The organism is Dankookia rubra, from assembly GCF_004355005.1.
GTDB lineage: Bacteria > Pseudomonadota > Alphaproteobacteria > Acetobacterales > Acetobacteraceae > Paracraurococcus > Paracraurococcus ruber_A.
Genome location: NZ_SMSJ01000002.1, coordinates 221,931 through 275,804, shown reverse-complemented (window position 1 = coordinate 275,804; position 53,874 = coordinate 221,931). Strand labels below are relative to the sequence as shown.

The window sequence follows — 53,874 nt, the reverse complement described above, 5'->3', positions numbered from 1 at the left end:
CTCTCCAGCACGGGATGGCCGACAAAGGTGACCGGGATGCCGGCGGCCTCGAAGAAGGGCGCCTCGAAGGGCAGCAGGGCGAGGATGCGGTCCACCCGCCGGGCGATCTTGCGGACCCGGCCAGGCCGCCAGGCCCAGACCTGCGGCGCGACGTAGTGCACCACGCGGATGCCGCGGGGCCGCAGGCGCTCGGCCAGACGCAGGGTGAAGCTCGGCGCGTCGATCGTCACCAGGACAGCGGGGCGGCGCGCCAGGATGTCGGCCTCGGCCTCGTCCAGCCGGCGGGCGAGGCGGCGCAGGTTCGGCAGCACCTCCAGCAGCCCCATCAGGGAGAGCTCGCGCATCGGGAAGAGGCTCTCGATCCCCTGTTCCGCCATGCGCTCGCCGCCGACGCCGGCGAAGTTCAGCTCCGGGGCGCGGCGCCGCAGGGCGGCGATCAGCCGGGCGCCGAGGACGTCGCCGCTGGCTTCGCCGGCGAGGAGGTAGACGAGGGTCATGCGCGGCCCGCAGGGGGCGCCGCCCCCTGCACCCCCGCCGGGGACCGGGTCGGTCCGCGGACCCCGGCCCGGGTTTCGGGGCGGCGCAGGGTCACGCGAAGACCGCCGGGCCGGGCCGCGGCAGCGGGGCGCGGGGCCAGTCGCGGTGGTTCAGCACCGCGCCGTCGCGGCGCACCGCCTCGATCCGGGCGGGGTCGAGGGTGCAGAAGGTCCAGCCCGGCGCATCCATCGCGCCGGCGGCCAGCACCCCGTCCTCGGGGAAGCCGCGGTCGACCGGGCCGAAAACCGCGGCCTGACCGCGGTTCGCGTCGAGCGCGGCCGACCAGGGCGCGGTGCCGACGGTTGGCGCCACGGCGACGAAGCACTGGTTCTCCAGCGCCCGGGCCTGGCAGGCGAAGCGCACCCGGTTGAAGCCGTGCAGCGTGTCGGTGCAGGCCGGCACGAGCACCAGCCAGGCGCCGGCCTCGACCTGGGCGCGGACATGCTTGGGGAATTCCGAATCGTAGCAGACCGAGATGCCGAGCAGCCCCCAGGGCGTGCCGAAGACCTGCGGCCCGGCGCCGGGGGAGACGCCCCAGCGCTCCGCCTCGAAGCGGGTCATCATGCCCTTGTCCTGGAAGGCCAGCCGGCCGTCGGGCGCGATCAGTGGCGCCCGGTTCACCACGGCATCGCCCTGCCGCATCGGCAGGCTGCCCGGCTGCAGCCAGAGCCCGTGCCGCCGGGCGGCCCCGCGCATGGCATCCAGCACCGCGGGCGCGGCCTCGACCATGGCGCGCAGCTCGGCCGCCTCGTCCGGGGCCGCGGCGCCCGACAATGCCGGGCCGAGTTCGACGCAGGCATATTCCGGCAGCAGGACCAGGTCGGCGTGGCCCACCGCCTCGCGGAGCCAGTGGTTGAGCTTGGCGGCGAACCCTTCGATGCCCGTGGTCGGCTCCACCGGCCAGGCCAGCGCCCCGAGGCGGAGCGGCCTCACGCCAGCGCCTTCAGCCAGAAGGCGAGCACGTGCGGCGTTTCCCGGTCGTCGCCGATCTCCCGCCAGTGGAAGACGCAGGAGATGTCGGGGCGCGGCGCATAGCCGCGGTTGCGCCAGAAGCCGTCGAGCGGCACGTGCCCCGGCGGCCGGCGCGGGTCGTTCGGGTTGCGCACCACGGCGCAGAAGGCCGCCTCGGCCAGGCCGAGGCGGCGGGCATGCGCCTCGCGCGCCGCGAAGAAGCCGACCCCGGTGCCGCGGCCGCGGTATTCCGGCAGCAGCACGCTCTCGCCGAAGTAGCAGACGCGCGCGGGGTCCAGCCCGCGCGCGCGGAAGGCGCCGGGCACCGGCCCGCCGGCGCTCTCCATCGGCTGGCAGGTGGCCATGCCGACCGGCACCTCGCCGTCGAAGGCGGCCACCACCGCGGCCCCGGGGTCCTCGGCATAGGCGGCGACGTAGCGCGCCTCGTGCGCCGCATCGCCCTGGTACAAGTAGGGCCACTCGGCGAAGACCGCGAGGCGCAGCCGCGACAGGCCGGGCAGCGCGGCGCGCAGCGCCTCGCCCGAGAGCGTCTCCAGCCGGAGGGAAGGGGGTGTCATCCCCCCGAGATAGGCGGGCGCGCCGGCCGGTGCAAAGGGCCGCTCACCCCTGGCCGGCGATCGCCGCCTGCTGCCGGGCGCTCTCGGCGAAGGCGCGCAGGCCCTTCTCGACCGTGGCGCGGTCGAGGTCGCGCAGGATGAAGACCAGCCGCGACCGCCGGTCGTCGCCCTCGGGCCAGCGCTCCAGCTTCACCGGCGGGTGGAACAGGTGCTGCACGCCGTGGATGGCGACGGGGCGGTCCTCGCCCTCGAGGTTCAGGATGCCCTTGACCCGCAGCACGCTCTCGGCGCGGGTCATGGTCAGCACCTCGAGCCAGGTGGCGAGGCCGTCCCAGGGCAGGGGGTCGTCGAAGGTCAGGCAGAAGCTGTGGATGCGGGCGTCGTGGCGGTTCGCGTCGTGGTGGTGATGGTGGTGCCCATGGTCATGCGCATGGCCCTCCGCCCAGGCCTCGGCATCCAGCCAGCGGCGGACATCGGGGTGCTTCCGCGTCGCGTCGTAGAGCCCGCAGTCGAGCAGCGCCTCCGGCTCGATGTCGCCGTGCAGCGCGTTCAGCAGCGGCGCGCCGGGATTGAGCGCGCGCAGCCGGGCCCAGAGCGCGCTGACCTGCTCCGGCGTCGCCAAGTCGGACTTGGTGAGCACCAGCCGGTCGGCGACCGCCACCTGCTTCACCGCCTCGACCTGCGCGTCGAGCGTCGCGCTGCCGGTCGCCGCATCGACCAGCGTGACGACACCGTCCAGCCGGTAGCGGTAGAGCACCAGCGGGTCGCTCATCAGCGTCTGCAGGATGGGCGCCGGGTCGGCCAGCCCCGTCGTCTCCACCACCACGCGGCGAATTGCATGCCCCTGCTCGATCCGCACCGCGAGGTCGCGCAACGCCTTCACCAGGTCGCCGCGCACGGTGCAGCACAGGCACCCCGCGTTCAGCAGCACGGTGTCGCCGTCCAGCCGCTCGACCAGCAGGTGGTCAAGGCCGATCTCGCCGAACTCGTTGATCAGCACGGCGGTATCGGCCAGCGCGGGGTGGCGCAGCAGCCGGTTCAGCAGCGTGGTCTTGCCGCTGCCGAGGAAGCCGGTGAGGACGGTGACCGGGACCGGCTCGGGGCGTGTCGCGCCGGCGGCGCTCGGGGGGGATTGGCTCATCGGCCGTAGAGCTCCTCGGGCGGGACCTCGGGGGCGGCGATCTCGGCCAGCGCGCCGTCGCGCAGCGCCAGGAAGAAGCAGCTCCGCCGTCCCGTATGGCAGGCGACGCCGGTCTGGTCGACCAGCGCCAGCAGCGTGTCGCCGTCGCAGTCCAGCCGCAGCTCGACCAGCCGCTGCTGCTGGCCGGAGGTCTCGCCCTTCCGCCACAAGCCGCCGCGGCTGCGGGAGAAGTAGCAGACCCGCCCGGTCGCCAGCGTCTCCTCGGCGGCCTCGCGGTTCATCCAGGCCATCATCAGCACCTCTCCCGTGTCGTGCTGCTGGGCGATGCAGGGCACCAGGCCGCGCGGGTCGAAGCGGATGGCGTCCAGCATCCGCGCGCGGATGGCCGGGTCGGCGATGACGGGGTTCGTGGCGATGGCGGTCATGCCGCATTATATAGGTCGATGGCCCGGATGGAGAAATGCATGCCCCTCGCCGCAGCAGGGAGAGCAGGACCGGCTTCGCCGGCGGGGGAGGCCAGCCTCGACCGCGCCGCCGCGCTGTGCGCCAGGCGCGGCGCCCAGCTCACCGCCCTGCGCCGGGAGGTGCTGCGGCTGGTGCTGGAGGCCGAGGCGCCGCTCGGCGCCTATGCGCTGCTCGACCGGCTGAAGGCCAGCCGGGCCGGGGCGGCGCCGCCCACCGTCTACCGGGCGCTGGACTTCCTGGTGGAACAGGGGCTGATCCACAAGGTGGAACGGCTGAACGCCTTCATCGGCTGCGTCGACGCGCTGGATCACCCGGACGACTGCGGCTGCGCCGAGGCGCATGACCACCCGCACCAGTTCCTGATCTGCGACCGATGCGGCGCCACGGCGGAGATCAGCGACCCGGGCGTGGCGCTGGCGCTGGCCCGGGCGGCCCGGGCGGCGGGGTTCGCGCCGCGAAAGGCGACGGTCGAGGTGGAAGGGGTCTGCGCGCGCTGCGCCGCGGCGGGATGAGGCCAGGGGGCGCTGCCCCCTGGACCCCCGCCAAAGGCCGGAAGGCCTCCGGACACCTCTGGTCGGCCGGCCGGGGCAGGGATTTTCCTTGCTGAGCGGAAAAAAGTCCTACAACCTGCTTCGTCGTTTCGTTGGTGACGGAGCTCCGCCGCATGCCCCTCCCGCCCCCGCCGCCCGGCCGCCGCTACACCCCGAAGCGCCCCTGGTCGCCGATGACCGATGCCGAATGGGCCGAGGTCCTCCCCCATCTCCGCACCGTCGTCATGGGCGAGGGCCGGCCGCTGCGCGACGCCCGCCAGCGGATCGACGGCATGTTCCAGGTCGCCGTCTCCGGCCTGCCCTGGCACAGCCTGCCCGAAGACTACGGCAAGCCCGACACGGTCAGCCGCCACTTCCGCCGCCTCGCCCATGCCGGGCTCTGGCTCCGGCTGGTCGGCGCCTGCGCCAATCCAGCGGCCCCGCCGGCGCTGCGCCGGATCGAGTACTTCATCTGCCGCGCCGCCCGGCGGGCCATGCGGATCCTCGGGATGGACGGCGCCCGGGCGGTGCAGCGGGTCGGCCTGCTCACCGCCCTGCCGGTCTGGCCGATCTACCTGCGCCGCCCCGCCGCCCTGGCCCGGGTGAACGCCATGGTCTCGGCCTGGCTGGAGCCCTTCCGCCGCCGCCCGGTCGAGGATTTCCCGGAGAAGGAGATGCGGACCTGGCTCCGCGTGATCCGCTTCTTCGAGGGCAAGCCCTGGCATCGCCGCTGGGCGCCGCCATGATCCGCCGTTACCCGGGCCAGGGCGGGCGCCGCCCCCCTGGCCTTTGTCCGAAAACCGCCGGCGCGGGTGGCTCAGAGGTGCCAGTCGCCGCTCGCCGCCACGTACATGAGCATCAACCGGCCGCCCTCGACGATTTCCTGCCGCTCGGCGCTGCCCGCCGCCGCGAAGCCGTAATGCGCCTGGGTGTCCGGCAGGAAGACCCGCTCCCCCGCGGCATGCGGCAGCAGCGCCGTCGCGTCGAGCACGCCGGAGCTTTCCTCGTCCTGGGTGAAGGGCGGCGTCGCCGGCCGGCCCGCCTCGCCGAAGCGTGCCGGGTCATGCGCCGCGAGCTCGGTCAGCCCGCCGGACTGATGGTCGTAGAACCAGACCTTCCCGGCCCGCGGGTTGTTGCCGACATCCTCCAGCAGCACCAGGTCGCCCGCGGCGGTGACGGTGATGGTGTCGAACATCGTCTGGCCCTCGGTCCCCGCCAGCAGCATGCGGCAGGTGCCGCCCCAGTCGGGGTGGGCCACGTCGTGGAAGTCGAGCGCCCAGAGCCGCGAGGGCGCGCCGATCGCGTTGGTGGTGACGAAGTAGTGGCGGTTCGCATCGAGCGTGCCCCAGGCGCCGTCCTCCGGCCGCAGCCAGCCGGTGACGCCCTGCGCCTCGCTGGCCGTCTGCAGCTCCGCCCCGGTGAGGCCGGCGACGTTGCCGAAGCCCTCCAGCGAGAAATGCCCGGCATCGGCCTGGCCGTTGCTCACCTCCTTCAGGAAGTCGGCCTTGACGCCGAACAGCTCGCCATGGGCGAGGCCCGCCTTTTCGATCTCGTTGCCGCTGGCCTGCTTGAAGCCCTGGTAGAGGTAGAGCTGCCCCGGCGTGCTGTCGTCGTCGCCGATGGCGATGGTGCGGTCGCCATTGTCGAAGGCGCCGATGCCGTCCGGCGTGCCGGCGAAGTGCCAGGCGCCGCCATCGGCGCGGGTCGCGCCCGCGACGCCGTCGCCGGCGCTGAGCAGCGAGACGAGGCGGACGCCTGCGGCGCTCGGCAGGATCTAGGGGGGGGGTGGGCGGTGGAAGGCCCGGTGGTCGTATCGGCCATGAATGGCTCCTGCCCAGGGTGGCGCCGGACCGGCTTGGGCGGACCATTGCAGCCGGTGGCGGCGGCATCCCGCAGGGCCATGCGGTGCGAACCGTGAAGAAACCCACCCGCAATCTTGCCGCCATGGCAACGGGCACCAGGGGCTGGGCATCCCCGTTTCCAGGTGGCGGCAGAGGTCCGCGTCATCGGCGTCGTTGCGGCCCGGGCGGCTTCCGGTGTCTCATGCCGCCGTGGCGCCGAGCGGCGCCGAGGGAGGACACGGCATGAGATCTCGCAGGCTCCTTGCCCTGGCGTTGGGCGCCGGGCTGCTGGCCGCGCCGGCCATGGCGGAGGTGACGGAGCAGGATTTCCGCGGCGGCCGCACCGGCGACCTGGCCGCGCTCTGCAGCGCCGGGACGCACGACCGGATGCATACCGCGGCGCTGAACTGGTGCCACGGCTTCATCGTCGGCGCCGGGCAGTACCACCGCTCCGTCACCGATGCCGGCACCGGGCCGGGATCGCTGTTCTGCCTGCCGACGCCGGAGCCGACGCTGGAGCAGGCCCGCATCGCCTTCGTCGCCTGGGCCCGCGCGCATCCGCAGCACGCATCGGAGCGCGCGGTGGACGGGCTGTCGCGCTTCGCGGCGGATACCTGGCCCTGCCCGGCGGCGAAGCCGGCCGGCCGGCCGGCGAAGCGTTGATCGGGGAGACGACGAGCATGCGCAAGACCATTCTCCTCCCCGCCGTCCTGGCGCTCGGCCTGGTCGGCTGCGCCGACATGAACTCCACCCAGCAGCGGACGCTGACCGGCGGCGCGGCGGGTGCCGCGGGCGGCGCGATCATCGGCGCGATCGCCGGCAATGCCGGGCTCGGCGCCTTGATCGGCGGCGCCGCGGGCGCGGGCGGCGGCTACCTCTTCGACCAGAGCAAGCAGTCGCAGCAGCGCGCCTACGAGCAGGGCTACCAGCAGGGGCGCTACTCCCGGCGATGAGCGGCTGGCGCCTGGCCTCGGGATGGGTGCCGGGCGCCATCGGCGACATCGCCGCGCTGCACGCGCGGCACTATGCCGCCAGCCACGGCTTCGGCGCGGTCTTCGAGGCCAAGGTAGCGCGCGAGCTCGGCGAGTTCCTCGGCCGCCTCGACCCGGCACGGGACCTGTTCCGCGCGGTGGTGGCGGTGGACGGCGCGGTGCGCGGCTCGATCGCGCTGGATGGCGGGGAGCCGGGGCTGCCCGCCGGCACCGCGCATCTCCGCTGGTTCATCCTTGATGCCGGACTGCGCGGCGGCGGACTCGGCCGGCGGCTGCTGGCCGAAGCGCTGGACCATGCCCGCGCCGCGGGGTGCGGCCGGGTCTTCCTCTGGACGCTCGCCGGGCTGCCGGCGGCCGAACGCCTCTATGCCGAGGCCGGCTTCGCGCTGGCGGAGGAGGTCACCGGCCGGCAATGGGGCCGGCCGGTGACGGAGCGGCGGCTGGAGCTCAGCCTGTGAGCCGGGCAAGGCCCTGCTCGAGGTCGGCGATCAGGTCGGCCGGATCCTCGAGCCCGATATGGATGCGCGCCATCGGCCCGCCGAAATCGCCTGACCCGGCGGTGCGGGTGATGTTGCCGGTGGTGGCGATTGCCAGGCTCTCGAAGCCGCCCCAGCTGGCGCCGATGCCGAAGAGCGCCAGCGCGTCGATGAAGCGGTATACGTCCTCGATCGCGTATCGCGGCTGGAAGACCACGCCGAACAGGCTGCAGGACCCGGTGAAGTCGCGCTTCCAGAGGTCGTGCTGCGGATGCTCCGGCAGCGCCGGGTGCATCACCCGCAGCACCTCGGGCCGCGCGCTCAGCCAGCGCGCCACCTCGATCCCGCTGGCCTCCTGGCGCTTCAGGCGGACATTCATGGTCCGCACCCCGCGCAGCGCCAGCCAGCAATCGTCGGGCGAGGCATATTGGCCGAGCTGCGAGCCGGCGCCGCGCAGGACCTTCCAGTCCTCCTCGGAGTTCACCGTCGCGCTGCCGAGCAGCACGTCGGAATGCCCGCCGACATACTTGGTCAGCGCCTGGATCGAGACGTCGACGCCGTGCGTGAAGGGCATGAAGTGATGGATGCCCCAGGTATTGTCCATCATGACCTTGCAGCCACGGGCATGCGCGGCGCGGGCAATGGCGGGGATGTCCTGCACCTCGAAGGTGTGGCTGCCGGGACTTTCGGTGTAGACGACGCGGGTGTTCGGGCGGATCAGCGCCGCCATCCCGGCCTCGTCCACCGTCGGGTCGTAGTAGGTGGTCTCGACGCCCCAACCCTTCAGCAGCCCCTCGCAGAGGTTGCGCGCCGGGCCATAGGCGCTGTCCGGCATCAGGCAATGGTCGCCCGCCTTCAACCAAGCCATCAGCGGCACCGCGACGGCGGCGAGGCCGGTGCCGAGGATCATGGCGCGGGTGCCGCCCTCGATCTCGGCGATCACATCCTCCAGCGCGTAGTGGGTCGGGCCGCCCTGCGTGCCATAGGTCATGAACTGCTCGAACCGGTGCTTGGCGCCGTCGCGCCGCGCCGCCGAGTTCGGGAAGAGCACGGTCGAGCCGCGGTGCACGCCGGGATTGACGAAGCCATGCACATGCGTGCCGGCCCGGCCGGCATGGCTCATCCGGGTGGAGAAGCCGTAGGTCCTGGTCTTCGAGGCATGATCGTCCGGCATCAGCTGTGCACCTTCGGTGTCTCGGGTCGGGAGGCCCATTCGGTCCAGGACCCATCATACACGGCCGGCTCCGGGAAGCCTGCCTGCAGCAGGCCGAGCGCCAGGATGCAGGCGGTGACGCCGGTGCCGCAGGAGGTGACGACGGGGCGTTCGGCGGTGACGCCCGCCTCGGCGAAGATCGCGTGCAGCGCCGCCCTGTCCTTCATGGTCTGGTCGGCGTTGAGCAGCAGGTTGAACGGCACGCTGGCCGCGCCCGGCATGTGGCCGGAGGGCAGGCCGGGCCGGGGCTCCGGCGCGGTGCCGTCGAAGCGGCCCTTGGCACGCGCGTCGAGGATCAGCGCGCCGCCGCCCCCTTGCCGCACGATCCGCTTCACGTCGCCGATCCCGCGGACCAGCTCGGCCTCGAAATCGGCGACGAAGCGGGCGGGCGCCGGGGCGGCAGGCGGGCCGGCTTCCGTCGCGCGGCCCTCCTTCAGCCATTTCGGGAAGCCGCCGTCGAGAACCGCGGCATGGTGATGCCCGAACAGCCGCATCAGCCACCAGCCGCGCGCCGCGGAGGCCAGGCCCTTCTGGTCGTAGAAGATTACGCGCGTCGTGTTGGACACGCCGAGCGCGCCGAGCAGCGTCTCGAACCGCGCCGCGGTCGGGATCATGTGCGGCAGGCTGCTGTCGGGGTCGGCGACCACGTCGATGTCGAAGTAGCCGGCGCCGGGGATATGCGCGGCGGCGAAATTCGCCTTCCCGTCCTGGTTCTCGTTGGGAAGGAATTTCGTCGCGTCGAAGACCATGAGGTCGGGCTTGCCGAGCTCAGCCGCGAGCCATTCCGTGCTGACCAGGTTCTGCATGCCGATCACTCCCCACTCAGCACGAGATACACGCGCCGGTTCTGCTTGCCCTTGTTCTCGAGCTTCGTCACCTCGACCCGGCCGATCTCCGCGGTGCTGCACACATGCGTGCCGCCGCAGGGCTGCAGGTCCACCGGCGCGTCCTCGGTGCCGATCCGCACCAGGCGGATCCGCCCGGCGCCGCGCGGCGGCTGGACCGAGAGGGTGCGGACCAGGGACGGGTTCTCGTCCAGCTCCGCCTCGCTGATCCAGCGCTCGCCCACCGCATGGTCCCCGGCGACCAGGGCGTTCAGCCGCTCGGTCAGCCATTCCTTGGTCGGTGGCGCGGCGAGGTCGAAGTCGAGCCGCGAGCGCTCGGCGCCGATCTGCCCGCCGGTCACCCCGGCCCCGGGGATCAGGCTGCAGAGCAGGTGCAGCGCGGTGTGCATCCGCATGTGCCGGTGGCGCGGCGTCCAGTCGAGCGCCGCGGTGACCGTCGCGCCGGCGGGAGGAAGCGCGGCGCCCTCGGCCGGCAGGTGCAGCACGGTATCGGCCTCGCCCTTCACCGCCTTGGTGATGGCGGCTTCGCCACCATCCCAGCGTAGCCAGCCGGCATCGCCCGGCTGGCCGCCGGCCTGGGCATAGAAGGGTGTCCGGTCCAGCAGCACGCCCTCGGGGCCGGCAGCCAGCACGGTCGCGCTCGCCTCGCGCGCATAGGCATCGTCACGGTAGAGAAGTTCAGTCGGCATCACGCCCATTCCTGTCGCAGCCGCGCCCGGTGATGCCGCAGCCACCAGAGGCAGACCATCGCCGTCGCATTCATGATCCGATTGGCATCGAGCATGGCGAAGGCCTGCTCCGCCGGCAGCACCAGCACCCGGGTATTCTCGTGCTCGTCGAGCAGCCCGTATTCGCCGGCCTCGCCCGGCGCCGGCAGGCGGACCCGGGCGGCGTAGTAGTGCATCGTCTCGTCGCAGCCGCCCTGCATCAGCATGGTGCGGCAGATCAGCTCGAAGCGGTCGGGGCGGAGGCCGGTCTCCTCCAGCGTCTCGCGCCGCGCCACCTGCTCCGGCGCCTCGCCGATCTCCTGCAGGCCGGCCGGGCATTCGACCATGATGGGGTCGAGCCCTGCGGCCAGCGCCGGCAGGCGGAACTGCTCGATCAGCGCCACGGAATCGGCGATGGGGTCGTAGGGCAGCACGGCGACTCCGGCATGGCGGCGCCAGAGCTCCCAGACCAGCTCGCCGGACTGGCTGCCGTCGAAGCGGGCATAGGTGAAGCGGACGCGCTGCAGCGGGAAGCGGCCGTCCCAGACGACCTCGTCCTCCAGCACCGTCACGCCGGGATGCGCCGGAATGGGCGGCGCCTTCGCTGGTCTGGCTTTCATGCGGCGGCGACCCTACCCTTGAGGGCATACGCCGTCCATGGACCGAGAATGCCAGAAGCACCCGCCGCCACCCTCGCCGGGGCGGTGACCGCCGCCGCGTCCCGTCGCCGGGCGGTGCTGATGATCCTCGGCGCGGCCTGCCTGTTCTCGCTCGCCGGGGCATGCGTCAAGGCGCTGGGCGGGCAGGTGCCGTTGGCCCAGGTGGTGCTTTGCCGCAACCTCTTCGCCGTGCTGGTCCTGCTGCCGCTGCTCTGGCGGGCCGGCGGCTTGGCGGCGCTGCGGACCCGCCACCCCGGGCTGCACGCGATGCGTCTGGTGGCCGGGCTCGGCGGGATGGTTGCCAGCTTCTACGGGCTGACCGTGCTGCCGCTGGCCACCGTGACCGCGCTCGGGTTCACCATGCCGCTGTTCCTGACGCTGCTATCGATCCCGCTGCTGGGCGAGCGGGTCGGACCGCGGCGCGGCGCGGCGGTGCTGGCCGGCTTCGGCGGCGTGCTGCTGATGACCCTGCCGGGCGGCGCGGCCGGCGCGCATGCCGGCGGGTTGCTGGCGGTGCTGGCCGGGGCCCTCGCCTGGGCGCTGGCGATGATCACCATCCGTCGCATGGGCGATGCGGGGGAGGGGAATGTCGCCATCGTGGTCTGGTTCGCGCTCGGCGCCGCGGCGCTGTCCGGCCTTGCCAGCCTGCCCGGCTGGGCTTGGCCGAGCGCTGGGCAATGGGCCTTCCTGGTGGCGATCGGGGTGATCTCGGCCGCCGCCCAGGTGATGATGACCGAGGGCTACCGGCGCGGCGAGGCGACGCTGCTCGCACCCTTCGAGTACTCCGCCATCCTCTGGACCACCACGCTCGGCGCCGTGGTCTGGGCTGAACTGCCGGATCGCTGGGATGTCGCCGGCATCGCCGTGCTGGTCGCCAGCGGGCTTTATATCTGGCGGCGCGAGGTCGCCTTGGGCCTTCGCCGGTGACGTGGCGGCTCCGCCGCGTGGCCCGCTGGAGGGACGGCGACGTCTGTCGAGCCCCGCCACTGTGGCTGTCCTGCCTCGCCCGACCAGAGGCATGCCGATAGGCGAGCCTCAGAAACCGTGGGTAATATTGTAACGAAAAAGTGGCTCTGGTCAGGTCATTACTTAATATTTTGTAAAGTAAGGCCTCTTCCTTCCTCCACCGATACCGATCAGGCTGAACGTAATCGAAAGGTTGCCCCACCGGGAGGGGAATATCTGAGGAGGTTTTTTGTCTTGAGCATCCTGGATGCCGTCATCGCGCGTTTAATTGCCGCGGGTCCTCTACTCATCTTGTTCACCTGAGCGATGACTTTAGTTGGAAGCTTCATTGCTTTCTGGGTTCAAGTCTCTGCAGGCCAGCGAAGCCTGCGCGGGTATCTTCGCTTCAGCTTTCCGCCCGAAATCCTCCGCCATCGGTCCTCCCGCCTGGACCTGTTCTACATGCTCAGCCTCAAGCTGATCCATCCGTTCGCGATATTGCCCTTCGTTGTCGGCAATATCGCCCTGGCCATTGCGGTGCATGCGGGCCTGACGCAACTCCTCGGGGAGAGGCCGGCCGGTGAGATGAGCGGACTCGCCTGGGCGACCATGCTGCTGCTGCTGATCATCGTCGAAGATTTCATGACATTCTTCGGCCACTACCTCCTGCACGCCTATGCTTCGTTGTGGGAGCTGCACAAGACCCACCACTCGGCCGAGTTCCTGGTGCCCCTCACCAACCGCCGCCTGCACCCGCTGCAGACGATCTTCGAGCAGGTCTGCACAGCGACGGCTGTCGGCGTGGCGGCCGGTGTCCTGGCCTATGCCTTCGCGTTGCCGCTGGCCGAATTCTTCGTTGCCAAGGTGGATGCCTACTACATCGTCAACGCGCTCAGTTTCCATCACTTGCGCCATTCGCATGTGCGGCTGTCCTATGGCTGGCTGGAGCGCTATCTGCTCAGCCCCGCGCAGCATCAACTGCACCACAGCTGCCTGCGTGAACATTGGGACAAGAACTTCGGATTGCTGTTCTCGTGTTGGGACCGCCTGTTCGGCACGATAGCCTATTCGCGGCCGGGGGATGTCTACCAGCCGGGCCTGCCGCCGGGCAGCGGCGAGTTCTCAACCGTCGCGCAACTCTACCTGACGCCGCTCCAGCGGATCGCGCAGTCGGCGGTGCACCGTCTGGGCCGACGCCAAGCCAGCGGTGGAGGGACGGGCAGTGAGTTGGCGCCTGCCGCCGCACCGCCTCCGCCCCACGCGGCGCCCTGAGCACTGCGACCTGGACCCCCGCCGCGCCGAACTGGCGCCGAGGATGACGCCGGCGCGGTCGCTGCCCGCGGTCTTCGCGTGGCCTGCACCGGCGCGGTGGAACACCCCGTGCCTGCGCATGCATGCGACGGCGCCGTCGATGGGCGCTCCCAGCGCAGAGTTACGCGGGCGGGCGCTCCATCCCCCGGCGATCAGCCCTGCACCGTCTCCCGCCAGCCGAGCAGCGCCGCCACCTGGTCGACCAGCAGCGCTCCCGTCACCGGCTTGCGCAGCAGGGTGAAGGTGCCGTCCACCCGCTGGCCGACCGCGAGAGCCGCCGCGTCGCCGGCGTAGCCGGTGACCAGGATGGCCGGCAAGCCGGGCCGGGCGCGCCGCACCTCGCGGATCAGGGTGACACCGTCGATCCCCTCCATCGCCAGATCGGAGACGAGGACGTCGCAGGCCATGCCTCCGGCGAGCAGGGCGAGGGCGGCGGCGCCATCCTCGGCCTCGGTCACCGCGTAGCCGGCATCGGCCAGCTGGGTCGCCAGCACCTCCCGCACCACCGGCTCGTCATCCACCAGCAGAACCCGGGCGCGGCAGGACATCGCCATGGCGGGGCGCGCCTGACGGGGCGGGGCGGCCACCAGGGCTTCCGCCGCCGCGGCCATCGCCGGCAGCCAGAGCGCGATGTGGGTGCCGCAGCCGGGCTTGCTCTCGATCGTCATCCGTCCGCCCGAGCCCTCGGCGAAGCTGCGCGCCATGGCGAGGCCGAGGCCGGTGCCGCGGCCGACCGGTTTGGTGGTGAAGAAGGGCTCGCCAGCCCGGGCCAGGGTCTCGACGCTCATCCCCGCGCCGGTATCGGCCACCGTCACGCGGATAAAGTCGCCGGCGGCGAGGCCGCCCGGATCCTCCGGCGCCACCGTCAAGGGCTCGGCCATCAGGGTCAGCCGGCCGCCCTTTTCCATGGCGTCACGTGCATTGGTCGCCAGGTTGACCAGCACCGTCTCAAGCTGGCCCCGATCGGCGAAGACCGCGGGCAGCGCCGGCGGCGCCTCCACTTCCACCCGGATCCCGGCGCCGAGCGTCGCCGCCAGCACCTCGCGCAGCCCGACCAGCAGGGCGCCGACATCCAGCCGGTCGGCCCGCAGCTCCTCCCGCCGCGAGAAGGCGAGCAGCCGGCGGGTGATGGACTGGCCGCGTTGCGCCGCTTCCTCGACCATCCCGGTCAGCCGCGCCACCGCGGCGGGGTCGCCGGCCCGCTTGGCGATCAGCGCGACGCCGCCGAGCACCGCCTGAAGGACGTTGTTGAAGTCGTGCGCGATGCCGCCGGCGAGCTGGCCGACCGCCTGCAGCTTCTGCGCCTGGAGCAGCGCGGCTTCGGTATTGCGGCGTTCCTGCACCTCGGCCTCCAGCCGGGCGTTCGCCTGGCGCAGCGCCTGGGTGCGGTCGGCGACGCGGTCCTCCAGCAACTGGGCGTGGTGCCGCAGCTCCTCCTCCCGCTGCTGCAGCGCCACGGCCATGCGGTTGAAGGCGCCGGCGAGCTGGCCGAATTCGGAATGCCGGCCGGCCCCAGGCGCGCGTGCCGCCAGGTCGCCGGCGCGCCAGCGGCGGGCGGCCTGCAGCAGCGCATCGGTCGGCGCGGCGATGAAGCGGCGGGCGACCAGCAAGGTCATGCCGAGCGCCAGCAGGCTGCCGCCGCCGACGATCAGCACACCCCGCAGCAGCGCCTGCTTGATGTCGCGCAGCAGCTCCTGCTCGTCGAAGCCGATCACCGCGGCGACGCCGTAATTCTCCCGCGTCGGCGGCGAATAGCCGATCAGCCGCTCGGTCCCGTCGATGCTGCGGAGCCGCAGGTTGCCCGGGGTGGGACTTTGCAGCAGCGACATGGCAGCGGGTGGGAAGGACTGCCCGACGAAGTCAGCATGCCGCTGGTCGCGGGCGAGGATCACGCCATCCGCATCGGCCAGGGTCAGCACGGAGGAGGCGATGAAGGGCGAGCCGTCCCGCTTCATCCGCTGCAGCGCCTGTTCCAGCCAGCCAAGCTCGAGCGCCGCGACAAGCGTGCCGCCACCGGCCGCCGTATCGGTGGCGATGGGCAGGTAGAAGGGCAGCACCCCGTCCGGGTTGCCGCTCGTCTTCGTGTAGCGGCCGGCACCGAATTCGGTGACGACGCGGGCGGCGGCGATCCAGCCGGCGTCCGCATCCCGCACCGCGAGGCTGGGGTCGGAGGCGCAGGCGACATGCCCGGCGGGATCGACCAGGGCGATGAAGGCATAGCCCGGCGCATGCCGCCGCAGCCGGGCGAGCTGCCGGTCGCAGCCCGGCTCAAGCTGCCGCACCTCCAGGCTCTCGGTCGCCGCACCCAGAAGGATGCGGGCGCCCTGGGCGATGCCGTCGAGGTTGCCGGCGAGGAGCTGGGCCTGCTGGATCGTCAGGTCGGCCAGCTGCGCCTTGCGCTCGGACCACTGGCTCCAGGCGATGGCGACCTGCATGGCCAGGATCGGCAGCAGGGAGGTGGCGATGATGAGGATGAGCCGGGTCGAGAGCCGCATGCCGCCCGGGCGCAGCCGCCAGCCGCCATCCGTAGCCGGGGCTGGCGGGACGACAGCCTGATCATGGGCGGGGGAGGCCTGATGCATCGCGGGACATTAAGTCCTGGTTGATGGAATAGGACACCGTAACGTGGAATGGGCGCTTATCGGCTCACGGCGCCGCGAGACAGGGCTAGCGGAACCGGCGAGAACTGTCACCCCGCACTCAAGCGCTGTGACCTTGGCAGCATATCACATGCCGCGGGGTACCGCGTCGTCGGGAAGGGGTGTTGCAGGGGAGGACTGGATGTTATGTAATAACATCATGCATTCCGTTTCCCGCTGGTCCATTCCCGATCCGCTCGCCCTGTCCTCCGGTGCCGGCGCCCGCCTGGCGCTGGCCGGCGGCGTCGCGGCGGTGCTGTGGGCCGCGGTTGCCTGGGCCCTGGCGGCATGAGGCCGGCCGAGATCCGGCTGACCGACGTCACCGTCTCCCATGCCCGGCGGCCGGCGGTGCACCATGTCTCCGGCCGTTTCGCGCCGGGCAGCCTGACCGCGGTGGTCGGGCCGAACGGCGCCGGCAAGTCCACCCTGCTGCGTGCGCTGGCCGGGCTGCACCGGCCTGATGCCGGCCGGATCGAAGGGGCGGCCGGCCAGGTCGCGCTGCTGCCGCAGGCGGCGGCGCTCGATCGGGGCTTCCCGGTGTCCTGCCTCGACGCCGTGTTGTTCGGATTGTGGCGCGAGGCCGGGGCTTTCCGCGCCATCGGAGCCGCCGGACGCGGGCGGGCGCTCGCGGCGCTGGCCGCGGTCGGGCTCGACGGCTTCGCCGGGCGCCCGGTCGGCAGCCTCTCGGCCGGGCAATTCCAGCGGGTGCTGTTTGCCAGGCTGCTGCTACAGGATGCGCCGGTGATCCTGCTGGACGAACCCTTCAACGCGCTCGACGCGCGGACCGCCGCCGACCTTTTGGCCATGGTGCATCGCTGGCACGGCGAAGGGCGGACCGTGGTCGCGGTGCTGCACGACCTCGACCTGGTCCGGCGGGAGTTCCCCGACACCCTGCTGCTGGCGCGGGACTGCCTCGGCTGGGGCGCGACCGGGGAGGTGCTGACCGCGGCCAACCGGCTGCGCGCGCGGATGATGGCCGAGGCCTGGTCGGCCGAACCCGAGGCCTGCGAGCGGCGGGACGCGGCCTGATCCTCGACCTCCTCGTCACGCCGTTCCTGGATTACGGCTTCCTGCGCCGCGCGCTGGTCGGCTGCCTCGCCTTGTCCGTCGCGGCGCCGGTGCTCGGCCTGTTCCTGATGCTGCGGCGGATGAGCCTGACCGCCGACGTGCTGGGCCACGGCATCCTGCCGGGCGTGGCGGCGGGCTTCCTGCTGGCCGGATTGTCGCTGCCGGCGATGGCGGCGGGCGGGCTGGTCGCCGGGCTCGCGGTCGCGGTCGGGGCCGGGGCGCTGTCGCGGGCGACCGGGGGGCGGGAGGATGCCTCGCTCGCCGCGCTCTACCTCGTCGCGCTGGCGGCGGGCGTGGCGATGGTCTCCTGGCGCGGCGGGGCGGTTGAGCTGACCTCGCTGCTTTTCGGCAGCGTGCTCGGCGTCGACGACGCGGCGTTACTGCTGATGGCGGGAAGTGCCAGCGTCACGCTGGGCGTCATGGCCCTGGCTTGGCGGCCGCTGGTGCTGGAATGCTTCGACCCCGGCTTCGCCCAGGCGGTCGGCGCGCGCGGCGCCTGGTGGCACATGGGCTTCCTGGCGCTGGTGGTGCTGAACCTGATCGCCGCCTTCCAGGCGCTCGGGACGCTGATGGCGGTCGGGCTGATGATGCTGCCGGCGATCGCGGCACGGCACTGGGCGCGCGGCGTCGGCGGGATGGCCTACGCCGCCGTCGGCATCGCCGCGGCCAGCGCCTATGCCGGGCTGCTGCTGTCCTTCCACGCCGATGTCCCGAGCGGGCCGGCGGTGGTGCTGGCGGCGGGGCTGTGCTGGCTGGTCTCGACCCTTTGCGGGCCGGTGGACGGGCTGCTCGGCCGGCTGGTCCGCCGGCCGCATCTGGCGGGGTAGCCGGTCACGGGCCGGCCGGCAGGCGTTCCAGCGTGACCCGCGCGCTGCCGGCGTTGTTGCCGTAGAAGGCGCCGACCCCCGCGCCGAAGGGCAGCGCGTCGTTGACGTAGAGGAAAAGCTCGCCGTCGCGCGGTGCGACGAATTCCGTGACAAGGCCTTGGGCTCCGGGGTCCGCCGGCGCGACGGGGCCGGGCAGCGCCCATTCCGTGCCGGCGCTCGGGCCGATGCGGGCGATCGGCTGGAACCAGGCCGCGCCCCAGCTCCAGCGGCGGAACGGGGCGGCAAGCCGGTGGCGCCAGCCGGCCGGGCGGAAGCCACCGATGCCGGACGGCCGGTTCTGGTCGCGGAAGGCCTCGGTCATCTCCAGGCGGAGCCGGTAGCGCTCGCCCCGCACGACGCGGCGGCCGCTGGCCCAGCAGGGATCGCTCGTGGGGAACTCCGCCGGCTCCGCCGTCCCCGGCGCAGTCGGGACACAGAGGCCGAACGCCTCCACGCGCCAAGCCAGGCCGATGCGGTGGGCCGCCAGCAGCACGCCCGCCAGCAGCGCCAGCAGGAGCACGACGGGCAGCACGGCGCGGCTGAGGAACCGGCTTGCGACGCCGAGGCCCCCGGCGTTGCGGAGCCGGCGCGCCAGGCGCAGGGCGAGGCCGCGCGGCCTCGCCCCGGGCCGGTTCCGGACGGTCTGCCGGACCGCCGGCAGCCAGGCGCTGCGCGCCTGCTCGGCGATGGTGTCGCGCAGGCGGCCGCCCAGCGCATCCAGCCCGAAGGCCAGCAGCACGAGCCCGCCCGCGATCAGCGGGGCCTCCAGGAAGGGGTCGAGCCAGCGCCCCGACCAGGTCGGCAGCACCGCGCGCAGCGCCTCGACCACGGGCGCGAAGACGAGCGCGGCGAGGCCGCCGATGCGCGTGAGCCAGCCGGCGTCGGGGGCGGGATGGCCGAGCAGGAAGGGCAGGGCCACCAGGCCGGCGGTGGCTAGGAACAGCAGGACATAGGCGAGCTTGCGCCACCAGATCAGGTCGCCCATCGTCCCGGTGATCGCCCGGTCGGGCCGGTTCAGCATCGCGGCCGCGGTCAGCGTGGTGGCGCGGCCCTGCGCCTGGTCCTTGGCCAGCGCCTTCCGCTGGTCCGGCGGCAGATGCGTCCCGAAATCCTCGAGCGGCACCAGCTGTCCGTCCGGCAGCCGCACCGCCGCGCTGGCCGGCAGCGCGACCGGGGCATAGGCGTCGGTGCCGTAGGCGATCTTCTCCACGACCGAGTGGTGCACCAGCGGTGCCGTCGCCTGCCGCGGACCGTCGCTGCGGACCTGGCGGGGGCCGTAGCGGTAGAACACGCCGAGCCCGGTGCGCGAATCATGGCAGGCGGCGAAGGGCGAGGCGGCCGCCTGGACGGCATCGAGCGCACCGATGCGCAGCCGCAGCCCGGCCTGCCGGGCTTCCATCGCCATCCAGGCCAGCGGCACGCCGGCCAGCGCATCGTCCGGGTAGCCGCCGCCGACGTCGGAATGCACCCCGGCGAACCAGAGTTCCCGGATCCGGTCGGGGTCGCCCTCGGCTTGCCGGTCGAAGAGCAGCGGGTGGAAGGTGACGCGCTCCTCGTCGAGCGCGAGGGCGTGCCGGGCCTGCCGCACCTCCGCCCAAAGCTGGCGGTTGCGGAAGGTCATCGGCCAGACCACCCGGTCGATGGCCGAGCGCAGCGCCTCGATCGGCACGCCATAGGCCTCGACCGTGTCGAACAGGCCGAGAAAGCGGACCGTCGGCGTGGTGCGGCGCTGGTCCAGCGTCGCCTGCCGCACGCCGGCATAGGCCCGGTGCCGGAGCAGCCCGTGCCAAGCCGCGAGCAGGCGGTCGCGGACCCAGCGCGTGGCGGTGATGGTGAACCAGCGCCGCCGCCAGGAGGGGCTGTTCGAGCGGTAGGCGCGCCAGGCCGCCATGGCGTTGCGCCGCATCTCCGCCCGGGTCACCGCGGCGCCGCCGATGGTTGCCGGGACCAGGCCTTCGCTCTTGATCAGGCCGATCAGGCTGCGGACGGTGAAGGCGCCGCGGCTGAAGCCGAAGGCCCAGATCTCGTCGCCCTCCTGCCAGTTCCAGCAGAGGAAGCGGTAGAGCTCGCGGATGTTGGAGGGAACGCCGAACCCGGTCGCGCCGTCGAGCAGCGCCAGCGGACGCAGGCTGCTGGTGCCGACGCCCTTGACGTAGCGGGCGATCTGGTCCGGCTGCGACCGGTCGAGCGCCTGGTAGAGCCGCCACACGTTGGATTCCCGGACGCCGTAGGCGTTGCCGGTCCCGTCGGCGAAGACGATGAGCTTGCGTCCCATCCTGCCCCCTGCAGCCCGATGCGGCCCCTCGGCGCGACCGCCCCAGACATCAGCCCCGCGGCCGCGGCGCAGGGCGCGCCAAGACTACTTCGCGCGTTCGATGTTCCACAGCACGGGGAAGCCGAAGTCGATCACCCCCTTCAGTTCGGAGCGCCAGACGGCGGGGCTGCGGAACTGGCCGTCCATCGAGAAGGTGACGTTCTCGATCGCAAGCTTCTGCAGCTCGGCCGCCAGCGCCTTCCGCTTCGCCGGGTCGCTCTCGGCGACATAGGCGTCGAGCACCGGCTTCATCGCCTCGACGCAATAGCCCCAGGGCTGGTTGTTGGTGCAGTTGTAGCCGATGCCGACATTGGACAACGGGTCTGCCAGGTCGAAGCCGGTATAGATCACCGGCACCAGGTTCCAGCCGCCCTTGTCGATCGGCTCCCGCGTCACCCAGCGGCCGGCGATGGACGACCAGTCGCCGGCCTGGACGTCGAGGTTGAAGCCGGCGCGCTTGAGGCGATCGATCACCACCATGGCCATCGGGTTGATCAGCGCGCTGTCGGCGGGCTGCAGGATGGCGATGCGCTCGTTGGCGTAGCCCGCCTCCTTCAGCAGCGCGCGGGCACGGTCGAGGCTCGGGTTGCGGATGAGGTCGCCGCTGGCGTCGTTGGTGTAGGTCGTGCCGCACATGTAGACCGAGACGCAGTCGGGCGAGGTCATGTCGGCCGGCAACCCGTGCGCCGCGACGATCTCGCCGCGGTCGAGCGCCGCCTGCAGCGCGCGCCGCATGGTCAGGTTGTTGAAGGGCGGGAGGTAGTGGTTGATCGAGACGCCGCCCATGATCTGGCTGATGCCGCCGGCCTGCGAGATCACCAGGTTTCGGTCCCGCCGGAAGCGCGGCAGGTAATCGAAGGGCGCATATTCCAGGTAGTCCACCTCGCCCTGGGTCAAGGCCGCGGCGCGCAGCGAGACATCGGTCATGGTGACGAACTCGACCCGCTCGGCCAGGGGGCGCTTGCCGCCGGCGAGGCCGTCGGCGGCTTCCTCGCGCGGGCGATAGGCCGGGTTGCGGCGAAAGCTGGTCTTCTCGCCCGGGACCCATTCGTCCTTGATGAAGAGGAACGGCCCGCTGCCGACCACCTCCTTCACCGAACTGGTCGGCGGCGTCGCGTTGGCGATGCGGGCGGGCATGACGAAGGGGACGTGGACGCTCGGCTTGCCCAGTGCCTCTATCACGTGGCCGAAGGGCTGGGCGAGGTCGATGACGAAGGTCGAGGCATCGAGGATGCGGATCTCCCTCGTCGCCGCTATCAGCCGGCGGCCGATGGAATCGCGCTGGCCCCAGCGCTTGATGGAGGCGACGGCATCCTCGGCGGTGACCGGCGTGCCGTCATGGAATTCGAGGCCGGTGCGCAGCCTGAAGCTCCAGCTCATCCGGTCCGCGCTGGGCGTCCAGGACTCCAGCATCTGCGGCCGGTACTCGCCCTTGCCGTCCATGGCAACGAGGGTGTCGTAGACCATGTAGGCGAAGTTGCGCGTCACGAAGCTCGGGCCGGCGATCGGGTCGAGGTTCTGCAGCCCGACATTCACGACGAGGCGCAGCGGCTTCTCGCGCGGCTGGGCCGCAGCGGCGCCGGCGAGCAGCGTGAGGGCGGTGGCCGCGAGCAGGCCGCGCCAAGCGGGGAGGGTCATCACCGGCATCCTCTCAGCGGCCCTCATGGTGCGTGGCCCAGGCCTCGGCGACCTGCGAGCAATTCGCGAACCAGACGCCGGGGAATTCCCGCATCCAGGCGATCATCTCGCGCAGCAGCGCGATGCGGCTCGGCCTTCCGCTGACCTGCGGGTGCATGACCAGGTTGTAGGTGCCGCCCCAGCGATGGATCTCCTGGAACTCGGCCTGGAAGATCTCCTTCAGGTGGCTGTTCGGGAAGATCGGCCGCGGACCCTTGATGGAGAACAGCGCATAGGGTGCGTCGTCGAGGCTCCAATGCCAAGGCAGCTCGATCGGGCCGGGGCGTCCGTCCGGCATGGCGTGGCGATAGGGGTTGATGTCGTCGAGCAGCGAGGAGTTGTAGGTGAAGCCGTGCTTGTCGAGCAGGCGGATCAGGTTCTCGCTGGTCTCGCCGGCCGGGGAGCGGTAGCCCTTCGGCACCACGCCGAGCCGCGACTTCAGCGCGTGCAGGCCGCGCTCCATTTCCTCGACCTCCTTCGCGGTGTCGTCGAGCGCGATCCATTCATGGCTGTAGCTGTGGTGGCCGATCTCGTGCCCTGCCTTGAGGATCATCTCGCAGCGGCCGGTGTGGTTCTCGACCGTCCAGCCCGGGATGAAGAAGGTGGCGGGGACGCCCGCATCCTCCAGCGTCTCGAGGATCTTCGGCACGCCGACCTTGGCGCCGTATTTTCCCTGGCTGAGGATGCCGGGGCGGCGGGCATTCTCAGGGTCGCGCGCCATCCAGAGCGTCTCGGCATCGAAGTCGAAGGTCAGCATCACGGCGACCCGGGCGCCGTTCGGCCAGTTCACGCGCATGTCGAAGGCAGGCATCGCTTGCTCCCTTGGTGTCCGGCGGCAGGCGCCGCCTATTCGTCATCCGGCGGGACATGCCGCCCGGCCAGCCAGCCGCCATCCACCGCAATCACCTGGCCGGTGACGTATGAGGCATCCGCCGAGGCGAGGAAGGCGATCACCGCCGCCACCTCCTCGGGCCGGGCGGCGCGCCGCAGCGGCGTCGGCGCCAGCACCGCGCGGCGGTAGTAGTCGCGCGCCAGGTGCCCCTCGGTCATCGCCGTCTCGATCACCCCGGGTGCGACGGCATTCACCAGGATGCCGGCCGGGCCGAACTCGGCCGCGAGCTGGCGCGTCATCTGCGCGACTCCGGCCTTGGCGACGGCATAGGCGGTGGTGCCGGGGACGCCGGCGATGCCAAAGGTTGAGGAAACCGAGACGACCCTGCCGCCCGGCCGCGGCAGGTGCGGCAGCATGGCGCGCGTTACGCGCAGCACCGCCTTCAGGTTGATGTCGATGAAGCGGTCGATCAGGTCGTCGTCCGATTGGGCGAGCGGCTTCGAGCCGCCGATGCCGGCATTGTTCACCAGGATGTCGATCCGGCCGAAGGCATCGAGCGCGGCATGGGCGAGGCGTTCCCCGGCACCGCGTTCCCCCAGGTCGAGCGCGAGGGCCTGGCCGCCGATCGCCGCGGCGGTCTCCGCGACCTCCGCCAGCCGGTCCGCCAGCAGCACGCGGGCGCCGTCCTGCGCCAGCCGCGCCGCGGTCGCGGCGCCGATGCCGCGCGCCGCGCCGGTGACGACGGCGACGCGGCCGGTGAAGCGGGTCGGGATCGGCGGGGCCGGCCGATGCGCCGCGGCGGCGCCGAGGCTGTCGCCCGCCGCGCTCGGCCGATCGGCCGCCTCAGGCAAGCCGGCCTCCATCAACCGGAATGGCGGTGCCGGTGATGAAGCCGGCGCCGTCGGAAAGCAGGAAGAGCACCGTCTCCGCCACCTCCTCCGCCCGGCCGAAGCGGCCCATCGGGTGGCGGGCGCGGAAGGCGGCCTCGCGTGCGGCACGGGCGACGGCATCGCCGGCGGAGGCGAAGGTTGCCTCCAGCATCGGCGTCTCGATCGAGCCGGGGCAGACGCAGTTGACCCGGATGCCCTCGGCCGCATGGGTCAGCGCCAGGCTCTTGGTCAGCATCACCACCGCGCCCTTGCTTGCGGAATAGGCGGGCAGGGTGGCCGAGCCGGCGATCCCGGCAGTCGAGGCGAACAGCACCATCGCCCCGCCGCCCGCCGCGCGCATCGCCGGCAGCAGCGCCCGCACCGTCAGCCAGGATCCCTTGACGTTGACGGCAAACAGCCGGTCCCACTCCGCTTCCGTCACCGTCTCGGCGGGCCTGGCGGGGCCGAGCATGCCGGCCGCGGCGACCAGCAGCGTGACCGGGCCGAGCTCCGCCGCGGCGCGCGCCGCGACGTCGAGATCGGCGGCCGAGGTGACGTCGCCCGTGACGCAGGCGGCGCCCGGGCAGAGCGCGGCGGTCGCCTCAAGGCCGTCGGCGTCGCGGTCGAAGAGCAGCAGCCTCGCGCCGTCCCGCGCCAGCCCCGCGGCGGTGGCGCGGCCGAGGCCGGAGGCGGCGCCGGTGACGAAGGCGACGCGCCCTCCGAAGCGTCCGGCCGATCCGCCCTGCGCCATCGCCAGCCTCCCGCGCTGTACCGCCGCGATGGTGCGGCGATCCGGCGCGACCGGCAAGCCTCAGGCGCGCGCGGCCGCCCGCTCCCGCGCCCGCACGCGCTCGCGGTGCACGGTGTAGAGCCCGCTGCCGATGATCACCGCGGCGCCCAGCAGCGTCCCGCCATCCGGCACGGACGAGAAGATCAGCCATCCCAGCGACGTCGAGAACAGCAGCTGCACATAGGAGAAGGGTGCCAGCGCCGAGGCCGCGGCCTGCCGGTAGGCCAGGATGACGATGTACTGCCCGAGCGAGGAGCAGATGCCATGCGCGAGACCTAGGCCGAGCTGCGGCAGGTTCGGCACCACGAATCCGAAGGGCACCAGCGCCGAGAGGATGACAAGGCCGGTGCCGGCCGACCCCAGCACCGTCGTCTCGGTCCGGTCGCCCGCGCCCATGCGGCGGGTGATAACGATGGTTGCGGCCCAGCAAAGCGCCGATGCCAGCGGAAACAGCGCCGCCGACTGGATCGCCCCGCTGCCTGGGCGGATCACGATCAGCACGCCGAGGAACCCGGCCGCGACCGCCGCCCAGCGCCTTACGCCGACCTTCTCGCCGAGGAAGATGATCGACAGCGCGGTGACGAAGCCGGGCGAGATGTAGCTGATGGCGGTCGCCTCGGCGATCTGCAGGTGGCCCAGCCCGGCAACGAAGAGCACTGCGGAGCCGACCAGCGTGACTCCGCGCAGCAGTTGCAGCCGCAGCCGTTTCGGCCGCTGCCGCAGCACCCGGCCATGCGCCGCCAGCCCGAAGGCCAGCACGACGAAGACGATGTAGCGCAGCCACGCGATCTCCACCGCCGGCAGGCCCTGCAGCCGCAGCAGCTTCGCCATGGCGTCGGAGACGGAGAAAAGCACCACGGAGGCGAGGATGAGGAGGATGCCGCGCAGCACCCGCTCGGGCGCCGCGTCGGTGGTGGTCGCGCTCAATGCGAAGTCCTTGCCGGCCGCTTCCAGCATAGGGCGCGGGCCGGTCGAAGTCCCGCATGCGGCACTTCACGATTTTCCCGTGCTAGCCTTGCGGGCAGGGCCGGGGAGGGCGCCAGGTGACCAGCATATTGCAGATATCGGACACGCATCTTTCGCCGCGGACGATGCTGTTCCGGCAGAACCTGGCGCTGCTCGGCGACTGGGCGGCGGCGGCGCGGCCGGACCTGATCGTGGTGACCGGGGACCTCTCGCTCGACGGCGCCGACCGCGATGCGGACCTCGACTTCGCCGCCGGGCTGCTGCGTGCGCTGCCGGCGCCGCTGCTGGTCCTGCCGGGCAACCACGATGTCGGCAGCGACCCGCGCACCATGCCGGCCCAGCCGGTCGATGCGGCGCGGCTGGCGCGCTTCCGTAGCCTGGCCGGGGAGGACATGTGGCGGCGCGACCTGCCGGGCTGGCGCCTCGTCGGGCTGAACACCGAGATCATAGGCACCGGCTTGGCCGAGGAGGCGGCGCAGGCCGGCTTCGTCGCCGAGGCCGCCGCCGGCATCGGCGACCGGCGCCTCGCCGTATTCCTGCACACCCCGGCCTTCACCACCGCGCCGGAGGACCCGGCCTTCGACTACTGGTCGGTGGCGCCCGAGGCGCGCGCCGCGCTGCGCCCCCTGCTCGAGCATCCCGGGCTGCGCCTGGTCGCCTCCGGCCACCTCCACCTGCACCATCGTTTTGCCCGCGGCGCGGTCTGCTATGCCTGGGCTCCGCCGGTTTCCTTCCTCTGTGAGCCGGAGATGCAGCCGGGTCTGCCGGGGGACCGGCTGCCGGGCGCGCTGCTGCACCGGTTGGGCGAGGATGCCGCGGAGACCGCCCTGGTCGCGCCGGCGGGGCTGGCGCATCACTGGCTGGAAGACGTCCGGCCCGAAACCTATCCACGCTGAGCCCAGGAGGCTGCCGCATGACCACCCCACCCATCCGGGTCCTTTCCACGCTCGGCGTGCTCGGCGTGGTGCGCGACCTGCTGCCGGCGGCGGAGGCGGCGGGCTTCCGCCCGGAGATCCGCTTCGACCCGACGGCACGCCTGGTCGCGGCGATCGAGGCGGGGGAGCGGGCCGACATCGCCATCCTGACCGCCGAGGGCATCGCGGCGCAGGCGGCGGCAGGCGTGCTGGACGGCGCGGGCCGGGTCGATCTCTGCCGCTCCTCGGTCGGCGTCGCGGTGCGGGCGGGCGCGCCGCATCCCGACATTGCGACGCCCGAGGCATTCCGCGCCGCGCTGCTGGCGGCGCCGAGCCTGGCCTATTCCCGCGCCGGGGCCAGCGGCATCTTCTTCGCCGGGCTGATCGAGCGGCTGGGCATCGCCGCCGAGGTCAATGCCAAGGCGACCGTGATCCCGCAGGGCTTCACCGCCGAGCTCGCGGCGCGCGGCGAGGTGGCGCTGGCGATCCAGCAGGTGAGCGAGCTGATGGCGATCCCGGGCGTCGAGATCGTCGGCCCGGTGCCGGAGGCGATCAATACCCGCGCGGTCTTCACCGCGGCACTGTTCGCGGGCGCCGATGCGCGCGCGGCGGCCCTGTTGCGCTGGCTGGCCGCGGCGCTGACGGCCGACCTGCTGCGCGCCGGCGGGCTGGAGCCGGCCTGAAACGGAAAAGGCCCCGCCGTCGCCGGCGGGGCCCTCCTGCGTCGCCGAAGCCGGTCCGGTCAGACGGAGTAGTACATCTCGAACTCGACGGGGTGCGGGGTGTGCTCGAAGCGGTAGACCTCCGACCACTTCAGCTCGATGTAGCTCTGGATCTGGTCGAGGCTGAAGACGCCGCCTTCCAGCAGGAAGTCGTGGTCGGCCTCGAGCGCGCCCAGCGCCTCGCGCAGCGAACCGCAGACCGTCGGGATGCCCTTCAGCTCCTCCGGCGGCAGGTCATAGAGATCCTTGTCCATCGGGTCGCCTGGATGGATGCGGTTCTTGATGCCGTCCATCGCCGCCATGGTCAGCGCGGCATAGGCCAGGTACGGGTTGGCCGAGGCATCCGGGAACCGCACCTCGACGCGCTTCGCCTTCGGGCTCGTCGTATAGGGGATGCGGCAGGAGGCCGAGCGGTTGCGGGCCGAATAGGCCAGCAGCACCGGCGCCTCGAAGCCCGGGATCAGCCGCTTGTAGCTGTTGGTCGAGGGGTTGGTGAAGGCGTTCACCGCCTTGGCGTGCTTGATGATGCCGCCGATGGCGTAGAGGCAGAGCTCCGACAGGTCGGCATAGCCGTTGCCGGCGAACAGCGGCTTGCCTTCCTTCCAGATGGACAGATGAGTGTGCATGCCCGAGCCGTTGTCGCCGTAGATCGGCTTCGGCATGAAGGTCGCGGTCTTGCCGTAGCTGTGGGCGACGTTGTGAACGCAGTACTTGTAGATTTGCATCTGGTCGGCCATCGTCGTCAGCGTGCCGAACTTGGTGCCCAGCTCGTGCTGCGACTGCGCCACCTCGTGGTGGTGCTTCTCGATCGGCAGGCCCATCTCGCCCATGGTCGAGAGCATCTCGGCGCGCAGGTCGACGTCGCCGTCGACCGGCGCCACCGGGAAGTAGCCGCCCTTCACGCCGGGGCGGTGGCCCATATTGCCTTCCGGGTATTCCTTCATCGACGACCCCGGGCCCTCGACGCTCTCCAGGAAATGGCTGGCGAAGTTGCCGCCGGTGCCGAAGCGGACGCTGTCGAAGACGAAGAACTCGGCCTCGGCGCCGACCAGGACGCTGTCGCCGACGCCGGAGGAGGCGACATAGGCCTCGGCCAGCTTGGCGGTGGCGCGCGGGTCGCGGGCGTAGAACTGGCCGGTCGAGGGCTCGATGATGTCGCAGAACAGGATCAGCTGCGGCTTGGCGCTGAACGGGTCCATGCAGGCGTTCACCGGGTCCGGCATCAGGATCATGTCGGACTCGTTGATCGCCTTCCAGCCGGCGATCGAGGACCCGTCGAACATGATGCCGTCGACGAAGGTATCCTCATCGACCGTCGAGATGTGCTGGGCGGTGTGCTGCCACTTGCCGCGCGGGTCGGTGAAGCGGAAGTCGACGTATTCGACGCTGTGCTCCTTGATCATTTCCATGACCTTGGAGATGGCGGCTGCCTTGTCTGCCATGTAACCTGTACCCCTGACTGGTCCCGGAACCCTTACGGGATTCCCTTTCGCCCCCTCGGCGCGGCGCACGCCGCGACCCGTGCCCCAGGCTCGCGCGCGGCGGCCTGTTGCCCGGGTAATCCGCCGCGAACCGTGGGCTCGTCCCGGTCGCGGCGTGTTCCCGGTGCCCTGGTCCCGGCCATCGCCGCCTGGGCGATGGCCGGGGTATCCAGCGCACCCGTCGTGCAGGCGGCCCGCCCCCGGCCGGCCGCTTGCGGTTCAGACCGCGTCCTCGCCCCGTTCGCCGGTGCGGATGCGGATGACTTCCTGGATCTCCGAGATGAAGATCTTGCCGTCGCCGATGCGGCCGGTCCGCGCGGCCTGCTGGATCGCTTCCACCGCACGGTCCACGAGGTCGTCGGTGCAGATGACCTCGATCTTCACCTTCGGCAGGAAATCGACGACGTATTCGGCCCCACGGTAGAGTTCCGTATGGCCTTTCTGGCGCCCGAAGCCCTTGGCCTCGACGACGGTGAGGCCCTGCAGGCCTATCTCGTGCAGGGCGTCCTTCACCTCGTCGAGCTTGAAGGGCTTTATGATGGCCTCGATCTTCTTCATCGGCTCCGCTTTGCGTTCCGGGTATGGCCTTCGTTCCGAAGCAGTCCCGGCATGACGCTTCCTCCTGACCTCTCCGCCCGTTCCGGCGGTGCCGGCCCAAGGTGTTTTGCACGCCCCGTGCCAAGGGTTCAATCGGCCGCCGGGCCGTAATCCACCGGTTTCTGCCCGAAATGCGCCTGCGGCGGCAGCAATCTGCCTAACCCGGCGGCAAATGCCGTTCCGCCCGCGACTTGCGGCAGGGGAGGCGGGTCCGCATTATGCCGACCGACCCCGGGCCAGGTTCCACGGCCGCCAAAATGCGTCTAGGCAGCGCCCGGATCCATCGAATCCTCCGATCCATCGAGAAAAGGGCAAGGGCGGAATGCAGCCGCAGAACAGCCTGCTGTCGGCCACCGGCACCACCATCTTCACCGTCATGAGCGCGCTGGCGCTGGAGCATGGCGCGATCAACCTCGGCCAGGGCTTCCCCGACTACGACGGGCCCGAGGACGTGATCGAGGCCGCGGCCGCGGCGCTGAAGGACGGCCGCAACCAGTACCCGCCGCTGACCGGGGTGCCGGAGCTGCGCCAGGCCGTCGCCGCCCACAACCGCCGCTTCTACGGGATCGAGGCCGACCCGAATGCCGAGGTCGTCGTCACCTCGGGCGCCACGGAAGCGATCACCGCCTGTCTCATGGCGGTGCTGAACCCGGGCGACGAATGCGTGCTGATCGAGCCGCTCTACGACACCTACCTGCCCGTGGTGAAGCTGCTCGGCGCCATCCCGAAGCTGGTCCGGCTGAACCCGCCGGACTGGGCGCTGCCGCGCGCCGAACTCGCCGCCGCCTTCGGGCCGAAGACCAAGGCGATCCTGTTCAACACCCCGATGAATCCGACCGGCAAGGTCTTCACCGCCGCCGAGCTGGCCTTCATCGCCGAGCTGGTGCAGCGGCACGATTGCTACGCCATCTGCGACGAGGTCTACGAGCACCTGACCTTCGACGGCTGGAAGCACATCCCGCTGATGACCCTGCCGGGGATGCGCGAGCGCTGCATGCGGATCGGTAGCGCGGGGAAGACCTTCAGCCTGACCGGCTGGAAGGTGGGCTACATCACCTGCGACCGCAGCCTCGCGCCCAACGTGGCCAAGGCGCACCAGAACCTGACCTTCACCACGCCGCCCAACCTGCAGCGCGGCGTGGCAGTCGGGCTGCTGAAGGACGACGGCTACTTTGCCGGACTGTCCGCCCACCTGCAGGCCAAGCGCGACCGGCTGGCGAAGGGCCTGGCCGAGCTCGGCTTCGGCGTGCTGCCGACCCAGGGGTCCTACTTCATCACCACCGACTTCCGCCCGCTCGGCTTCAACGGCGACGACGTGGCCTTCTGCCGGGCGCTGACCGAGGAGGCCAAGGTCACCGCCATCCCGGTCACCGCCTTCTATGCCTCGGCCGGAGCTCCCAGCCACTACGCCCGCTTTGCCTTCTGCAAGGGGGAGGCGGTGATCGACGCGGCGCTCGCCCGGTTGCGGCCTTGGGTGGAATCGCGCGGCCGGCAGTTGACGGCGGCGGCCGGCTAGCCTTATTCCCAGCCCCGTCGCGGCGCCAACCGCGGCGGGTCTGTGTGGCGGCCTTAGCTCAGCTGGCAGAGCGTCGGCTTGTGGTGCCGAATGTCACGGGTTCGAGCCCCGTAGGTCGCCCCATCCCCCTCCTTCCCGATCCCGGCCGCTGGCGGCAGGATGACGGGCACCCAAGGGGGGAACCACATCCATGCAGCTTTCACTGAACGGCCGCGCCGCGCTGATCACCGGCGGCTCCAAGGGCCTCGGCCTCGCCATCGCCAAGGCCTTCGCCGGCGCCGGTGGCAAGGTCGCCATCGTCGCCCGCAACGCCGAGCAGCTCGCCACGGCCGAAGCCGAGATCAAGGTCGCGGCGCCGGGCGCCGAGGTTCTTGCCGTCGCGGCCGACATCAGCACCGCCGCCGGCTGCGAGGCAGCCTTCGCCAAGGCCGAACAGGCCTTCGGCCAGGTCGACATCCTGATCAACAACGCCGGCACCAGCCAGCGCGGGCCCTTCCTCGAGGTCTCGGACGCGCTCTGGCAGAACGACCTCGACCTGAAGCTCTTTGCCGCGATCCGGCTGGGGCGGCTGGTCTGGCCGGGGATGCAGGCGCGGCGATGGGGCCGGATCATCAACGTGCTGAACACCGGTGCCAAGGCGCCGCCGGCCGAGGGCGCGCCGACCGCGGTGACGCGCGCCGCCGGCATGGCGCTGACCAAGGTGCAGGCGAACGAGGGCGCCAAGCACAACATCCTGGTGAACGCCATGCTGGTCGGGCTGATCGACAGCGACCAGCACCGCCGCCGCCACGCCGCCAGCAAGACCAACGAGAGCTACGAGGCATGGCTGGGCAAGCTCGGCCAGGCGCTGCCGATGGGGCGCTACGGCCGGCCGGAGGAATTCGCGGCGACCGCGCTGTTCCTCTGCTCGGAGGGCGGCGGCTACATCGCGGGCGTGGCGCTCAACGTCGATGGCGGGCGCAGCCCGGTCGTCTGAGACGAAAAAGGCCGGGGAGAAGGCATTCTCCCCGGACCGCTCATGCATTTCTGTCGGCTGACGCATGGAAAGCGAAGGGTGCTCGGGGGAAGTGCCTCCCCCCGGCCTTCCTTGCTTAGCGGTTGCGCGGATAGGCGCCCGACGTGTTCGAACCGGTCGTCCGATCATAGGCCCGTTCCGCCGCCGTGCCCGGCGGATTCGCCCGCGTACCGTCCCGCTGGGCCGGATAGGCGCCCGAAGTATCGGTGCCCGCGGCGCGGTCGAGCGCCCGCTCCGCCGCCGTGCCGGACGGGTTGTTGCCGGTGCCGTCGGCGCTGGTCTTCGGCGCATCGGTGGCACGGTCATAGGCGCGCTGCAGCGCGGTGCTCGGCGGGTTGCCGCGCGTTCCGTCGCGGGTGCTGTCACAGGCGGCGAGCGTGGTCAGCACCGCGGCGGCGGCCAGGCCGCGCAGCAGGGGGGTGGCGTGCATGAAAGGCGTGCTCCTCGGTATGTTTCGGACCCGCGTCAGGGCTGGTCGTTCCGCATAGCGCGCCGAGGCGCCCATGGTTCCGCCCATGGTTGTGCCAGGCGGCCATCCGGGGGCCTCGTCCCGGCCCCGTGCTTCTGCTAACCGCGACGCCGGCAAGGATTGATGAGGGGCGTCCGATGGCAGGCGAGTTGACGGTGGCGATCGGCGGGCTCGGCGCGATCGGAGCGCATCTGGCGCGGGCGCTGGATGCGGGGGTCGAGGGGCTGCGGCTGGTCGCGGTCGCGGCGCGCGACCAGGACAAGGCGCGGCGTACCGTCGCCGGCTTCCGCTCGGCGCCGAAGCTGGTCGGCCTGGCCGGGCTGGCCGAGCAGGCCGACATCGTCGTGGAGGCGGCGCCGGCCGCGGTCTTCGAGCAGATCGCCGAGGCCGCGATTGCCCGCGGCCGGATCTTCGTGCCGAGTAGCGTCGGCGCGTTGCTGCCGCGGATGCACTTGGTTGCACGGGCGCGGGAAACCGGCGCGCGCATCGTCGTCCCGACCGGCGCGCTGCTCGGGCTGGACGCGGTGCGCGCCGCGGCCGAGGGCAAGGTGGACAGCGTGACCATCGAGACCCGCAAGCCGCCGCGCGGCCTCGAGGGCGCCCCCTACCTGTCCGAGAACAAGATCGACGTCTTCGCCATCACCACGCCGACGGTTGTCTTCAAGGGCAATGCCTTCGACGCGGCCAAGGGCTTTCCCGCCAACGTCAACGTCGCCGCCGCCCTGGCCCTGGCCGGAATCGGGCCGGAGCGCACGATGGTGGAGATCTGGGGCGACCCGACGGTCACGCGCAATACCCACACCATCCGGCTGGAGGCGGAGACGGTGCGGCTGACCATGACGATCGAGAACGTGCCGTCCGAGGAAAATCCGCGCACCGGCAAGATCACCCCGCTCTCGATTCTCGCCTGCCTGCGCGGCCTGACCAGCACGCTGAAGGTCGGGTCCTAGGCGCGGACGCGGGGGGGCGGCCGGGTGCCGCTGCTCGCCTTCGCCTATGTCGCCTTCATCGGACTCGGGCTGCCCGACCCGCTGCCAGGAACCCTCTGGCCGGTGCTCCGGCTCGACTACGGGCAACCGGTGGCGGCGCTGGGGGCGCTTCTGCTGGCGGTCTCGGCTGGGACCATGGTCGCCAGCATCCTCTCCGGCCGCGCCATCGCCGCCTTCGGCACCGGTGGGGTGCTGGCGGCCAGCGTCGGGCTGACCGCCCTGGCGGCGCTCGGCGCGGCCCTGGCGCCGCCCTGGTGGGCGTTGGTGGCGCTGGCGCTGCTCTCGGGCCTCGGCGCCGGGGCGGTGGATGCGGCGATGAACGTCTTCGCCGCGGCCCGCTTCCAGCCGCGCCACCTGAACTGGATGCATGCCTGCTGGGGGATCGGCGCCACGCTGAGCCCGGCCGTCGCCACCGGACTGCTGGCGGCCGGGACGTCCTGGCGGGCGGTTTACCTGACCATCGGGGCGATGCTGGCGGCGCTGTCCCTCGCTTTCGTCCTGAGCCGCGCCCGCTGGGGTGGGCCGGAGCCCGCGGCGGGGCCACGCCTGCCGGCGCTGGCGGTGCTGCGCGACCCGATGGCGCGGCGGCAGATCGCCGCCTTCTTCGTCTATTGCGGCGTCGAGGCCGGCACCGGGCAATGGCTGGCCACCATCCTGGTCGATGCCCGCGGCGCCGGGCCGGCCGCCGCCGGGGCGGCAACGGCGCTGTTCTGGGCGGCGCTGGCTTTGGGCCGCATCGGGCTCGGCTTCGTGGTCGATCGGATGGGGCCGGACCGCATGCTGCGCTGGGCTGTCCTGGTGGCGGCACTGGCCTCGGCCGGCTTCGCCTTCGCGCCGGCGGGGCTGGACCTGGTCGCCGTCGGCCTGCTGGCGGTGGCCTTGGCGCCGCTCTACCCGACGCTGATGGCGCGCACGCCGGCCCGGCTGGGCGCCGCTGCGGCGACTCATGCCGTGGGGTTCCAGGTGGCGGCGGCGACGCTCGGCGCCGGGCTGCTGCCGGCGCTGCTGGGCCTGGCGCCGATCGCCTGGGTGCCGGTGCTGCTGGCGGGGCTGGCGCTGGCGCTGGCGTGGCTTGTCCGGCGGATCGCGGATTAAGGGCAGATCGCCACCGGGCGTGACGGCCCGGCCGCGCGCTTGCGAACCAGGGCCAGGGCGCAAGGGCGGATCGGCGCGCGGATGCTTGAACCCGTGCCGGGCGAGGCGACCCGCCGGGCGCGTCAGCCGGGCGGGGATGCCGCCGCGCCGAGTTGCAGGCCGGCCCTCACCACAGATCGGCCGTCGCCACGTGCCGCCGCAGCCTCCCACGGGCTCGGGCCGCTGCTGCGGATGCGGGCCAGCTGCTGCAGCGCGTTGAACCAGAGCGGCACGCCGAACAGGGTCGAGCAGGCGGTGGTCCGCAAGCCGGCAAGCCACAGCGCGATCGTCCTCACCCAGTCCCATGCGTCGTGCGGCATGGTGACGTTGCTCCGGTCGAACGGCAGGCTCCGGGACCAGAGCTCATACAGCCTCGCGTCATTCTGCTGCTGCGGATCGGCCGGCGGCTGTCCGGTAACGGCAGGAGATGCCGGGGCAGGGGCCCTGGTCGGGCCAGGGGTGCCGGCGCTGACCGCGTCCGCCAGGGACGCCGACAGCCCCGGTTGCACCCAGAGCTGCTGGCCACCGCCGGCGCATTCACGTTCCTGCCGGCCGCGAGCAGCGGCGCGGCCGGGCACTTCCAGAACTGGACACGCCGCTTGTAGCCGCCGCCCACGCGATCCAGAGCGCTGTCGAACCAAGCGGCGGTGCCGGAGCGGAACCGCGCCACGTCGCCTATCGCGCGGGCCAGCGGGCCGGTCAGGAACCGCTCGACCTTGGGGTCCTCAACATGCGCCAGCGCTGCCTCGCGCTGCTCGGGTGTCCCCAGGACATCGACCAGCGCCGCGGCAAGTTGCGCGGGCTCGACACAGGCGGGCCGATTCGCGTTCAGCTGGCCGTTTGGCGCCACGGTTTGCAGGGGGGGGGCCACCGCCGGATGCCGCAGCACCTTCGCGGCGACGCCGTGCAGCTGCATGTCGTCCAGCATGTGGCCGGTGCCTGCGACCAGGGTCTCCGACCGCCAGCCCCGGGGCCGGGGCCAGGGCTTCGACGATCACCCCCGCCAGCAGGCTGAAACTTCCCAAGGTGAGGGCGGGGTCGATGAACAGTGTGGGGATCGGATCGAGCGACCGCATGGACGGACCATCCAGAGCGGTTGCGCGCCAGGATCCTGGTCCAGCACCGCCCGGCGGGCCCGTGCGGCTTGCTGGGCAGCCCGGCCGAGCGATGCGCCGGGACACAGTCCCGGCGCGGCCGCGCGGCGGGCGGGGACGGTGCCCGGCCGCCCGCACCCCTATGCGCGCGGCAGCAACTGCTCGGCCAGGGTCGCCCAATAGCTGGCGCCGACTGGCAGCACCGCGTCGTTGAAGTCATAGCGCGGGTGGTGCACCTGGGGGTCGGCCGGTCCGCGCCCGGCGCCGAGCATGATGTAGTTGCCGTCCTTGGCGTTCAGCATGAAGGAGAAATCTTCGCCGCCCATGGTCGGCCGCGGCATCTCCTGAACCTGCACGTCGCCGGCCACCGCCTGCGCCGCCCTGACCGCCAGCCGCGTGCTCTCGACCTCGTTCACCGTCGCCGGGTAGCCGCGGTCGAAGACCGCCTCGGCGGTCGCGCCGAAGGCCGCGGCGATGCCGGTGACGAGCGAGGTGAACTTCGCCTCCAGCAGGTCGCCGACCTCCGGCTTGAACCAGCGGGCGGTGCCGCGCAGCGTCACCTCCTGCGGGATGACGTTCCAGGTATCGCCGCCCTGGATATGGCCGATGGTGACGACGCCGGATTCGACCGGGTCGACGTTGCGCGCGACGATGCTCTGCAGCGCGGTGACGATCTGGGAGGCGATGACGATCGGGTCGTTGCCCTGGTTCGGCATGGCGCCGTGCGCACCCTTGCCGGTAATGGTGGCGCGGAGATTGGCGGTCGCCGCCATGACCGGGCCGTTCCGCCAAAGGAAGACGCCTTCCGGCGCGCCGGGCCAGTTGTGCATCCCGAAGACCCGCTCCATTGGGAAGCGGTCGAACAGGCCCTCCTGCACCATGACGTTGCCGCCGCCGCCGGCCTCCTCGGCTGGCTGGAAGATGACATAGACGGTGCCGGAGAAGTTGCGGGTCTCCGCCAGGTAGCGCGCCGCGCCGAGCAGCATGGTGGTGTGGCCGTCATGGCCGCAGGCATGCATCTTCCCCGGCACGGTCGAGGCATGCGGCAGCCCCGTGGCCTCGAGGATGGGCAGCGCGTCCATGTCGGCGCGGAGGCCGATGGCACGGGTGCTGCTCCCCTGGCCGCGGATGACGCCGACGACGCCGGTCTTGGCGATGCCGGTGATCACCTCGTCGCAGCCGAACTCGCGCAGCTTCGCGGCGACGATGCCGGCGGTGCGGACCTCCTCGAAGGCGGTTTCGGGATGGGCATGGAAGTCCCGCCGCCAGGCGGTGAGCTCGGGGTGGAATTCGGCGATACGGTTGAGAACGGGCATGGTTGCCTTCCCGGCAGATTGGCAGACCCTATTGGGCGCGGAGACGCCGGTTGCAAGGGGCGGGCTCGCCCGACCCCAACCAGATCAGCCGTGCCTCGGGCCGGCGACCCGACCCGGGTGCCGCTTTTGCCGGCGGCCCGGCTCAGGCGCCTTCCGGCCGCAGGAAAGCCAAGTCCGCGCCCTCCGGCGCCTGCAGCACTTGGTCGTGCACCAGTTGGTCCCAGCCGCGCCGCGGCCGGGCCGGCGGCGTCCAGGCAGCGCGGCGGCGGGCGAGCTCGGCCTCCTCGACCAGCAGGTCGAGCCGCCGCTCCTTGACCGAAAGCCGCACCCGGTCGCCGGTCTCGACCAGCCCGAGCGGCCCGCCGGCGGCGGCCTCGGGCGAGATGTGCAGCACGATGGTGCCGAAGGCGGTGCCCGACATCCGGCAGTCGCTCATCCGCACCATGTCCTTGACGCCCTGCCGCGCCAGCTTCTTCGGGATCGGCAGGTAGCCGGCTTCCGGCATGCCGGCCGGGGTGAGGGGGCCGACATTCTTCAGCACCAGGATGTCGCTGGCGGTGACGTCGAGCGCGTCGCTGTCGATCCGCGCGGCGAGGTCGGCAAGGCCGTCGAAGACCACGCAGCGCGCCTCGGACTCGAACAGCGCCGGGGTCGCCGCGCTGCGCTTCAGGATGGCGCCGTCCGGCGCCAGGCTACCGAAGAGCGAGACCAGGCCGCCGACCGGCGAGACCGGGGCGCTGCGGCCGCGGATGATCGCGCGGTCCACCCAAGGCGTGCCCGCATCGATCTGCTCGGCCAGCGTCCGGCCGTAGAGGTCGATGGTGTCGAGGTGCAGCAGGTCGCGTAGCTCCCGCAGCAGCGCCACCATGCCGCCGGCGGCGTGAAAATCCTCCATGTAGCCCTCGCCGGTCGGCTTCAGGTCGACCAGGACAGGGGTTTCCTCGCTGAGGGCATCGAGCCGCCTGAGGTCGATTTTCACCCCCACCCGGCCGGCGATGGCGGTCAGGTGGATCAGCGCATTGGTCGAGCCGCCGAGGGCGAGCAGCACGCGGAGTGCATTCTCGACCGATTTTGCGGTGATGAGCTGGGAGGGGCGGACGGGGTGGGTGATCAGCCGCACCGCCAGCTCCCCGGCCTCCTCGGCCATCCGCAGCCGGTCGGAATGCACCGCCGGCGCGCTGGCCGCCATCAGCGGCATGAAGCCGAGCGCGGCGGCAAGGCAGGCCATGGTGGAGGCGGTGCCCATGACGCCGCAGGTGCCGGAGGTCGTCGCCAGCTTGCCCTCGATCTGGCCGATCCGCTCGGCCGAGACAGTGCCGGCGCGGTACTGCGCCCAGTAGCGGCGGCAATCGGTGCAGGCGGCCAGCCGCTCGCCCTCGAAGCGCTGCGCCAGCATCGGGCCGGTGACCAGCATGACGCTCGGCACGTCGGCGCTGGCGGCCGCCATGAGCTGGGCCGGCACGGTCTTGTCACAGCCGCCGATCAGCACCGCGGCGTCCATCGGCTGGGCCGTGAGCATCGCCTCGGTGTCGAGCGCCATGAGGTTGCGGTAGTGCATGGAGGTCGGCGTCAGCGAGGGCTCGCAAAGGCTGACGGTGGGGAAGCCGAGCGGCAGGGCACCGGCCCCGAGCACGCCGCGCTTCACCGCCTCGACCAGCTCGGGCACGCTGCGGTGGCAGTTGTTGTAGTCCGAGGCGGTGTCGGCGATGCCGACCACCGGCTTTTCCAGCGCCTTCCGCGAGTAGCCCATGGACGCCGCGAAGGTGCGCCGGAGATAGAGCGAGAACTCGCGGTCGCCGTAATTGGCGACGTTGCGGGCCAAACCTTTCGAATCGTCGGTCACTCGCTTCCTCCCTCGGCGCCGCTCGGCACGCGTCGCCGCCATGATACTGCGGGCACGGCGGGCGGCCAGCCTCCGCGGGCGTGGGGCTGCCGGGGCGGCCGCGCGTGGTTTGTGGTATCATGATACCGTTGCGACGAAAGCCGCCTTTTCCCTTGACCTACGCGCGGTCGGGGGCCATAAGCCGCGCCTCTTCCCCCATCCGGACCGATCGAGACGATGTCGCTGCTAGAGACGCAGACCCGCTCGCTGAAGCCGGCGGAGGTGCAGAAGGGGTGGTATGTGGTGGATGCGGAGGGCCTCGTGCTCGGCCGCCTCGCCACGGTCATCGCCATGCGTCTCCGCGGCAAGCACAAGCCCCAGTTCACCCCGCATGTCGACTGCGGCGACCACGTGATCGTGGTCAATGCGCAGAAGGTCAAGGTGACCGGCCAGAAGGCGGAACAGTCCGTCTTCTACTGGCACACCGGCTATGCCGGCGGCATCAAGGAGCGCACCGTGCGCGAGCGGCTCGAGGGCAAGCACCCCGAGCGCGTCGTCGAGAAGGCGGTCGAGCGGATGATCACCCGCGGTCCGCTGGGCCGCGCCCAGATGAAGAACCTGCACGTTTATGCCGGGCCCGAGCACCCGCATGCCGGGCAGCAGCCGGTCGCGCTCGACGTCGCCGGCATGAACCGCAAGAACAAGGTGGCCTGAGCATGAGCGAGCAGATCACCGGCACGCTCGCCGATCTGAAGACGCTGGTGCAGGGCACCCCTGCCGCCGGCGAGAACTCCATGGTTCCGCGCACCCCGAAGCGCGACCAGTGGGGCCGCGCCTATGCCACCGGCCGCCGCAAGAACGCCGTGGCCCGCGTCTGGGTGAAGCCCGGCAAGGGCAACATGGAGATCAACGGCAAGCCGGTCCTGACCTACTTCGCCCGGCCGGTGCTGCGGATGCTTCTCTCCCAGCCCTTCCTGGTGGCGGACCGCTACGAGCAGTTCGACGTCATCGCCACGGTGACCGGCGGCGGGCTGTCCGGCCAGGCCGGCGCGGTGCGCCACGGCATCAGCCGCGCGTTGACCAACTACGAGCCGGATCTGCGGCCGATCCTGAAGAAGGCCGGCTTCCTGACCCGCGACCCGCGCGTGGTCGAGCGCAAGAAGTACGGCAAGGCGAAGGCCCGCCGGTCCTTCCAGTTCAGCAAGCGCTGAGCCTGCACCCCGAGAAGGGTCCCGGCAGCGATGCCGGGGCCTTTTTCAATTCTCCCAGTCAAACGGCAAATTCGACCAGCCGCGTGGCGCCATCGATCTCGTGCAGCTGGCCCGGCGGAGCGGCCGCGGCGCGGCGATACTCGATTCGGCAGCTGCCACGGCCGTAATCCGCTTGGTATTCGATGGTGGTGCCCGGGCGCGGCTCGATGAAGCCGGTGTTGCAGCCGCGCGCCGGACCGTGCCAGCCGCCGAGCTGCCGGGCGATGCCCTCCATCTCCGCCTGCCAGGCGGCCAGCCGGTTGCCGGCTTCGGGGTAGCGGCCGGCATGGTTGCAGGACCCGTAGAGCGCCAGGATCGGCCCGGCCCCGTGCCGCGCCATCAGGTCACGCAGCGCCGCGACGGCACCGTCTCGAGCCGCCGGGACCGCGGATTCGAGATGGACGCCGAACAGCGCCCCCGCGGTCATCGCCACCACGCCGAGGCCCTGCGGCTGATGCGGGAAGCCGAGCGACGCAGGGTCGGTCCCGGCCTCGAACGCGTTGAGATAGACGGGCATCCCTGGCCTCTCCCCCTTCTTGGTTCAGGCATTCAGCGCAAGAAGCCAAGGGCAATTCAAGGATGGCGTCGCGGCGGATCGTTGCGGAGCGATGGCCGCGGTGCATGGCAGGGCTGCGGCCGGCCGGCCCGGCGGGTCTTGCATCGCCCGGCGCTTTTGCGCCCTATGCGAGTGCGTGAGGAGTGCGCGACATGGCCAAGGGCAGCATCCCGACGGTGTTCATCGATGGCGAGGCCGGGACCACCGGCCTGCAGATCCGCGAGCGGCTGGAGCTGCTGCCGCATGTCGCCGTCCGATCCATCGCCCCCGAGCGCCGCAAGGATCCTGGGGCGCGGCGCGAGATGATGGCCTCGGTCGACCTGGTTGTCCTCTGCCTGCCGGACGAGGCGGCAAAGGAGAGCGCGGCGCTGGCCGCCTCGCTCGGCGCCGAGGCGCCCAAGGTGCTGGATGCCAGCACCGCCTTCCGGGTGAATCCCGACTGGGCCTATGGCCTGCCGGAGCTGTCGCCGGAGCAGCCGGCGAAGATCGCGGCGTCCATGCGCGTCTCCAATCCCGGCTGCTACCCGACCGGGGCGATCCTGCTGCTGCGCCCGCTGATCCAGGCGGGGCTGCTGCCGGCCGACTACCCGGTCACGGTGAATGCCGTCTCCGGCTATTCCGGCGGCGGCAATGCGATGATTGCGGCCTATGAATCCCGCACCGCGCCGGAATTCGAGCTCTACGGGCTCGGTCTCGAGCACAAGCACGTCGCCGAGATGCATTACTACACCGGCCTGACGCGCCGGCCGATCTTCGTGCCCAGCGTCGGCGACTTCCGCCAGGGCATGATCGACAGCATTCCGCTGCACCTCGACCTGCTGACCGGCGGCCCGGCGCCGGCGGATCTCGAGTCGGTGCTGACCGCGCGCTATGCCGGCAGCGCCTATGTCCGCGTGGTGAAGGCCGAGGCCAAGCTGGAGCCGGAGGCCATGAACAACACCAACCAGCTGGAACTCCGGGTGCACGGGAATGCCGCGCGCGGCCAAGCAGTGCTGACGGCGCGCTACGACAACCTGGGCAAGGGCGCCTCGGGCGCGGCGGTGCAGAACCTTGGCCTGATGCTCGGCATCGCCGTCGAAACCCGACTGCCGGCCGCGGCCGAATGACCGACGTCTCGCCGCCCTTCTATCCCTTTGAGGGCAAGGCCCCGGCGGTGCACGACACCGCCTGGGTCGCGCCGACGGCGGCCGTCATCGGCGACGTCACCATCGGGGCCGGCAGCAATGTCTGGTATCACTGCGTGCTGCGCGGCGACACCAACTTCATCCGCATCGGCGCCGGCACGAACATCCAGGATGGCACCATCATCCACGTGAACCGGGCCGCCGAGGCCACCATCATCGGTGACCATGTCACGGTCGGTCATGCCGCCATCATCCATGCTTGCACGCTAGAGGATTTCGCCTTCGTCGGCATGGGCGCCACAGTGCTGGACGGCGCGGTGATGGAAGAAGGGGCGCTGCTGGCGGCCGGCAGCGTGCTGCCGCCGCGCAAGCGAATGGGAAAGTACGAGTTCTGGGTTGGCAACCCGGCGAAGTTCGTGAGGGTGCTGGGCGAAGAGGAGCGCGCGCGCTTCGGCAAGACGGCGCCGCACTACGTGGAACTCGCCGGCCGGCATAGGGCGACGCTGGCCGGATGAAGGAAGATCGGGGGAGAAGATATTCTTCCCCGAACCCCTCATCTATTCGTCTGGGTCGGCTGCTGTCGCGCGTCGAGTGCCAGACTCACGGAAAGGAAAAGTGGGGCTTGGGGAGGGAATACCCTTCCCTCCCCGATTTTCTCAGGCGGCACGCGCGCGCCCCATGCCCGAGGCGATGACGCCGCGCAGCCAGCCCAGCAGCGGCCAGGCCAGCAACGCGATGCCGGCAGCCATGATCCCGCCGCTCAGCCAGTTGTGGAAGAAGATGCCCATGCTGCCCTCGCTCACCAGCAGCGACTGGCGGAAGGCCTCCTCCGTCCGGTCGCCGAGGACCAGCGCCAGCACCAGCGGCGCAAGCGGGTAATCCAGCTTCTTCATGACATAGCCGACCACGCCGAAGATCAGCATCAGCACGATGTCGAACTCGGCATTGCTGACCGTGTAGGCGCCGATGGCGCAGACCGTGAGGATCAGCGCGGCGATGATCGGGAAGGGCACCCGAAGGATGGCGGCGAACCAGGGCACCGCCACCAGCACCACCAGCAGCCCGGCGATGTTGCCGAGATACATGCTGGCGATCAGCCCCCAGACGAACTCCTTCTGCTCGACGAAGAGCATCGGGCCCGGCTGCAGGCCCCACATGATCAGCCCGCCGAGCAGCACCGCCGCGGTCGGCGAGCCTGGCACGCCTAGGGTCAGCATCGGCAGCAGCGCCGAGGTCCCTGCGGCATGCGCCGCGGTCTCGGGCGCGATCACGCCCTCGATCTTGCCATGGCCGAAGCCGGCTGGATCCTTCGACATCTTGCGGGCGACGCCATAGGACATGAATGAGGCCGGGGTCGCGCCGGCCGGGGTGATGCCCATCCAGACGCCGATGATCGCCGAGCGCGCCGCCAGCAGCGCATGCTTCGGCATTTCCTTCCAGGTGCGCAGCACGACCTTGAGGTCGATCTTCGCCTTCTGCCCCTTGAAGCTCAGCCCGTCCTCGATCGAGCAGAGGATCTCGCTGATGCCGAAGAGGCCGATGACCGCAACCAGGAAGTCGAAGCCGCGGATCATCTCGCTCGACCCGAAGGTCATGCGAAGCTGGCCGGTCACGGTATCCATGCCGACGGCCGCCAGCAGGAAGCCGAGCATCATCGCCGCCAGCGACTTGAGCGGCGAGCCCTTGGCCATGCCGACGAAACTGGCGAAGGAGAGGAACATCACAGCGAAGAATTCGGGCGGCCCGAAGCGCAGCGCGAAACCGGCGATCACCGGCGCGACGAAGGTGATCATGACGACAGCGACAAAGGCACCGACGAAGGAGGAGGTGAAGGCCGCCGTCAGCGCCTCGCCCGCGCGGCCCTGCTGGGCCATCGGGTAGCCGTCGAAGGTGGTGGCGACCGACCAGGGCTCGCCAGGGATGTTGAACAGGATGGAGGTGATAGCGCCGCCGAACAATGCGCCCCAGTAGATGCAGGACAGCATGATCACCGCCGAGACCGGCGGCATGGCGAAGGTGAGGGGCAGCAGGATGGCGATGCCGTTGGCACCGCCGAGACCCGGCAGCACGCCGATCAGCACGCCGAGCACGACACCGATCAGCATCAGCAGCATGTTGTCGGGCTGCAGGGCCACCGCGAAGCCCTGCATCAGCAGGCCGATTTCTTCCATGGGAGGCTAGTTCCGTCAGGACCGCGGTCGGCGAGGCCAACTGGCCTCACCGTGCGGAATGGGCGCGATGTTGGGGAAGGGGTGCGGCGGCTCAGAAGCCGAGCATGTCCTCGAGAGGACCCTTGGGCAGGCCGACCAGGAACCAGATCTCGAAGGTGGCGAAGGCGACCACCGCCGTGGCGAGCCCGGCCGGCACGGCGCTGCGCCAAGTGAAGTCGCCGAGCTTCATCATGAAATAGGCAACCAGCACGGCGGAGGCGACATAGAGGCCGGTGATCGGAATGGCCGCGACATAGAAGACGGTCGGGATCAGCACCGACAGCACCAGCCGCAGCTGCGGCCAGGTCACGAACATCTTGCCGGCGTGCTCGCCCCGGCCGCGCAGGATCGGCAGCAGGTTGGCGAAGCTGGTTCCGGCCAGGATGATGCCCAGCCAGAACGGGAAATAGCCGGATTGCGGGCCATCCGCGCCCCAGCCGGCACCGATCCGGGCGCTGTCCCAGATCGCCGCCGCGCCGACCAGCGCGAGGGTGACGGAGGTGGCGACTTCCATGGCGTTGCGGGTGATGCCCTGCGCGGTGCTGCGGACGACCGGGGCCATCTCGAGGGTCGTGGTGCTCATCTGCGGTATTCCCCTTGATCGTCGACTACGAAGGCTGGGCCAGGAAGCCGGCTTCCTGCATCAGCGTCTTGTGGCGCTCGTCTTCCTTGGTCAGCCAGGCACGGAAGGCATCGCCCGTCAGGGTCGTGGTGTTGAAGGCGCCCTGCTGGATCAGCTCCTTCCACTCCGGCGTCTCGCGCACCTTGGCCATGAGCCCTTCGTAGAAGGCGACCTGCTCAGGCTTCACGCCGGCCGGCATGAAGATCCCGCGCAGCATCAAGTAGTCGACATCAAGGCCCTGCTCCTTGCAGGTCGGGATGTCGGACCAGGACTGGGTGTCCGTCATCTTCTCGGTGCCGGCCAGGCGCTTGTCGTCGAAGACGCAGAGCGGCCGCAGCGCGCCGGAGCGCCAATGCGTCACCGCCTCGATCGGGTTGTTGACGGTGGCGTCGATATGCCCGCCGACCAGCTGTACCGCGACCTCCCCGCCGCCGCGGAACGGGACATAGGTGAAGGGCGCCCCGCTGGACTTGGTGATGGCGGCGGCGATGATCTGGTCTTCCTGCTTCGAGCCGGTGCCGCCAAGCTTGAGCCGTTGGTCCTTCGCCGCGGCGATCACGTCCGCGACCGTCTTCCAGGGCGAGTCCGCCTTCACCCAGAGCACGAACTCATCGAGCGCCATCATGGTGACGGGGGTGAGGTCCTTCCAGTTGAACGGCACGCCGGTCGCCAGCGGCGTCGCGAAGAGGTTGGACAAGGTGATCACCAGCATATGCGGGTTGCCGCGGGCACCCTTGGCCTCGAGGAAGCCCTCGGCACCGGCGCCGCCGGCCTTGTTCACCACCACCATCGGCTGCTTCATCAGGCCGTGCTTGGAGACGATGCCCTGGATGACGCGTGCCATCTGGTCGGCGCCACCGCCGGTGCCGGCGGGGATGATGAACTGAACCGGTCGCATCGGCTCCCAGCCCCGCTGCGCCCGGGCGCCTGGAGCCAGGATGGCGGGGGCCATGGCTGCCCCCAGAAGCACCGAACGACGGCTCGTACCCAACTTCATTCCACTTTTTCCCGGCAGGTCTTGAGGCGCAGAACTATGTCGCCGAACACGCGCTGCGCCGCGGCGTTGCCCCGGACTCGGACCGAAAGTCAGGTAAAGCAACGAAAAGCGTGTAAAACGTGCCGAAAATTTCGTGTTTGGTCGCGCGACGTCCGGGCGCTGCGCTCTTGCCGTCGCCGGGCGGCTGATGCACAGGAGCGCCGCCGAGGCCCGCCGAGGGGAAAGATTGCCATGACCGCCAGCACCATCGCCGCCCTGCTCGCCGCCGGCGCAGCCGACCGCCCCGCCATCCGCGCGCCGGAGCGCCCCTCGCTCAGCTATGCTGGGTTGCGCGCCTTGGCGGAGCGAACGGTGGCCGGGCTGAACGGGATCGGCATCGGCCGCGGCGACCGGGTGGCGATCGTGCTGCCGAACGGGCCGGAAATGGCGGCTGCCTTCGTCGCCATCGCCTGCGGCGCCACCACCGCCCCGCTGAACCCCGCCTATAAGGACGAGGAGTTCGAGTTCTACCTGACCGACCTGAAGGCCAAGGCCCTGATCGCGCTGCAGGGCTGGGAGACGCCCGCCCGCGCGGTGGCGCAGCGGCTCGGCGTGCCGGTGGTCGAGCTGGTACCGGGCGAGACGGCGGGCGACTTCAGCCTGTCGGGCGGCAGCAAGGGCAGCACGGCGCAGCCGGGCCAGGCCGGGCCGGACGACGTGGCGCTGGTGCTGCACACCTCCGGCACCACGGCGCGGCCGAAGATCGTGCCGCTGACCCATACCAACGTCACGGCCTCGGCCGGCAACATCGCCCGGACGCTCCGGCTGGGCCAGGACGATGCCTGCCTCAACGTCATGCCGTTGTTCCATATCCACGGGCTGATGGCGGCGACGCTCGCCTCGCTGGCCGGCGGCGGCGCGGTGATCTGCACGCCGGGCTTCAACGCACTGCGCTTCTTCGCGCTGCTCGATGCCGAGCGTCCCAGCTGGTACACGGCGGTGCCGACGATGCACCAGACCATCCTGGCGCGGGCCGAGCGCAATGCCGAGATCATCGCCCGCGCGCCGCTGCGCTTCATCCGGTCCTCCTCGGCCTCGCTGCCGGCGCAGGCAATGAAGGACCTGTCGACGGTCTTCTCCGCCCCGGTGATCGAGAGCTACGGCATGACCGAGGCCAGCCACCAGATGTGCAGCAACCCGCTGCCGCCCGGCGCGCAGAAGCCCGGCATCGTCGGCCTGCCGGCGGGGCCCGAGGTCGCCATCATGGACGACGACGGCGACCTCCTGCCGCAGGGCTCGATCGGCGAGGTCGTCATCCGCGGCCCGAACGTCACCAAGGGCTACGAGGCCAATCCGGAGGCGAATGCCAAGGCCTTCACCAAGGGCTGGTTCCGCACTGGCGACCAGGGCATGTTCGACCGCGACGGCTACCTGATGCTGACGGGGCGTCTCAAGGAGCTGATCAAGCGCGGCGGCGAGCAGGTGTCCCCGCTGGAAGTGGACGGCGTGCTGTCCGAGCATCCTGCGGTCGCGCAGGCGCTCACCTTCGGCATCCCGCACCCAATGCTGGGCGAGGAGGTCGGCGCCGCGGTGGTACTGCGAGAGGGCATGACGGTCACCGACCGCGAACTGCGCGACTTCGCGGCGAAGCACCTGGCCGACTTCAAGGTGCCGCGAAAGGTCATCTTCCTCGACGAGATCCCGAAGGGCGCGACCGGCAAGCTGATGCGGATCGGCCTGGCTGAGAAGCTCGGCATCACGGCCTGAGGGTGCGGCGCTCCGATCGCGGGGCACCGCAGTGAAGCGAGGAGCGTAGCGTGAATCGGAAAGCCCAGTCATGAAGATCTGCGTCTTCGGTGCCGGTGCGATCGGCGGGCTCATGGCAGCCAGGCTTGCAGCCAAGGGAGAGACCGAGGTCACCGTCATTGCCCGCGGCCCGCACCTCGCGGCGATGCAGGCCAATGGCCTGAAGCTGATCTCGGACGGTCAGGAAACGGTGGTGCGTCCTCGCTGTGTGGCGTCTGCCGCCGAGGCCGGCCGCCAGGATTATGTCGTCATCACCCTGAAAGCCCCTGCGCTGGCCGGAGCGGCGGCGCAGATGCAGCCGCTGATCGGGGAGGGGACGACGATCGTCTCGGCGGTCAACGGCGTGCCGTGGTGGTATTTCTATAAGCTCGCCGGCCCGTATGAGGGCCGCCGCGTCGAGAGCGTCGACCCGACCGGCGAGGTCGGCCGGCTGCTGCCGCCGGAGAAGGTGCTCGGCTGCATCATCTACCCCGCCGCCGAGGTGTCCGAACCCGGCGTCATCGAGCACACCTACGGCGACCGTTTCACGTTGGGCGAGCCGGACGGCAGCCGCTCGGATCGCGCCATGGCGTTGTCGGCGGCGCTGTCCGCGGCCGGCTTCAAGGCGCCGGTGCGGCCGAAGATCCGCGACGAGATCTGGGTCAAGCTCTGGGGCAACCTGGCCTTCAACCCGCTGAGCGCACTGACCACCGCGACGCTCGACGTCATCACCGGCGATGCCGAGCTGCGCGCGGTCTGCCGGCAGATGATGCTGGAAGCGCAGGCCGTGGCCGAGTCGCTCGGCGTCCGCTTCGCCATCGATGTCGACAAGCGGATCGCCGGCGCCGCCGAGGTAGGCGCGCACAAGACCTCCATGTTGCAGGACCTTGAGCGCGGCCGGCCGATGGAGGTCGATGCGCTGCTCGGCAGCGTCGTCGAGCTGGCCGGGATCACCGAGGTGCCGGCACCGACCTGCCGCACCGTGCTGGCGCTGCTGCGAACCCGCGCGCGGCTGGCGGGCTGCTATTGACCGCATCAATTGCGCGGTGACACGTTAAAGCGTCGGCAAATATGTCGGGTTCCAGAAGGTCGCATGATGCGATCGGGTGTCAGTGCGTTTCGACTAGCGGTTGTGTCAACCGGGAGAGCCATTGCTCGCCGCCACGAACCATGGAGACTTCGCGCATGAGCAAGGCTTTCCTGCCGCTGGCCCTTCTTCTGGCCGTGGCGGCCTGTGGGCCGCAGCCGCCGCAGGTCACTGCCAGCCTGCCGGCCGATGCGATCCTCGGCGCGGGAGACCCGCTGCGGAGTGCCGCGGCCAATACCTCGGTCGTTTTCGGCGCGCCGCAGCAACTCGCCGGCCGTCCCGCGGAGGCGGCGCGCGCGGTGGCACAGATGGAATACCTGGCGGTTCAGATCCCGGACAACCCCCGCTTCCCCGGCATCTCGCCCACCGCCGGCAGCCAGTTCGCCGCGGCGCGGCGCGAATGGCGTGGCGCGCTCGGCATCCCGGCGGAGCAGCCGCCCCAGGCGGTGATCGAATCGCTCTACGCCGCCTCCCGGGCGCTGCAGGCGGGGCAGCGGGACGCCGCAGCAGCGGCGTTGCCGGCGAATGTCTTCCCGCAGGGCGGGCAGACCACGCTGCTCCGCCTCGCCTCGCTGCCCCGCCTGCCATTGACCAACGACGCGGCAGTGACTGCCTCGCAGACGCTGCAGCGCAGCGAAGCCAACCGTGGGCGATTCTGATGCGGCGCGGCGCCCTGTTCCTCCTCGTGCTAGCTGCCGGCTGCGCCGAGATGAAGCAGGCGCCGCCTGCCCTCCCCACCGCGGCGCTTGCGCCCGGCAGCGCCGATGGCGTGCGCGGATCGATCGAAGCGATGGCGCCTGCCTTCGCTGACCGTGCACGCGGCCTGGCGGGCCGCCCGGCCGCGGCGGCGCAGGCCGCGGCGCAGCTCGAATTCATCACGGCCGCCATCCCGCGCGACCCGCGTTACGCGCCGATCCCCGAAGGCGTGCGGCGGGAGCTGCTGCTGGCCCGGCAGGAGCTGCGCGATGCGCTCGGCACCGACGAGGACGCGACGCCCGAGGTGGTGGTGCCGGCGCTGCTGGCGGCGGCCGCCGCCCTGCGGGCGGGCGACCAGGCGCGGGCCGCGCGCGCCCTGCCGGCGCCGACCTTCCGTCCCGGGGGGGCGCGCAGCGTCGCCCGGCTCGGCGAGCTCGGCCCCCTGCCGCAGGCGGACAACGCGAGCGCCATGGTGCAGCGGGAGGTGGCGCGGCTGGATGCCGAGGGGCGCTGGCTCGGTGTTCGGCCGGTGGATGCCAGTGGCAACCTCATCACCACCTTCGGCCTCGGCGGCAATACCGGCGTCGGCTACTGACACCGGCTGGGCGCGGGCCGGGCGAGTCGCTGCAGACCTCGACGCCCTGCGACGCCGCAATCATGGGCGCGCGTCAGTCGGTCGCCATCACCTTCACGTAGCTGCCTGGCGCATCCTCGATCGCCGGCAGCTTGCCGGTGCCCGGCACCCGGGCCGGAATCTGGTCCTTGTTCAGCGCGGTGACCCAGCGGTGCCAGTCCGGCCACCAGGAGCCGGCCAATTCGGTGGCCCCCTTGAACCAGTCCTCCGGATCGGGCGGCAGGGACTCGTTCACCCAGTGGCTGTACTTGCCGCTGTCGGGCGGGTTCACCACGCCGGCGATGTGGCCGCTGGCGGCAAGGACGAAGCGCACCGGCCCGGCATAGATCTGCGTCGCGCGGTAGGTGCTCTTCCAGGGCGCGATATGATCCTCCCGCGTCGAGATCAGGTAGCTCGGCACCTTGATCCTGCGCAGGTCGACCGCCTCGCCGAGCAGCTCCAGTGCCCCCGGCTTCACCAGGTCGTTCTGCTGGTACATGTGGCGCAGGTAGTAGCTGTGCATCCGGGCCGGCATGCGCGTGCTGTCGTCGTTCCAGTACAGCAGGTCGAAGGGGAAGGGCTCCTGTCCCAACAGGTAGTTGTTCACCACGAAGGACCAGATCAGGTCGTTGGCGCGGAGCATGTTGAAGGTCGTCGCCATCTCGCGGCCTTCGAGGTAGCCGTGCTTCTGCATCCGCTCCTCGAGGCAGTGCAGCTGCTCCTCGTCGATGAAGACGCCGAGCTCCCCGGCCTCCGCGAAATCGGTCATGGTGACGAAGTAGGTGGCCGACGTGATGCGGGTGTCGCCCTTCGCCGCCATGTGCGCCAGCGTCGTCGCGAGCAGCGTGCCGCCCAGGCAATAGCCGATGGCGTTCACCTGGTTCTCGCCGGTTGCCTGCTCGATCGCCGTGAGGGCGTCGTAGATGCCCTCCTGCATGTAGTCCTCGAAACCCTTCTCGGCGAGCGTCGCATCGGGGTTGACCCATGAGGTGACGAAGACCGTGTGCCCCTGGTCCACCGCCCAGCGGATGAAGGAATTCCGCGGCCTGAGGTCGAGGATGTAGAATTTGTTGATCCAGGGCGGCAGGATCAGCAGCGGCCGCTTCAGCACCGTGGGCGTGGTCGGCGCATACTGGATCAGCTGCATCAGGTCGTTCTGGTAGACGACCTTGCCAGGCGTCACCGCGATGTTCTCGCCGACCCGGAATTTGCTGTCGTCCGACATGCGGATGCGCAGCCTGCCCTTGCCGCGCTCGAGGTCGGCCAGCAGGTGCGACAGGCCCTTCAGCAGGTTCTCGCCGCCGGTCTCGGCGGTGCGGCGCAGCACCTCCGGGTTGGTCAGCAGGAAGTTGGACGGGCTCATCGCATCGACGAACTGCCGCGTGTAGAAATCGACCTTCTGCGCCGATTTGGGGTCGAGGCCCTCGACCCCCCCGACCACGGTCTGGAAATAGCGCGCGCTCAGCAGGTAGGACTGCTTGATGAAGTCGAAGACCTCGTTCTCCCGCCAGGCCTCGTCCTTGAAGCGGCGGTCGCGCGGGTCCTCGGCGATCACCGGAGGGGTCTCGGCGCCCATCATCCGCCGCGCGGTGTTCTGCCAGAGCGTCAGGTAGTCCTGCCAGAAGCCCAGCTGCGCCTGCATCAGCCGGGCCGGGTTGGCCATCAGCCGGGCGGTCATGTCGAGAAAGGCGCCGCCGATGTTCAGCGGGTCGGGGGTGGAATCGGACTCGGCTTGGCGCTTCAGGAAGTCGGTGACGATCCGCTGCCCGCGCTCCGCCACCTCCGACATGGTGCGAGTCACCAGCGCCGGGTCGGGCAGCCGGAACTGCGGGTGGTCGGGCGTCTTTTCCTGATCCATGACCTATCCTACCGCGTCGGCGCGCGATCGCTCCAGCCTGGCACCCTTTATGGTCCTGTGACGAATCGCAATAAGTCGCGCCGGAGGGTTTCGACCGTCCATTGCCCCGTGTCCGGGTTTTGTCCATGCCCGCTGCGCGGCCGGAAAGTGGGTCGGCTCCGCCACGCATTCCCGCCACGACGGTTTTGCCCTAACCTGCTGCGCGGGTTGCGAGGCGCGGGCAAGATGCGGGACGGGCGGCGCGGGTTCCAGGCGGGGCGTTCGGCGGCGGGTCTGCTGGTCGGCCTGCTCGCTGCGGGCTGCTCGGTGCCTGACGAGGTGAACCCCGTCGTCATCTACGACCGGATCTCTGGCAAGGCCGATGCCAACCGCCCGGTGCCACCCGGCATGGACCACCCTTTCCCGAGCCTGGCCAGCATTCCGCCGCGGCCGGAACGGCCCTCCCCGGAGTTCCGCCAAGCGGTGACCGAGGGCCTGGCCCAGGACCGCGCCCGATCGCGCGACCCGCTGGTCCTGCGCAGCGTGACGGTGCCAGGCGCGCCGGGCGGGGCCAACGCCGGGAACCCGACCATGCCCGCCGCGCCGCCGGGCCGTGCCGCCCTGGCCGCGGCGCCGACGATTCCCTGGACCGAGGCGCCGCCGCGCCCGCGCGTCCTGCAGGAGGGGACCGCCGTCCCCGCCGCGCCGTCGCCCGCCCTGCCGGAGATGCCGGCCGAGGCGCCCGCGGCGCCGCCGCCGGACCTGCTCGGCCCGCCGCCGCTGCCTCGCTAGCGCGGTTTTTCGCGGCAAGGGCAGCGGGGCGCTGACTTTGCCGGGCGATCGGCTCTATACCGGCGGGCCGCGCCGCAAGACGGCGTGGGCCCACCGCACGGACCCAAGTCGATGACCGAGGAATTCCACCGCATCCGCCGCCTGCCGCCCTACGTGTTCGCCGAGGTGAACGCGGCCAAGGCAAAGGCACGGGCAGCGGCAGAGGACATCGTCGACCTGGGCATGGGCAACCCGGACAGCCCGACGCCTCCGCACATCGTCGCCAAGCTGATCGAGGCGGTGCAGGACCCGCGCACCCACCGCTATTCCATGAGCAAGGGCATCCCCGGCCTGCGGAAGGCGCTGGCCGGCTACTACGACCGCCGCTTCGGGGTAAAATTGAATGCGGAAACCGAGGTCGTGGCGACGCTGGGCTCGAAGGAGGGGCTGGCCAACCTGGCCCAGGCCATCTCCTCCCCCGGCGATACCATCCTGGTACCCAACCCGTCCTACCCGATCCACCAGTTCGGCTTCATCATCGCCGGCGCCACCGCGCGCAGCCTGCCCTGCACGCCGGATGACGAGATGCTGCAGGCGATCGACCGGGCGGTGCGGCATTCGGTGCCGAAGCCGACCGCGGTGATCGTCAACTTCCCCTCGAACCCGACCGCGCATCTGGCATCGATCGAGTTCTACCGGGAACTGGTCGCGCTCTGCCGCCGGCACGAGCTCTTCATTTTGTCGGACCTCGCCTATGCCGAGCTTTATTTCGGCGCCACGCCGCCGCCCTCCGTCCTGCAGGTCGAGGGTGCCCGGGACGTGACGGTCGAGTTTACCTCGCTCTCCAAGACCTACAACATGCCGGGCTGGCGCATGGGCTTCGCCGCCGGCAATGAACGCCTGATCGGCGCTCTGACCCGGGTGAAGTCCTATCTCGACTACGGCGCCTTCGCGCCGATTCAGATCGCCGCCGCCGCGGCGCTGAACGGGCCGCAGGATTCGGTCGCCGAGATGCGGGTGCTCTACAAGGAACGCCGCGACCTGCTGGTGAAGGGGCTGCATGCCGCCGGCTGGAACGTGCCCTCGCCGGAGGGCTCGATGTTCATCTGGGCGCCGGTGCCGGAGAAGTTCCGCCATCTCGGCAGCGTCGAGTTCAGCAAGCTGCTGCTGGCTCGGGCCAAGGTGGCGGTCGCCCCGGGCCTCGGCTTCGGTGAGCATGGCGACGGCCATGTCCGGATCGCGCTGGTCGAGAACAACCACCGCATCCGTCAGGCGCTGCGCGGAATCCGCGGCTTCCTCGCCGGCGACAACCTCGGCCCGGCCGAGCCGGAGAAGGAGGTCGTCTCCGCATGAGCAAGCCACTCTCGATCGCGGTTGCCGGCCTCGGCACCGTCGGTGGCGGCCTGCTGAAGCTGCTGTCGGACAATGCGGAGGTCGTCGCCGCCCGGGCTGGACGTCCGATCACGGTGGGCGCCGTCTCCGCCCGCGACCGCAACCGTGACCGCGGCCTGCCGCTCTCCAGCCTGCGCTGGTACGACGACCCGGTGGCACTCGCCGCCGATCCCGGCACAGACGTGGTGGTCGAGGCGATCGGCGGCAGCGAGGGCCCGGCCCGTGCCCTGGTCGAGGCCGCGCTCCGCGCCGGCAAGCCCGTCGTCACCGCCAACAAGGCGCTGCTCGCGGTGCATGGTGCGCAGATCGCCGAGCTGGCCGAGGCGCGCGGCGTGCCGCTGGCCTTCGAAGCGGCAGTCGCCGGCGGTATCCCGGCGATCAAGGCGCTGCGCGAGGGCTTGGCGGCCAACCGCATCTCCCGCGTTGCCGGCATCCTGAACGGGACCTGCAACTACATCCTGACCGTGATGCGGGAGGAGAAGCGGGAATTCGCCGAGGTGCTCGCTGCCGCCCAGGCGCTCGGCTATGCCGAGGCCGATCCGGCCTTCGACATCGACGGCGTGGATGCGGCGCACAAGCTGGCGATCCTGGCGGCGCTTGCCTTCGGCCGGCCGGTGGATTTCTCGGCCGTGCATGTCGAAGGCATCCGCGAGGTCAGCGCGCTCGACATCGCC

General features: G+C 71.2%; 56 protein-coding genes and 1 tRNA gene (2 of these 57 running past the window's edge). 29 read left to right on the top strand and 28 right to left on the bottom strand.

The genetic code is table 11. The annotated features are described in order from the left end of the window. From lpxB to hisI, 5 genes are all read right to left on the bottom strand, one after another. On the bottom strand, positions 1 to 497 hold the 5' end (the start) of the coding sequence (gene lpxB / locus E2C06_RS03050; protein ID WP_133287093.1) for a lipid-A-disaccharide synthase. 688 nt of this gene lie to the left of the window's left edge; the window shows 497 of its 1,185 coding nt (coding positions 1-497); it begins with the start codon at positions 495 to 497; its stop codon lies off the left edge, out of view. 91 nt (positions 498 to 588) lie between these two features. Beyond that, on the bottom strand, positions 589 to 1,470 hold the full coding sequence (locus E2C06_RS03045) for a carbon-nitrogen hydrolase family protein (protein ID WP_133287092.1): 882 nt from the start codon (positions 1,468 to 1,470) through the stop codon (positions 589 to 591). Continuing rightward, entirely contained in the window at positions 1,467 to 2,066 is a 600-nt protein-coding gene (locus E2C06_RS03040) for a GNAT family N-acetyltransferase (protein ID WP_133287091.1), read from the bottom strand. Before E2C06_RS03040 ends, E2C06_RS03045 begins: the two co-directional genes overlap by 4 nt. Before the next feature lie 43 nt (positions 2,067 to 2,109). Continuing rightward, positions 2,110 to 3,207 (bottom strand): CobW family GTP-binding protein, encoded by a 1,098-nt coding sequence (locus E2C06_RS03035; protein ID WP_133287090.1) that lies wholly within the window; start codon positions 3,205 to 3,207, stop codon positions 2,110 to 2,112. Beyond that, the gene (gene hisI / locus E2C06_RS03030) at positions 3,204 to 3,632 is read right to left on the bottom strand and encodes a phosphoribosyl-AMP cyclohydrolase (protein WP_165982179.1); all 429 of its coding nucleotides are present in this window, start codon (positions 3,630 to 3,632) and stop codon (positions 3,204 to 3,206) included. Before hisI ends, E2C06_RS03035 begins: the two co-directional genes overlap by 4 nt. 39 nt (positions 3,633 to 3,671) lie before the next feature. Here hisI and E2C06_RS03025 point away from each other — a divergent pair, with 39 nt between their 5' ends. Together E2C06_RS03025 and E2C06_RS03020 are read left to right on the top strand one after the other, a co-directional pair. Further along, positions 3,672 to 4,184, top strand: coding sequence for a Fur family transcriptional regulator (locus E2C06_RS03025; RefSeq protein ID WP_133287089.1), 513 nt, complete (start codon positions 3,672 to 3,674; stop codon positions 4,182 to 4,184). Positions 4,185 to 4,336: 152 nt separating this feature from the next. Next, positions 4,337 to 4,948, top strand: coding sequence for a transposase (locus tag E2C06_RS03020; RefSeq protein ID WP_133287088.1), 612 nt, complete (start codon positions 4,337 to 4,339; stop codon positions 4,946 to 4,948). Positions 4,949 to 5,019: 71 nt separating this feature from the next. On the opposite strand, the gene E2C06_RS03015 is transcribed toward E2C06_RS03020, so the two are convergent. Continuing rightward, entirely contained in the window at positions 5,020 to 5,688 is a 669-nt protein-coding gene (locus tag E2C06_RS03015) for a hypothetical protein (RefSeq protein ID WP_133287087.1), read from the bottom strand. On the opposite strand from E2C06_RS03015, the gene E2C06_RS37335 reads away from it, so the two are divergent. The 4 genes from E2C06_RS37335 (at position 5,659) to E2C06_RS02995 (ending at position 7,493) form a co-directional block, all read left to right on the top strand. Continuing rightward, positions 5,659 to 6,120, top strand: a complete 462-nt coding sequence (locus E2C06_RS37335) for a hypothetical protein (protein ID WP_165982178.1) — start codon at positions 5,659 to 5,661, stop codon at positions 6,118 to 6,120. The genes E2C06_RS03015 and E2C06_RS37335 overlap by 30 nt on opposite strands. Positions 6,121 to 6,286: 166 nt before the next feature. Then, positions 6,287 to 6,706, top strand: a complete 420-nt coding sequence (locus tag E2C06_RS03005; protein ID WP_133287086.1) for a Rap1a/Tai family immunity protein — start codon at positions 6,287 to 6,289, stop codon at positions 6,704 to 6,706. Positions 6,707 to 6,723: 17 nt separating this feature from the next. Further along, positions 6,724 to 6,996 carry a YMGG-like glycine zipper-containing protein gene (locus tag E2C06_RS03000; RefSeq protein WP_133287085.1) on the top strand — a complete coding sequence of 91 codons (273 nt, stop codon included), beginning with the start codon at positions 6,724 to 6,726 and terminating at the stop codon, positions 6,994 to 6,996. Continuing rightward, positions 6,993 to 7,493, top strand: a complete 501-nt coding sequence (locus E2C06_RS02995; protein ID WP_133287084.1) for a GNAT family N-acetyltransferase — start codon at positions 6,993 to 6,995, stop codon at positions 7,491 to 7,493. Before E2C06_RS03000 ends, E2C06_RS02995 begins: the two co-directional genes overlap by 4 nt. On the opposite strand, the gene metC is transcribed toward E2C06_RS02995, so the two are convergent. From metC to E2C06_RS02975, 4 genes are read right to left on the bottom strand one after another with little or no spacing between them, the layout of a single operon-like run. Beyond that, positions 7,483 to 8,685: a cystathionine beta-lyase gene (gene metC, locus E2C06_RS02990; RefSeq protein ID WP_133287083.1), complete on the bottom strand. Its 1,203-nt coding sequence runs from the start codon at positions 8,683 to 8,685 to the stop codon at positions 7,483 to 7,485. The two genes, E2C06_RS02995 and metC, sit on opposite strands and share 11 nt — an antisense overlap. Next, complete coding sequence (locus E2C06_RS02985; RefSeq protein ID WP_133287082.1) at positions 8,685 to 9,530, bottom strand: sulfurtransferase; 846 nt, start codon at positions 9,528 to 9,530, stop codon at positions 8,685 to 8,687. Before E2C06_RS02985 ends, metC begins: the two co-directional genes overlap by 1 nt. A 5-nt stretch (positions 9,531 to 9,535) precedes the next feature. After that, complete coding sequence (locus tag E2C06_RS02980; RefSeq protein ID WP_165982177.1) at positions 9,536 to 10,258, bottom strand: alanyl-tRNA editing protein; 723 nt, start codon at positions 10,256 to 10,258, stop codon at positions 9,536 to 9,538. Then, positions 10,258 to 10,896 (bottom strand): NUDIX domain-containing protein, encoded by a 639-nt coding sequence (locus E2C06_RS02975; protein ID WP_133287080.1) that lies wholly within the window; start codon positions 10,894 to 10,896, stop codon positions 10,258 to 10,260. The genes E2C06_RS02980 and E2C06_RS02975 overlap by 1 nt, the downstream gene beginning before the upstream one ends. A gap of 48 nt (positions 10,897 to 10,944) precedes the next feature. Between E2C06_RS02975 and E2C06_RS02970 the strand changes: the two genes are divergently transcribed. Both E2C06_RS02970 and E2C06_RS02965 read left to right on the top strand, forming a co-directional pair. Next, the gene (locus E2C06_RS02970) at positions 10,945 to 11,862 is read left to right on the top strand and encodes a DMT family transporter (protein WP_133287079.1); all 918 of its coding nucleotides are present in this window, start codon (positions 10,945 to 10,947) and stop codon (positions 11,860 to 11,862) included. Positions 11,863 to 12,342: 480 nt separating this feature from the next. Continuing rightward, positions 12,343 to 13,152 carry a sterol desaturase family protein gene (locus E2C06_RS02965; RefSeq protein WP_165982176.1) on the top strand — a complete coding sequence of 270 codons (810 nt, stop codon included), beginning with the start codon at positions 12,343 to 12,345 and terminating at the stop codon, positions 13,150 to 13,152. 191 nt (positions 13,153 to 13,343) lie between these two features. On the opposite strand, the gene E2C06_RS02960 is transcribed toward E2C06_RS02965, so the two are convergent. Further along, positions 13,344 to 15,773, bottom strand: a complete 2,430-nt coding sequence (locus E2C06_RS02960; protein WP_133287077.1) for a response regulator — start codon at positions 15,771 to 15,773, stop codon at positions 13,344 to 13,346. Positions 15,774 to 15,990: 217 nt separating this feature from the next. On the opposite strand from E2C06_RS02960, the gene E2C06_RS40195 reads away from it, so the two are divergent. From E2C06_RS40195 to E2C06_RS02950, 3 genes are read left to right on the top strand one after another with little or no spacing between them, the layout of a single operon-like run. Next, positions 15,991 to 16,122 carry a hypothetical protein gene (locus tag E2C06_RS40195; RefSeq protein ID WP_277751781.1) on the top strand — a complete coding sequence of 44 codons (132 nt, stop codon included), beginning with the start codon at positions 15,991 to 15,993 and terminating at the stop codon, positions 16,120 to 16,122. Beyond that, positions 16,119 to 16,859: a metal ABC transporter ATP-binding protein gene (locus tag E2C06_RS02955; RefSeq protein ID WP_133287076.1), complete on the top strand. Its 741-nt coding sequence runs from the start codon at positions 16,119 to 16,121 to the stop codon at positions 16,857 to 16,859. Before E2C06_RS40195 ends, E2C06_RS02955 begins: the two co-directional genes overlap by 4 nt. Next, positions 16,814 to 17,725, top strand: a complete 912-nt coding sequence (locus E2C06_RS02950) for a metal ABC transporter permease (protein ID WP_456305168.1) — start codon at positions 16,814 to 16,816, stop codon at positions 17,723 to 17,725. The genes E2C06_RS02955 and E2C06_RS02950 overlap by 46 nt, the downstream gene beginning before the upstream one ends. A 4-nt stretch (positions 17,726 to 17,729) precedes the next feature. On the opposite strand, the gene E2C06_RS02945 is transcribed toward E2C06_RS02950, so the two are convergent. The 6 genes from E2C06_RS02945 to E2C06_RS02920 form a co-directional block, all read right to left on the bottom strand. Continuing rightward, entirely contained in the window at positions 17,730 to 20,039 is a 2,310-nt protein-coding gene (locus E2C06_RS02945; RefSeq protein ID WP_133287075.1) for a T6SS phospholipase effector Tle1-like catalytic domain-containing protein, read from the bottom strand. An 84-nt stretch (positions 20,040 to 20,123) separates the two neighbouring features. Further along, the gene (locus tag E2C06_RS02940) at positions 20,124 to 21,716 is read right to left on the bottom strand and encodes an ABC transporter substrate-binding protein (protein ID WP_133287074.1); all 1,593 of its coding nucleotides are present in this window, start codon (positions 21,714 to 21,716) and stop codon (positions 20,124 to 20,126) included. 13 nt (positions 21,717 to 21,729) lie between these two features. Further along, complete coding sequence (locus tag E2C06_RS02935) at positions 21,730 to 22,566, bottom strand: polysaccharide deacetylase family protein (RefSeq protein WP_206664408.1); 837 nt, start codon at positions 22,564 to 22,566, stop codon at positions 21,730 to 21,732. Positions 22,567 to 22,601: 35 nt separating this feature from the next. Further along, positions 22,602 to 23,438, bottom strand: a complete 837-nt coding sequence (locus tag E2C06_RS02930) for an SDR family NAD(P)-dependent oxidoreductase (RefSeq protein ID WP_241671086.1) — start codon at positions 23,436 to 23,438, stop codon at positions 22,602 to 22,604. After that, positions 23,431 to 24,207, bottom strand: coding sequence for an SDR family NAD(P)-dependent oxidoreductase (locus tag E2C06_RS02925; RefSeq protein ID WP_133287072.1), 777 nt, complete (start codon positions 24,205 to 24,207; stop codon positions 23,431 to 23,433). The genes E2C06_RS02930 and E2C06_RS02925 overlap by 8 nt, the downstream gene beginning before the upstream one ends. 60 nt (positions 24,208 to 24,267) lie before the next feature. Then, positions 24,268 to 25,173 (bottom strand): DMT family transporter, encoded by a 906-nt coding sequence (locus tag E2C06_RS02920; RefSeq protein WP_206664407.1) that lies wholly within the window; start codon positions 25,171 to 25,173, stop codon positions 24,268 to 24,270. 116 nt (positions 25,174 to 25,289) lie between these two features. On the opposite strand from E2C06_RS02920, the gene E2C06_RS02915 reads away from it, so the two are divergent. Then, a complete protein-coding gene (locus E2C06_RS02915) occupies positions 25,290 to 26,108 on the top strand; it encodes a metallophosphoesterase family protein (RefSeq protein ID WP_133287070.1) in 819 nt (272 codons plus the stop codon). Between the two features lie 17 nt (positions 26,109 to 26,125). Continuing rightward, the gene (locus E2C06_RS02910) at positions 26,126 to 26,809 is read left to right on the top strand and encodes a substrate-binding domain-containing protein (RefSeq protein ID WP_133287069.1); all 684 of its coding nucleotides are present in this window, start codon (positions 26,126 to 26,128) and stop codon (positions 26,807 to 26,809) included. 59 nt (positions 26,810 to 26,868) lie between these two features. On the opposite strand, the gene glnA is transcribed toward E2C06_RS02910, so the two are convergent. Both glnA and E2C06_RS02900 read right to left on the bottom strand, forming a co-directional pair. Continuing rightward, positions 26,869 to 28,290 (bottom strand): type I glutamate--ammonia ligase, encoded by a 1,422-nt coding sequence (gene glnA, locus E2C06_RS02905; RefSeq protein WP_133287068.1) that lies wholly within the window; start codon positions 28,288 to 28,290, stop codon positions 26,869 to 26,871. Positions 28,291 to 28,548: 258 nt separating this feature from the next. Continuing rightward, a complete protein-coding gene (locus tag E2C06_RS02900; protein ID WP_133287067.1) occupies positions 28,549 to 28,887 on the bottom strand; it encodes a P-II family nitrogen regulator in 339 nt (112 codons plus the stop codon). Between the two features lie 361 nt (positions 28,888 to 29,248). Between E2C06_RS02900 and E2C06_RS02895 the strand changes: the two genes are divergently transcribed. The 3 genes from E2C06_RS02895 (at position 29,249) to E2C06_RS02885 (ending at position 31,418) form a co-directional block, all read left to right on the top strand. Next, positions 29,249 to 30,442, top strand: coding sequence for an aminotransferase (locus E2C06_RS02895; protein WP_133287066.1), 1,194 nt, complete (start codon positions 29,249 to 29,251; stop codon positions 30,440 to 30,442). A 47-nt stretch (positions 30,443 to 30,489) separates the two neighbouring features. Further along, positions 30,490 to 30,565: transfer RNA gene (locus E2C06_RS02890), tRNA-His, on the top strand. A 67-nt stretch (positions 30,566 to 30,632) separates the two neighbouring features. Further along, positions 30,633 to 31,418 carry an SDR family NAD(P)-dependent oxidoreductase gene (locus E2C06_RS02885; RefSeq protein ID WP_133287065.1) on the top strand — a complete coding sequence of 262 codons (786 nt, stop codon included), beginning with the start codon at positions 30,633 to 30,635 and terminating at the stop codon, positions 31,416 to 31,418. Positions 31,419 to 31,533: 115 nt separating this feature from the next. Here the strand turns inward: E2C06_RS02885 and E2C06_RS02880 are convergent, their stop codons facing one another. After that, on the bottom strand, positions 31,534 to 31,887 hold the full coding sequence (locus tag E2C06_RS02880; RefSeq protein WP_133287064.1) for a hypothetical protein: 354 nt from the start codon (positions 31,885 to 31,887) through the stop codon (positions 31,534 to 31,536). Between the two features lie 176 nt (positions 31,888 to 32,063). Here E2C06_RS02880 and E2C06_RS02875 point away from each other — a divergent pair, with 176 nt between their 5' ends. Further along, on the top strand, positions 32,064 to 32,876 hold the full coding sequence (locus E2C06_RS02875; RefSeq protein ID WP_133287063.1) for an aspartate dehydrogenase: 813 nt from the start codon (positions 32,064 to 32,066) through the stop codon (positions 32,874 to 32,876). A 24-nt stretch (positions 32,877 to 32,900) separates the two neighbouring features. Then, positions 32,901 to 34,010: an MFS transporter gene (locus E2C06_RS02870; RefSeq protein ID WP_133287062.1), complete on the top strand. Its 1,110-nt coding sequence runs from the start codon at positions 32,901 to 32,903 to the stop codon at positions 34,008 to 34,010. Positions 34,011 to 34,132: 122 nt separating this feature from the next. Here E2C06_RS02870 and E2C06_RS02865 read toward each other — a convergent pair whose 3' ends face one another. The 3 genes from E2C06_RS02865 to E2C06_RS02855 all read right to left on the bottom strand — a co-directional run bounded on the left by E2C06_RS02865 (position 34,133) and on the right by E2C06_RS02855 (position 38,302). Then, a complete protein-coding gene (locus E2C06_RS02865) occupies positions 34,133 to 34,369 on the bottom strand; it encodes a hypothetical protein (protein WP_133287061.1) in 237 nt (78 codons plus the stop codon). Between the two features lie 914 nt (positions 34,370 to 35,283). Further along, a complete protein-coding gene (locus E2C06_RS02860) occupies positions 35,284 to 36,459 on the bottom strand; it encodes a M20 aminoacylase family protein (protein WP_133287060.1) in 1,176 nt (391 codons plus the stop codon). A 142-nt stretch (positions 36,460 to 36,601) separates the two neighbouring features. Next, the gene (locus E2C06_RS02855) at positions 36,602 to 38,302 is read right to left on the bottom strand and encodes a dihydroxy-acid dehydratase (RefSeq protein ID WP_133287059.1); all 1,701 of its coding nucleotides are present in this window, start codon (positions 38,300 to 38,302) and stop codon (positions 36,602 to 36,604) included. A 216-nt stretch (positions 38,303 to 38,518) separates the two neighbouring features. Between E2C06_RS02855 and rplM the strand changes: the two genes are divergently transcribed. Both rplM and rpsI read left to right on the top strand, forming a co-directional pair. Beyond that, positions 38,519 to 38,995: a 50S ribosomal protein L13 gene (gene rplM / locus E2C06_RS02850; protein ID WP_133287058.1), complete on the top strand. Its 477-nt coding sequence runs from the start codon at positions 38,519 to 38,521 to the stop codon at positions 38,993 to 38,995. 2 nt (positions 38,996 to 38,997) lie between these two features. Then, entirely contained in the window at positions 38,998 to 39,492 is a 495-nt protein-coding gene (gene rpsI, locus E2C06_RS02845; RefSeq protein ID WP_133287057.1) for a 30S ribosomal protein S9, read from the top strand. Positions 39,493 to 39,550: 58 nt separating this feature from the next. Here rpsI and E2C06_RS02840 read toward each other — a convergent pair whose 3' ends face one another. Continuing rightward, on the bottom strand, positions 39,551 to 40,048 hold the full coding sequence (locus E2C06_RS02840) for a hypothetical protein (protein WP_133287056.1): 498 nt from the start codon (positions 40,046 to 40,048) through the stop codon (positions 39,551 to 39,553). 191 nt (positions 40,049 to 40,239) lie between these two features. On the opposite strand from E2C06_RS02840, the gene argC reads away from it, so the two are divergent. Together argC and E2C06_RS02830 are read left to right on the top strand one after the other, a co-directional pair. After that, positions 40,240 to 41,193 carry an N-acetyl-gamma-glutamyl-phosphate reductase gene (gene argC / locus E2C06_RS02835; protein WP_133287055.1) on the top strand — a complete coding sequence of 318 codons (954 nt, stop codon included), beginning with the start codon at positions 40,240 to 40,242 and terminating at the stop codon, positions 41,191 to 41,193. Further along, entirely contained in the window at positions 41,190 to 41,726 is a 537-nt protein-coding gene (locus E2C06_RS02830; RefSeq protein WP_133287054.1) for a gamma carbonic anhydrase family protein, read from the top strand. Before argC ends, E2C06_RS02830 begins: the two co-directional genes overlap by 4 nt. A gap of 141 nt (positions 41,727 to 41,867) precedes the next feature. Here the strand turns inward: E2C06_RS02830 and E2C06_RS02825 are convergent, their stop codons facing one another. The 3 genes from E2C06_RS02825 to E2C06_RS02815 all read right to left on the bottom strand — a co-directional run bounded on the left by E2C06_RS02825 (position 41,868) and on the right by E2C06_RS02815 (position 44,995). Continuing rightward, positions 41,868 to 43,382, bottom strand: coding sequence for a tripartite tricarboxylate transporter permease (locus tag E2C06_RS02825; RefSeq protein ID WP_133287053.1), 1,515 nt, complete (start codon positions 43,380 to 43,382; stop codon positions 41,868 to 41,870). Between the two features lie 91 nt (positions 43,383 to 43,473). Further along, positions 43,474 to 44,004, bottom strand: a complete 531-nt coding sequence (locus E2C06_RS02820) for a tripartite tricarboxylate transporter TctB family protein (RefSeq protein WP_133287052.1) — start codon at positions 44,002 to 44,004, stop codon at positions 43,474 to 43,476. 25 nt (positions 44,005 to 44,029) lie between these two features. Beyond that, the gene (locus tag E2C06_RS02815) at positions 44,030 to 44,995 is read right to left on the bottom strand and encodes a Bug family tripartite tricarboxylate transporter substrate binding protein (protein WP_241671085.1); all 966 of its coding nucleotides are present in this window, start codon (positions 44,993 to 44,995) and stop codon (positions 44,030 to 44,032) included. Positions 44,996 to 45,271: 276 nt separating this feature from the next. Here E2C06_RS02815 and E2C06_RS02810 point away from each other — a divergent pair, with 276 nt between their 5' ends. From E2C06_RS02810 to E2C06_RS02795, 4 genes are all read left to right on the top strand, one after another. Continuing rightward, on the top strand, positions 45,272 to 46,786 hold the full coding sequence (locus E2C06_RS02810; RefSeq protein WP_133287050.1) for an acyl--CoA ligase: 1,515 nt from the start codon (positions 45,272 to 45,274) through the stop codon (positions 46,784 to 46,786). 70 nt (positions 46,787 to 46,856) lie between these two features. Next, positions 46,857 to 47,834 (top strand): 2-dehydropantoate 2-reductase, encoded by a 978-nt coding sequence (locus E2C06_RS02805; protein ID WP_133287049.1) that lies wholly within the window; start codon positions 46,857 to 46,859, stop codon positions 47,832 to 47,834. A gap of 155 nt (positions 47,835 to 47,989) precedes the next feature. Next, entirely contained in the window at positions 47,990 to 48,550 is a 561-nt protein-coding gene (locus tag E2C06_RS02800; RefSeq protein ID WP_133287048.1) for a hypothetical protein, read from the top strand. After that, complete coding sequence (locus E2C06_RS02795; protein ID WP_133287047.1) at positions 48,550 to 49,182, top strand: hypothetical protein; 633 nt, start codon at positions 48,550 to 48,552, stop codon at positions 49,180 to 49,182. The genes E2C06_RS02800 and E2C06_RS02795 overlap by 1 nt, the downstream gene beginning before the upstream one ends. Positions 49,183 to 49,255: 73 nt before the next feature. Here E2C06_RS02795 and E2C06_RS02790 read toward each other — a convergent pair whose 3' ends face one another. Continuing rightward, positions 49,256 to 51,058: a PHA/PHB synthase family protein gene (locus E2C06_RS02790; protein WP_133287046.1), complete on the bottom strand. Its 1,803-nt coding sequence runs from the start codon at positions 51,056 to 51,058 to the stop codon at positions 49,256 to 49,258. A gap of 225 nt (positions 51,059 to 51,283) precedes the next feature. On the opposite strand from E2C06_RS02790, the gene E2C06_RS37330 reads away from it, so the two are divergent. The 3 genes from E2C06_RS37330 to E2C06_RS02775 all read left to right on the top strand — a co-directional run. After that, complete coding sequence (locus E2C06_RS37330) at positions 51,284 to 51,829, top strand: hypothetical protein (RefSeq protein WP_165982175.1); 546 nt, start codon at positions 51,284 to 51,286, stop codon at positions 51,827 to 51,829. A 111-nt stretch (positions 51,830 to 51,940) separates the two neighbouring features. After that, positions 51,941 to 53,161, top strand: a complete 1,221-nt coding sequence (locus E2C06_RS02780) for an LL-diaminopimelate aminotransferase (RefSeq protein ID WP_133287044.1) — start codon at positions 51,941 to 51,943, stop codon at positions 53,159 to 53,161. Next, positions 53,158 to 53,874: the 5' portion of a homoserine dehydrogenase gene (locus E2C06_RS02775; RefSeq protein ID WP_133287043.1), read on the top strand. It continues 576 nt past the right edge of the window; 717 of the gene's 1,293 nt are visible here — the first part of the coding sequence; the start codon lies at positions 53,158 to 53,160; the stop codon falls past the right edge of the window. The genes E2C06_RS02780 and E2C06_RS02775 overlap by 4 nt, the downstream gene beginning before the upstream one ends.

Bases quoted from the DNA above. Each gene is read 5' to 3' on its own strand.
- E2C06_RS03040 (WP_133287091.1), bottom strand. From the start codon at position 2,066: ATGACACCCCCTTCCCTCCGGCTGGAGACGCTCTCGGGCGAGGCGCTG.
- E2C06_RS03035 (WP_133287090.1), bottom strand. From the start codon at position 3,207: ATGAGCCAATCCCCCCCGAGCGCCGCCGGCGCGACACGCCCCGAGCCG.
- hisI (WP_165982179.1), bottom strand. From the start codon at position 3,632: ATGACCGCCATCGCCACGAACCCCGTCATCGCCGACCCGGCCATCCGC.
- E2C06_RS03025 (WP_133287089.1), top strand. From the start codon at position 3,672: ATGCCCCTCGCCGCAGCAGGGAGAGCAGGACCGGCTTCGCCGGCGGGG.
- E2C06_RS03020 (WP_133287088.1), top strand. From the start codon at position 4,337: ATGCCCCTCCCGCCCCCGCCGCCCGGCCGCCGCTACACCCCGAAGCGC.
- E2C06_RS37335 (WP_165982178.1), top strand. From the start codon at position 5,659: ATGCCCGGCATCGGCCTGGCCGTTGCTCACCTCCTTCAGGAAGTCGGC.
- E2C06_RS03005 (WP_133287086.1), top strand. From the start codon at position 6,287: ATGAGATCTCGCAGGCTCCTTGCCCTGGCGTTGGGCGCCGGGCTGCTG.
- E2C06_RS03000 (WP_133287085.1), top strand. From the start codon at position 6,724: ATGCGCAAGACCATTCTCCTCCCCGCCGTCCTGGCGCTCGGCCTGGTC.
- E2C06_RS02995 (WP_133287084.1), top strand. From the start codon at position 6,993: ATGAGCGGCTGGCGCCTGGCCTCGGGATGGGTGCCGGGCGCCATCGGC.
- metC (WP_133287083.1), bottom strand. From the start codon at position 8,685: ATGCCGGACGATCATGCCTCGAAGACCAGGACCTACGGCTTCTCCACC.
- E2C06_RS02985 (WP_133287082.1), bottom strand. From the start codon at position 9,530: ATGCAGAACCTGGTCAGCACGGAATGGCTCGCGGCTGAGCTCGGCAAG.
- E2C06_RS02980 (WP_165982177.1), bottom strand. From the start codon at position 10,258: ATGCCGACTGAACTTCTCTACCGTGACGATGCCTATGCGCGCGAGGCG.
- E2C06_RS02975 (WP_133287080.1), bottom strand. From the start codon at position 10,896: ATGAAAGCCAGACCAGCGAAGGCGCCGCCCATTCCGGCGCATCCCGGC.
- E2C06_RS02970 (WP_133287079.1), top strand. From the start codon at position 10,945: ATGCCAGAAGCACCCGCCGCCACCCTCGCCGGGGCGGTGACCGCCGCC.
- E2C06_RS02965 (WP_165982176.1), top strand. From the start codon at position 12,343: ATGCTCAGCCTCAAGCTGATCCATCCGTTCGCGATATTGCCCTTCGTT.
- E2C06_RS02960 (WP_133287077.1), bottom strand. From the start codon at position 15,773: ATGCATCAGGCCTCCCCCGCCCATGATCAGGCTGTCGTCCCGCCAGCC.
- E2C06_RS40195 (WP_277751781.1), top strand. From the start codon at position 15,991: ATGCATTCCGTTTCCCGCTGGTCCATTCCCGATCCGCTCGCCCTGTCC.
- E2C06_RS02955 (WP_133287076.1), top strand. From the start codon at position 16,119: ATGAGGCCGGCCGAGATCCGGCTGACCGACGTCACCGTCTCCCATGCC.
- E2C06_RS02945 (WP_133287075.1), bottom strand. From the start codon at position 20,039: ATGGGACGCAAGCTCATCGTCTTCGCCGACGGGACCGGCAACGCCTAC.
- E2C06_RS02940 (WP_133287074.1), bottom strand. From the start codon at position 21,716: ATGACCCTCCCCGCTTGGCGCGGCCTGCTCGCGGCCACCGCCCTCACG.
- E2C06_RS02935 (WP_206664408.1), bottom strand. From the start codon at position 22,566: ATGCCTGCCTTCGACATGCGCGTGAACTGGCCGAACGGCGCCCGGGTC.
- E2C06_RS02925 (WP_133287072.1), bottom strand. From the start codon at position 24,207: ATGGCGCAGGGCGGATCGGCCGGACGCTTCGGAGGGCGCGTCGCCTTC.
- E2C06_RS02910 (WP_133287069.1), top strand. From the start codon at position 26,126: ATGACCACCCCACCCATCCGGGTCCTTTCCACGCTCGGCGTGCTCGGC.
- glnA (WP_133287068.1), bottom strand. From the start codon at position 28,290: ATGGCAGACAAGGCAGCCGCCATCTCCAAGGTCATGGAAATGATCAAG.
- E2C06_RS02900 (WP_133287067.1), bottom strand. From the start codon at position 28,887: ATGAAGAAGATCGAGGCCATCATAAAGCCCTTCAAGCTCGACGAGGTG.
- E2C06_RS02895 (WP_133287066.1), top strand. From the start codon at position 29,249: ATGCAGCCGCAGAACAGCCTGCTGTCGGCCACCGGCACCACCATCTTC.
- E2C06_RS02885 (WP_133287065.1), top strand. From the start codon at position 30,633: ATGCAGCTTTCACTGAACGGCCGCGCCGCGCTGATCACCGGCGGCTCC.
- E2C06_RS02880 (WP_133287064.1), bottom strand. From the start codon at position 31,887: ATGCACGCCACCCCCCTGCTGCGCGGCCTGGCCGCCGCCGCGGTGCTG.
- E2C06_RS02875 (WP_133287063.1), top strand. From the start codon at position 32,064: ATGGCAGGCGAGTTGACGGTGGCGATCGGCGGGCTCGGCGCGATCGGA.
- E2C06_RS02865 (WP_133287061.1), bottom strand. From the start codon at position 34,369: ATGCCGCACGACGCATGGGACTGGGTGAGGACGATCGCGCTGTGGCTT.
- E2C06_RS02860 (WP_133287060.1), bottom strand. From the start codon at position 36,459: ATGCCCGTTCTCAACCGTATCGCCGAATTCCACCCCGAGCTCACCGCC.
- rplM (WP_133287058.1), top strand. From the start codon at position 38,519: ATGTCGCTGCTAGAGACGCAGACCCGCTCGCTGAAGCCGGCGGAGGTG.
- rpsI (WP_133287057.1), top strand. From the start codon at position 38,998: ATGAGCGAGCAGATCACCGGCACGCTCGCCGATCTGAAGACGCTGGTG.
- E2C06_RS02840 (WP_133287056.1), bottom strand. From the start codon at position 40,048: ATGCCCGTCTATCTCAACGCGTTCGAGGCCGGGACCGACCCTGCGTCG.
- argC (WP_133287055.1), top strand. From the start codon at position 40,240: ATGGCCAAGGGCAGCATCCCGACGGTGTTCATCGATGGCGAGGCCGGG.
- E2C06_RS02830 (WP_133287054.1), top strand. From the start codon at position 41,190: ATGACCGACGTCTCGCCGCCCTTCTATCCCTTTGAGGGCAAGGCCCCG.
- E2C06_RS02825 (WP_133287053.1), bottom strand. From the start codon at position 43,382: ATGGAAGAAATCGGCCTGCTGATGCAGGGCTTCGCGGTGGCCCTGCAG.
- E2C06_RS02820 (WP_133287052.1), bottom strand. From the start codon at position 44,004: ATGAGCACCACGACCCTCGAGATGGCCCCGGTCGTCCGCAGCACCGCG.
- E2C06_RS02815 (WP_241671085.1), bottom strand. From the start codon at position 44,995: ATGGCCCCCGCCATCCTGGCTCCAGGCGCCCGGGCGCAGCGGGGCTGG.
- E2C06_RS02810 (WP_133287050.1), top strand. From the start codon at position 45,272: ATGACCGCCAGCACCATCGCCGCCCTGCTCGCCGCCGGCGCAGCCGAC.
- E2C06_RS02805 (WP_133287049.1), top strand. From the start codon at position 46,857: ATGAAGATCTGCGTCTTCGGTGCCGGTGCGATCGGCGGGCTCATGGCA.
- E2C06_RS02800 (WP_133287048.1), top strand. From the start codon at position 47,990: ATGAGCAAGGCTTTCCTGCCGCTGGCCCTTCTTCTGGCCGTGGCGGCC.
- E2C06_RS02795 (WP_133287047.1), top strand. From the start codon at position 48,550: ATGCGGCGCGGCGCCCTGTTCCTCCTCGTGCTAGCTGCCGGCTGCGCC.
- E2C06_RS02790 (WP_133287046.1), bottom strand. From the start codon at position 51,058: ATGGATCAGGAAAAGACGCCCGACCACCCGCAGTTCCGGCTGCCCGAC.
- E2C06_RS37330 (WP_165982175.1), top strand. From the start codon at position 51,284: ATGCGGGACGGGCGGCGCGGGTTCCAGGCGGGGCGTTCGGCGGCGGGT.
- E2C06_RS02780 (WP_133287044.1), top strand. From the start codon at position 51,941: ATGACCGAGGAATTCCACCGCATCCGCCGCCTGCCGCCCTACGTGTTC.